The organism is Brucella rhizosphaerae, assembly GCF_002252475.1.
GTDB classification, from domain to species: Bacteria; Pseudomonadota; Alphaproteobacteria; order Rhizobiales; family Rhizobiaceae; genus Brucella; species Brucella rhizosphaerae.
On record NZ_NNRK01000020.1, the window covers coordinates 113141 to 157221 of the forward strand.

Consider the following 44081-nt stretch of genomic DNA (forward strand, 5'->3'; position numbering starts at 1 on the left):
CTTTGGCTGCTGATCTGTTTCCTGCATGAACTCTGTTGCGGCGGCGACCAGTCTAGCATCGGCGGCAGAGGCAGCCGCGACCAGCCGCCCGCCTGAAATCGGGGCTCGATCCTGTGCTTCGGCTCCTTGCTGGGGAAGCAGGGCAAATAGGTACATTTCGGTCGAGGGTGTGACGGCAATGCCTTGATCTGGTGCTTCGCCCCACTCATTGGGTGGGTTGATATCTCGATATCGCATGGGACACTCCTTTTTGGCGTGATGCCTTGATGGCCGAACCCGGCTGGCAAGCACTTGTTCCCTTTGCTTTGCGAAACCACCCAACGAAAAACCTGTGCAAATGGAACAGTTCCCGCGCGGACGAGTTCGGGGGATGAAAATGAGAACAATGACAACAATGGGAACGGAAACCCGGCGTCCAGTCAGCCATCTCGTTGGCGGGCATGCTCGCAGTTGCAAACAGGGAGAAGACAATGAAGGCGTTAACGTGGCACGGTACTGGCGACATACGTTGTGAGGAAGTCGACGATCCAATCATCCAGGATGAGCGCGATGCGATCATCAAGGTGACAAGCTGTGCCATCTGCGGCTCTGATCTGCATCTTTATGGTGGCTTTGTGCCAGGGATGCATGCCGGCGATATTATGGGCCATGAGACCATGGGCGAGGTGGTGGAGGTCGGCAAAGGAAGCCGCAAGTTGAAGGTGGGCGACCGCATTGTTGTGCCTTTTACGATTTCGTGCGGTGGGTGCCGAATGTGCAGCCGTGGTCTTTTTTCGCTCTGTGAGCGCTCGAATCCAAAAGCTGCCTTGCAGGCTGAGCAGATCGGTTATCCAACGGCGGGTCTCTTTGGTTATTCCGAGCTTTACGGACGTTTCCCAGGTGGGCAGGCGCAGTATCTCAGGGTGCCTTTCGCCGATGTCGGCTCGGTCGTGATACCGGACGGGTTCAGGGATGACCAGGTCCTCTTTTTGTCAGATATTTTTCCAACCGGATATATGGCGGCGGAGAATTGCGACATTCGGCCCGGACAGAGCGTGGTGGTTTTTGGTTGTGGTCCAGTCGGCCTCTTTGCAATCAAGTCGGCCTTTTTATTGGGTGCGGAGAAAGTCATAGCGATTGATACCATTCCAGAACGTCTCGCTTTGGCTCGGCAGGCAGGAGCAGACGTGTTGGATTACACAGATGAGGAGCTTCAGCAGCAGATTATCGATCTGACCAACGGTCAGGGACCGGATGCGGTGATCGAAGCAGTGGGCATGGAAAGTCATGGAGCGGGCGGGGTGATCGAAGCCCTGCAATCAAGCCTTACTGCCAGTGAACGGCCCTATGCCCTTAACCAGGCAATTCTCGCTTGTCGTCCGGGTGGCGTTGTGTCGATCCCCGGCGTATTCGTGGGGTCTGCAGTTCCGACGGCGCTGGGGGCAGTGGTGGGCAAGGGTCTTACCTTGAAGACCGGACAAACCCATGTGCAGCGCTATCTTGAGCCATTGTTGCAATTGATCATAGAGGGGAAGATCGACCCATCCTTTTTGATCACCGACCGCCTGGGCCTTGAAGACGGTCCTGAGGCCTATAAAAGGTTTCGCGACAAACAGGATGGCTGCATCAAGGTTGTGATGAGACCCAATGGCTGAGGGTTGACGGCGAACAAGGCCCACAATGGAGCGGTGATCAGCGCTTTGCATGATGCTTGCGGTGAGCCCACAGCCTTCGGAGACAACGCCAATCGGGGCCAGCGCGATCGGGCCAGCGAATGAGCCAGAGAGTGGGTTGTGCATCGACTGTTGTTCGCTATCCGCTGTCGCCAGGTAGAAGAGGGCGCCATTTCTGCTTTGCAGAACTTGCCTGCTTGCAAAGTCATGACGGACGGCAACGGCGGATATAACTATTGGTTCCCGCCATGCCGTTGACTGGTTGGACATACCGGGAAAAAGGGTGCCGACCGGCACCCTTGTTGTGATAGTGGATAGTCATCTGAAAACCCGGGAGGCAGAATTTAGCCGATGCCCTTGCCGCCCGTGGCGCCATAGACTTCTCCATTGATGAAGCTTGCTTCATTGGAAGCAAGCAATACATAGATGGGGGCCAGTTCGACGGGTTGACCCGGTCGACCGAAATCGCTGTTCTCACCAAAATGAACGACCTTCTCATCGGGTTGCCCGCCAGAAGGCTGCAGCACCGTCCAGACGGGTCCGGGAGCCACCGCATTCACACGAATGCCCTTTTTGATGAATTGTTTGGCCAGGGCTTTGGTATAAGCAACGATACCGGCCTTGGTCGTGGCATAATCCAGCAGGATTTCCGAAGGCTGGTATGCCTGTATGGAGGCGGTTGTGATCACCGCTGCACCGGCCGGCAGCAATGGTTCTGCCGTTTGAGCGATCCAATGCAGCGCGTAAAGATTGGTCTTCATGGTTCTGTCGAAATCCGCGCTGGTGAGCTCGAAAATCTCTTCACGGAACTGCTGCCGGCCGGCGTTGATAACCAGTATGTCGAGCCCGTCGAGTTGATGCGCCGCCTGTGCGACCATTTCGCGGCACCAGACTTCGTCACTGATGTCACCGGGCAGGGCAACCGCTTTGCGGCCTTCAGCGCGGATCAAAGCGATGACCGACTGCGCATCCTCTTCTTCCTCCGGCAAGTAGGAAATTGCCACATCGGCTCCTTCGCGGGCAAAAGCGATCGCTGCAGCTCGCCCGATGCCGGAATCGCCGCCGGTGATCAGTGCGCGCCGCCCCTCCAATCGATTGTGACCCTGATAGGATTGTTCACCGTGATCGGGTTCGGGCAACATCTTTTCAGCAATGCCGGGTCTTGCCTGGCGTTGCTGGGGAAACGGTGGGGCCGGATAAAGGCTACGTGGATCCTGGAGTGTCGGATTATCAGACATTTTCTCTTCCTTTGCGAATGAGGAAGAAATGGAAATTCAATTCGTTTCTTCCAAATAGCAAAAAAGCGGGCTTTCGCCCGCTTTCTCATTTACAGGTAACGACGGCGTTCGCGCTCGACTTCCTCGGGCGTGTAAGGATCAGCATCGGCGTCAAAACGCTGCCAGCCTTCCTCGGTATAAAGCTTGCGACGCGTCGCGACATCCACTCTGTTGGTCCCGGCCAGGATGGCGTCAGCTTCCGCATAGCGCTCGTCGGCGACACGCGCAGTCACAAGCGAGCCACCACGACGCACACTTTCAGCATAAACATGCGCATCCTCTTCCGACACGCCGCTTTCGGTGAGGGCACCAATCAGTCCACCCGCCACACCGCCAACCACGGCGCCGCCAACGGCACCGGTCAGGGTAGCTGCGAGCCAACCGGCAGCAACCACGGGCCCGACGCCAGGAATAGCCATGATGCCTAAGCCAGCGAGAAGCCCGCCCGCACCGCCCACAGCGGCACCGATGCCAGCACCCACACCCGCTCCGGAGCCGGCATTGCTTTCTCTGTCATCGTGGTGGGAGACAATCGAGATATCGTCTGAAGGGAAGCCCGCGCTTTCCAGGCGTGCAACCGCGTCCTGAGCTGCGGAATAGCTATCAAAAAGTCCAGTAACAGTTCGCATATTCTTCTCCCTGGTTCATGAAGGTGTTATTACGACGGGGGGTGGGGATTACATCGCCTTCTTGGTGACGTTACCTTGGTAATCAAGCTGCACTTCCATCTTTTCAGTGCCCTTCATTGCCGAGGCTTCCCAGATACCATCGTCCCGCAGTTTCAAAGCGGTGACATCCTTGTACCCTGCTTCTTCAATGCGGCTCTTGGCCTGATCTTCGGTGAAGCTATTGGCGCCCTTCACCGGTGCATCTGGATTTTTGCTGTCCGGGGCCGAGACTGCCGGGGTTTCCGGTGAAGTGGCACCACTATCCTGTGCAAAGGCAAAAGACGGCGCGACAAGGAACGCGCCAGCAAGCGCTAAAACGCTGATTTTCATGGTTTTTCTCCACTGATGTAATGTCTACACCTACCGAACTCACGCCCGGAGGTTAAGTTCCAAAAAACTTCCACAGAGCCCAAGAATTCCTGATGGGCGGCATATGAAGGGAACAACTGGGAACATGTTGCAGGCGTGGAAGTTTCAGATCTGTCTGGTCGCGATGATGAGGTATTAATTGTGCGTTCCACGTCAACCATTCCTTCTGCCAATATCCACCCTGACTTTTTTACAGGCATTGCGCGTGGCCTAGGGGGTGCTCTGTTATTTGCGCTGCCGATGCTGATGACGATGGAAATGTGGGAGCTTGGTCTTTACGCCAACCCGATGCGGTTGCTGCTGCTTTGCCTGTTGAACATTCCGTTGCTGATCGGGCTTGCTTACCGTATCGGGTTTGAGCGCATGTCGACCTGGTCACAAACGCTGCGTGACGCGGCTATCGCCTTCGCTCTTGGTATTGTGTTGAGCGGAATGATCCTTTGGCTGTTTGGCCTGTTGAGCCGTGAATTGCCGCTGCACCACATGATAGCGATGATTGCCCTGCAAGCCGTTCCAGCCAGTATCGGCGCCTTGCTGGGACGCAGCCAACTCGGCATGCGGTCGGAAGAGGATGACGAAGAGGATGGAGAATATGATGGAGAGAGCGGCTATTTCAATGAGTTGTTTATGATGATCGTTGGAGCGCTTTTTCTGGGGTTGAATGTGGCCCCCACCGAGGAAATGATCCTGATTGCCTACAAGATTGTGCCTGGCCAGGCCGTGCTGATCCTGCTTGTGTCGATCATCATCATGCATGGCTTTGTCTATAGCGTTCATTTCAAAGGCGAGCATCGCGTGCAGGAAGGCGCGCCGTGGTGGAGCTCTTTGGTCCGGTTCACGCTGCCGGGCTATGTGCTGGCATTTGCCACCAGTGCATACACATTATGGACATTTGAACGGCTGGATGACACCTCATTCGCCCAGATGGTGACAACGATTATTGTGCTGTCGTTTCCCACAGCGATTGGGGCGGCATCCGCCCGCCTGGTTTTGTGAGGCAGCGACATGAACAAGCAAATTAACAGGAAGAACAATGAAGCAGCGACCGTTGAAGTCCATTGGAGCGAGTGGCTCGCGGGTGGCCTATCCGCTTTGCTTATCGCCTCGCTGCTTTGCTGGTTGGGGTATCATAGTTATCAATATCAGCCAGACAAAGCCGATTTCCGTGTCGAAGTGACCGGCTATACTGCGGTCGAAAATGGGTATCGGGTCGCTTTTGCAGTTTTCAACTCGTCGCGATCAAGCGCCGCCCAGGTTCGTGTTGTAGGAACCATTGACGAACCGCAAGGGGGCGCGGAACAGGCGACCGCAATCTTCGATTATGTGGCATCACAAGCTCGGTCCTCGGGCGCACTGTTTTTCTTGAACGATCCGCGCAATCGCGCGCCGAAGCTGCGCGTGGTAAGCTATATTGAACCTTGAATTGTTGAGGGTTTCGTCGCAGCGAGGCTTTGCTGAGTGACTGTCCGCTCTCCTCCATGGGGTTGGCGGGTCGCCATGCAAGAAGGATTCAAAAATTTCGGTGGTTCTCAAAATTGAGGGAACAGTGTCTTCGCCTTCTTGTTGGGGTGTTTCCAATGACAGGAGTATGAGAGGATGAAGAACCCAGCAAGCCAGAATAGTAACAGGACATCCGACAGGGCAGCGACACTGCCTACAGCCGACGAAGAAACCGGCGGTGCCACTGGGGCTTTGGCAGTGCAACAGCCGCCGCCTTCGCTTCAGGATTCGTCCGGGCAGAGTGATGTTCCGCACCCGGGAACTTGCGGATTCAAGCCGGTCATCTATCTGAAAGCGGGCTGTCCCTATTGCTTTAAGCTGCGTCTTGCATTGCTCGAAGCCGGGTTGATGGACCGCGTTGCGTTTCAGGAATTCGACGCCGACACGCAGGAAGAGAGACACATCCGGACAGAACTCTCCCGGCATTTTTTTGCCCTGAGCTTCCCCACTGCAGAAATCGCACCAGGTCGGTTCGAGAAAGGATCAGACGCGCTCATCCAGCACTTTCTAAGGGATTCAGGCAGATCTGCGAGCCAACTTACAACTTTGCAGGCCTATCTCAAGGGTCCCTTCGTGCAACTCACTGGCCTTTCCCCCGTCACCCATTAGGTCGCTGTTGATGAAGCCACCTCTCGATAGATTGGCCGAGGGGCAAAGAAGGGGAGCGGAAGGCAATCAGCGAAACATCTGGAACAAGCTTCGACCCGGCGAGTTCGGAATGCGGAGGAAGTGACCGATGATTGCAAAAATGACCAGGAAAACAAGATCGAACTTGCCGTCATCCATTGCTGACGGTCTCGCTGAGGCGAGGGACCAGATAGAGCCAGGCGCCGTTCGAGCAGATGGCGGAGACCAAATCCCGACAGAAGAAAATCTGGCGCAGGTTCAATGTCTGAAGAGCCGCAACGACAGTAAGCGGCCGCAGCCGATGCGCCGCTTTCTCAAAGATAATGGGCTAACGATCGCTCTTATCGCGCTGTTTCTTCTGTCGCTGGTGGGTATGGTTGTTGCGGGACTTTCCCATGTAAACGAAACGCTCATGCGTCATCACCGGGCACCGCTTGGGCTGTTCGAGTACCTTAAGAGCGGGGAATTTCTTTCGGCTCTGTTTGAAAACTGGGAGAGTGAATTCCTGCAGATGGGGGTCTATGTCGTCCTGACCGCGATGCTGTTTCAGCGTGGTTCAGCGGAGTCAAGAGATCCCGATCAGGATCGGGCGCCCTCATCGCAAAGACCATCGCCCGCAGCCAGCCGATTCCACCCTGCTATAGAGTTTCTCTATGCCCATTCGCTGGGCATTGCTCTCTTTGCATTGTTTGCTAGCAGTTTTGTTTTCCACGTAATAGCCAGTTTTCGCGCAGCGCGTGAAGAAGCGGTACAGCATGGCGCAGCTCTGGCGGCATTCTGGCCTTACTTGCTGGATTCGGGCCTATGGTTTGAATCTTTCCAAAACTGGCAGTCTGAATTTATGTCGACGGCCGCGCTGGTTCTCTTATCGATTTATTTGCGTCAGAAGGGTTCGCCCGAATCCAAGCCAGTGCAGGCCAGCAATCACCAAACCGGTGATTGATCGAACCGCCAGAATGGGTGACGCTGTGGAAATTTCGCTTTGGAACAAAGCAACCGGCAAAGGGTTGGTGTTTTGAGAGCTTTGAGGAGAAAACCATGACGACACAACCGCTTCCGCAGGACAATAGCAATCCGTCCAATTTACCGCAGCCCGGACAGTCGCCAGAAATCCCGGACATTCCTCCGGCTACCGTGCCCGAGCAGCAGCCAGATAGTCTTCCCGAACCGCTGGGACCTGACATTCCTGACCGGCCCGAGCCCACGCCTGATGTTCCAGTGCCGGAGCATTCGCCGGAAATCCCGGATATCCCTCCGGCTACCGTGCCCGAGCAGCAGCCAGACAGTCTACCCGAACCGCTGGGACCTGATATTCCTGATCGTCCCGATCCAGCACCCGAGGTTCCGATGCCAGAGGAGGTACCCCCGCCCCCTTTCAATCCAGAAAAACTTGCGCTGTAGTCGCACATGCGAAATCGCTTTTATCGCGGCTCTCGTGAACGTCGCGCTGCGCCCGCTGGAGCCGCGGTGCCGTTTCATGCATGAGCGGTTACGATAAGCGATAGCCATATCGGGGAAGAGCTTTGACCAACGCGGGCCGGCGCCAGCTCCACTTCTTCACAGGAGGTGAGCAAAAGCTTGTGGGCGCCCCGGCTGATGACAGACACGGACACCATTGCAGGGGCCGTGATCCTTTTCTTGGGGTTGTTACCATGCATCGGCCAGCTCCTGCGTTGTCGCAAGCTCCAATTGTTCCGCCAGCCTATGATGGCAGAGTGCGAGGATTGCGTCGTGACTTGCATCGGAGCTACTGCAGACCGCATCCGTCACCAGAATGACGCGATAGCCGCGATCCACGGCTCCAAGAAGGGTCGCAAGTACGCAGAGATCGGTTTCCGCACCACTGACGATCAAGGTGTGGACACGTTTTTTATAGAGGAATTTCTGGAGCAGACCTTGCGTCCAGGGAGAGTAGACGCCCTTGTCCAGAAGAGTGGCCGGCGGGACAAAGCGTTGTAAGGGATCAACAAGATTGAGCAGATCACGGTCCAGAAATTCGAGCGTCACGCTCTGCCATTTGCGGTAATAGCGTTTCCAGGCGCCGACGGCGTCGTCTGGAGAGTGTGGCGGAATAAAGCGCGTGAAGACGGTCCGCTCGGCGCAGATCCCGCAAAGACTGACAATGTTGGGAAGAACCGCCTCCGCCCAGGGCACATGCCACGGCGCTCCGGGGCCGAACAATTTTTGCATGTCGACGCAAAGATGCATGCTCCCAGCACGGAGGTTCCCTTTGGTGATCCCGGTTTCAGGCAGCATTTTGATCTCGCGCTTTCTTTTCAATTGTGCGGCCGGCTCCAATCATCCGCCATTTTCGCGCGGAGTTGGTTGCCGGTTTACCCACCAAACTCCGCCATTCTGTTTTCGTTCCCGCTTTTTACGGCCAGCAGCCGTTCCCGGTCGTGAACCCAACAGCCACAGAGCAACCGCAGCTGAGATCTTCCCTGTACGATATCGTACGGTTGGACCGTCTCTCGGAACCAAAGCCCCGGTCGGGCCTTAAATCAATGGCGGACAGGAGAGAGATGATGTTATCGCAGCCAAATTTCGAAGATGAGTTGATGCAGCTGCTACCGGCACTGACGCAGTTCGCGCGGTCCTTATGCCGCCAATCTGCCGATGCAGAAGATCTTGTTCAGGAGACTTTGGTCAAGGCCCTGAAAAACCGGGAAAAATACCAGCCCTATGGCTCGCTGAAATCCTGGTTGTTCACGATCATGAAAAATAGCTTTTGCAGCCGGTTCAAGCGCGCGCGTCGGGAAACAGCTTTGGGCGATGAAGGGGGGCCGGTCATCAACGCGCCGCAGGAAATGGCGATTGAACTCCAGGACGTTGGGCGCGCTTACACCAAACTCTCGGAGAGCCACCGCAACGTCATCGAAATGGTTGTCTTCAATGGTCTGAGCTATCAACATGCCGCCACCCAGAGCGGCTGTACTATTGGCACGATAAAAAGCAGGCTGTGTCGCGCCCGCATGCAATTGGAGTTGGATCTGAATTCAACGTCGTAACGGGTGTTTATTCGGGAAGCATGTCTGGTTCCTGCGCAGCATTGCCATTGGCGGCGAAAACGTCTTGAGACTGTTGCGCTGGACTGATCAAGCGGATCGCCAGATCGCAGACTACTGATGAATCCCGCAGGCCACTTTCGTAAAGCCGCAACACCTGCTCGGCCAGAACGGCTTCGTCGAGTTGCGGACCGGATAGTTTGAGGGAAGCAAGTGCAACGCAGTTTCGCATGAAGTCGATTTCATCGGGCGCGTAGATTCTGCTCGCTTCGTTAAAAAGGGGCACGGCAAATTCCTCGCTGTTATCAGCCACCCGTTGGTGGGCAGAAATCCAGTATAGCGGATAAAGCACCCCGTTTTTTTTGTCCGATAGCGTACAAAGGCCTTGCTTACCGCTCTAAGCGATGAGGTTGCCAGGCGGAACAAAAGCCTGCCTGGCTTGTTTTGGGTTGAGGGCGGCAAAACAAGGCAAGTTGAAATGACATTCCCGCAGCTGCAGAATATGGAAAACCAGCTTCTTTCGCTCCTTTCGCAAGCTGATTACGACGCGATTGCCGGTCATGCGCGCTTTCTTGAACTTCCGCGCGGGCACATTTTGGCGCAGGCCGGCAAGGAGATAGAGGCTGTTTATTTTTTAACGGCTGGAATTGGCTCGGTGATCGTCACCACGCGCGAAGGGCACCGGGCGGAAGCCGGGCTGTTTGGATTTGATGGATATGTGCCGACCTCAGCGGTGGCCGGTGTTGAGACCAGCTCCTATGATGTCATCATGCAGGTAGCGGGACAGGGCTATGCGGTGACCTATGATCGGTTTCGTGAACGCATGGAGACGAGCCGCAGCTTTTCTCGGGTGATGATCCGGGCGATTGAAGCCTTTTCGGTGCAACTCGCTTCGACAGCGGTGACCAACGCCGTCCACGAGATCAATCAGCGCCTGGCGCGCTGGTTGTTGATGTGTGATGACCGCATTTCAGGCTCGGAAATCGCGTTGACCCATGAGTTTCTCTCCATCATGCTTGCCGTGCGCCGGCCAAGCGTCACGACTTCGCTTCATGTGCTTGAGGGACTGGGATTGATCCGCTCCTTGCGCAACAATATCGTGATCTGGGACCGCAAAGCGCTCGAGGCCTATGCCGGCGGAGCCTATGGTTGGGCGGAACAGGAATATCGCCGGCTGATGCAGGATCTGAATACGAAAGCCAGCGTCCAACCCGCATAAGCACGCTGCGGATCCACGCGGGATCGGTTATTCTTCGCAGGCGACGGCCGATAAGGCATGGAGATGGAAAGCACGCCAATCATTGCCCGGCTTAAGATTTCTCGGCCTCAGCTCTGCGTGGATGGAAATGACGCCGATGAAGGGCTGTGCGTTTTTTCAGCCGTCAGGCTGGCCTGGGCGAAGACAAACCGCGTTCCTCAGGCAACGCCGTAGGTTTGGCGGAGCCCTGGGGAAACGATGTCACTTCTCTTTTGGAGCAACGAAGGCTTGCACAAGCGGAATGTGTTTCCGGTTCCATTTGTTCGTGCGCCCCGAAATGGAAAAGCTTTGTTTGGGATGTCAGAGCTTTGTGCCGAAGAGTTCATGATATTCCTCCTCCGGCTTGCCATAGGCTTCACCGGCAAATTCCTCCAATCCTTTTCTGTCACGAATGGTGATCCGTCCTCGCTCGGAGCGAACCAGTTTCTTTCCCTCAAGCATATGCAGGCTGGTGGTGATGCTGGGTCGCCTGACGCCGAGCATCAAGGCGATAAAATCATGGGTGAGGATAATCTCGTCACCGTCAGTGCGGTCGTGGGTCATCAGAAGCCAGCGGGCAAGGCGCTCATGAATATTTAAATTGACATTGGCCCAGACGGTGTAGGAGACCTGCGAGGAAAAACTCTGAAGGTAACGCGCCAGCAGATTGGCAAACAGGCTATGGCGTTTAATGTGGCTGCGAGCGGCGCGCGCATCGATCCGGTGGCCGTGTCCTCCGACCTGCATCACAATCTGATGGATGCTTTTCTGAGTCCCGACTGCAAGCGAGGTTGGGCCAAACCCTTCGCGACCGAGCATGCCGGCTTCAGCAAGTTTTCCGCTTGCGGGCACTATAATGACAGAACCAATGCCACTACAAAGAAAATAGAGATAATCGATCGGTTGGTCTGCTGCGACGATGACCTGGCCGCGCTCCAGGGTCACTGGCTCAAGGGACGTAAAAATCTCGCAAAATATATCGGGGGGCAGGCTGTTGAGTATTCGGTTCTGCAATTGTCTGACGCCGTCCATGTATCCTACTTTTGGGCATGGAACGCGCTCCGCACCGCATTGCCCCCACGAGTCTGTTTGACGGGGAACAATCTATAACACCCTGATCCGGCGTGGTTTTTCTGTACGATAGCAGACAAACTGGTCCCTGCGCCGTAGCATCGTGGTGATGTTTTTAGAAATTAAAGACAAGCGCTCGAGCAAGCCGCAGATTCACAGAGGCCATGTAGCAATGCATGGTTGCACCCTGCTGATCGCATTGGTCAGTGGACCAGGTCGGATTGACCGAACAATGCGGTGGCGATGGTCGCAAGATCGTCATCCGTGGCACTGAGCACAAAACCTGCGAAGCGCTGCCCATCAAGGCCTGGATGGGCAGCGAGCGCGAAGATGAAGGGAATGCAATAGGTTTCCAGCGCCGCTATAACCGGCAGAACTGCTTCGGGTTCGATTGCAACATCCAGTATGACCGCATCGACTGTTTCGCTTGCTAGCACAGTGAGGCTGGTTTCCGGGGTGCTGACGGGTCCGAGGATTGAGGCTCCAAGCCCCACAAGCTTGGTTTTCGCGTCCTCGGTCAGGAGGAAGCCATCCTCAAAAATTAGTATTTTCTTGCCGCGAAACAAATGCGGCGTGCCAAGCTTTGAATGAACCATTACAGCGAGTTCGCCATGATTGGATGAAAATTACAAGTCATGCGCGTGAACAGATTTTACTCGGTGGATGTTTTTTAGCGGTGACCGTCGACGATCGTGTGAAGTTTGTAGCGGGCACGATGCAGGCGGCTTTTCACGGTACCGACCGAGCAGTCACAGAGTTCGGCTGCCCGTTGATAGGACTTGCCTTCAAAGACCACCAGGGCAAGCACCCGTTTATATTTAACCGGCAAGGTTTCAAGCGCCAGTTGAACCTCATGCGCTTCGAGCGCGTATTCCTGGGACGCTTTGACCACCATATCCTGGGAAACACAATCCAGGATCCCGGGCGCTTCGCGGGTTTGGATCCGAATACGGGTACAGAATGTATTGCGCATGATGGTAAACAACCATGATTTGAGCGGCGCATAGGGTACGTATTTCGCGCGGTTGGCGATCGCCTTGACGAGCGTTTCCTGAACGAGATCGTCGACGTCTTCTCTTTGATTGTAGAATTTGCGCGCGAATGTCCTCAATGCGGGGATCATGGCAACGAGTTGGTCGGGTTCAAGCACACAGTCGGTTGTGCTCTTTTCGGGGGTTCTGCAAGACATTGCTCCAGCCTTTCCGGGCACAGCCCGGTGCGGGCAGCCGAAGCTGCCCTTTCGAGTCTATGAATTTTTATGGCTTTGTTGCCCGGCCTTCACATGCTGCTCATGTGTGCCGCCACGCGAGGACGATGGGTTCTCTTTATTATCGTCACGGTTGCTGGCCTGCTTGCCGGTGTTTTTGTGGCTCTGCTGGCCGGCCTTGACGTGCTGTTCGTGGCTGCCGCCCTGGCTATGATTCTGTGCCATTGTTTTTTCCTTCCCAATTTCATGTTGTAGGATGATGTTTTGTCGCGCGTGACGAGGGTCTAACCCTGCGAAACACTGGATGTTCCGAAATTGCCGTTGTAACATCGTTCACGATTGGCTTTCCGCGAGTTTGGACAGCAGCCGGTGATCGATGTGTCTGACATGCTGTCAAGACGGCTAGCCTCCAAGCGTGCCGTGCAAAGAAGGCAAGCCGTTGGAGCATCTGGCTGGTCCGGTTCGGCGCGGCCGACATCAGCCGCCGCGTCAATATTGACGGGACATCGCGGGAGCATAGGCGGATTGAGGATCTGCGTCGCTAAGGCGACGGGAAACCTTGGCAAACAAGGACAGGCATCACAGAATAGCGGGCTTATTGACGGCCGGTGGCCGAGGGCGGCGTTTGCGAAGGAGAGGAAGCCGGCAGCTTGGCGTCATCGTCCATAAAGCCACGTCCGGGACGCATCTGCCCGTAGAATTCGAACGCAGCCCAGACAAGGAGAGCGAGAACAAGGCTCATCACAAGAACGAGCAGCACCGGACGGCCTTTAGACCCTTGACGTGCCTTGATCGGGTCAATCTTTTTCATCGTTCGAGCCCTCTGGCACGGCGATCCCTTTCGATCTCTTCAAAGGTCAAAGGCGGCATTGTACGATCAAATGCTATCCAACCCTCCGCCACATAGAGATCGCGGCGCTCGTCGATCTTCACACTGCCCCATTCATCGAGCAGTGCTTCCACCTTATTGACCTCCGCTTCATCACAACGCGTGAGCAACAGCGTACTGCCGCGACGCAGTGCTTCGCTGTATGTATCAGCCATGCGTTCGGAAATGTCATGTTGTGGCAGGGTGTTAACGATGCTTGTGAGTTCGGAAGCATTGCGCGCGGATCCCGCCACGCCAACAAGAGAGGCGGTGACCCAACCAATCACAGCCACCTCACCGATTCCCGGCAGCGACATGATCCCCAAGGCGTCAAGGGTGTGACTGTCGTGCGGGGACGGTTGCGCTGCGGCATCGTTCAGGCATTCAACCGATTGCGGGGCCCCGCAAATCCTGGCTTGCTGGACTCCCTGCAAGACCACATTGTTGGTGATTAGGCTCACATGCTCTGCTTCTATTCCGGCTTCCCGTAAGGCTGACATCGCATCATAGGCTTCATCAAAGCTGTCAAAAAGTCCACTCACACAAGCCATTGCGCCTTCCTTTGAAAAATATGCGTCGGTCAATCTCTTTTGGTCTGCTTTCCTGGTCCGTTTGCGTGCGAGGAGCGCGAGCAATTTCCGGGATTAGCAACGCGCTGATCGGATGATCTTGGTCGGCCCGGACGCTCTCGCGCCCGGGCAAGCATTTAGAATCAGCCTGATGAGGTCAGGCGGCCTGAGCGGTGACGTTTGCCGAAGTTTCGGCGAGCGAGGTCAGATCCTTGTCCGTCTGACCTTCTTCCTGCAAGGTTGCATCGAGAAGCTTGGCGACATCCTTATGGCCTAGGGTTTCAGCCCAGCGTTTGAGTGTGCCATAACGGGTGATCTCGTAATGCTCGACCGCCTGGGCAGCCGAGATCAAACCCGCGTCAAGCGCTGGGCTGTCGGAAAACTCCTCCATGATTTCTTCGCCTTCCGCGATGATGCCTTCGATGGCGTCACAGGTTTTGCCCTGCGCGCGCTTGCCGAGCAGTTCGAAACATTGCTGCAGGCGCTCGACATGGGTTTCAGTTTGTTCCCGGTGGGTTTCGAACGCCGCTTTCAGCTTGTCATCATTTGCGGCGCGCGCCATTTTTGGAAGCGCTTTGAGGATCTTGCGTTCGGCATAGTAGATATCTTTCAAAGTGTCATAAAACAGATCATCAAGATTACGTTGCTTTGCTTTGGCCATTTTCCGGCTCCTCCATTAAATTGCGCGTGGTTAAGCGATGCCTGTTGCTTGCGCATATTGACCGAACCTCCAGGAGGCAGCTTTGTTTCATGCCTCGGGTTAAATTTCTGAAGAAATATCGGAGGCCCGGAGGTGGGCCTTGCGGATGATGCGGTGCGGTCGTCGTCAGCGCGCCTAACGCTTTGGCGGTCGAGGCGAGATGCGGCTATCGGCAGATAAGCAGCTGAACGCGCGGCCGAAGATTCCAAATTGGGCGTTTAGATTTATTGCCTGAGATGAGCGATCTTGGTGCTCAGCTGACAGTGCAAGCCGTCGGGGTGAAAATTCAGCTCAACGTTACCACTGATTTCTCCTGCGAGGACGCCCTCGATGAGTTTGCTGCCAAAGCCTCTGCTTTTGGGAGCGGAGACGCTGGGACCGTCTTTTTCTCTCCAGACAAAATTGAGTTGCTGCGATGCTGGATCGCAGGCCCAGGTGACGTCGACAGAGCCACCCGGCACTGAAAGCGCACCATATTTCGACGCATTGGTCGCCAATTCATGCAGGCCGAGAGAAAAGGCCATGGCAGCGCGTGAAGAAACGTCGATCTTCGGACCATTGATCGCAAAATTGGAAAGACCGAATGGTAACAGCGCCTCCTCCACCAGTTTGTCGAGTTCTGTCGCCTGCCAGACATCGGCGGTGAGAAGATCGTGGGTTCGGGCCATGGCGCCTAGTCGGGCTTCAAAGGTTTGATAGGCGCTTTTATGACTGGGATTGCGAAAGGTCTGGCGTGCCAAAGCCTGGACGGTGGCCAGGACATTCTTGATACGATGCTTCATCTCGCCCAGAATTGCCTGCTGCAACTGTTCTGACTTTTTTCGGTCGCTGATATCATGGGCGCTTTTGGACGCACCAATGATGCGTCCATTGCCATCCCGGACCGGCGATACCGTCAACTGAACATCCAGTCGCGCGCCGTTCTTGTGCAGCCGCACTGTTTCATGGGGTGCGACGGCGAGACCGCGCGAGATTTTTTCAATGATCTCTACCTCTTCGGTCATCCTGTCGGATGGGAGCAGCATAGTGACTTTGCGCCCGATAGCCTCGTCAGTGCTGTAGCCATAAAGACGTTCCGCGCCGTGATTCCAGCTCAGAATGCGCATTTCGAGATCAGTGCTCAGAATTGCGTCATGGGAAGAAGAAACGATTGCCGCCAGCTGACTTTCCAGTTCCTGCGCGCGCAATTGTTCCGTGATGTCGATAATCGTCCAGACAGCATGGGTTATAAGGCCGGTGTCGTTGCGCACCGGGCTTGCCGCACAACTGACAGGCGTGTGGCGACCATTGGCGCCGAGCAGGCTGAATCGATGAAGAAAGCTTTCTCCGTTGGTGAACAGCGCTTTGAGTGAAGTCCGGTAAGCTTCCCGATCAGCGGGTTCAAGCACGGCATCCAGCCCGCCAGCCAGCAGGATTTCCTCACGATGGCTGGAAAGCGCACAGAGCCGAGGATTGACCTTAATCAGCCTGCCCGTGCGCTCGCTCAGGGCTATTCCGGCATCCGTTTGAGAGAAGAGGAGCTCCAGTCGCTGCTGGTTTTCGGTGAGCTTGCGCTGCGCGATGACGCGCGATGTGGTTTCATTGACGATGCAAAGCACGCCCAAGGCACCATTGTCAGAAACGCTGATCGGAGAATAGGAAATATCGAAATAAACGGTTTCGGGATAGCCGAAGCGCTCGATGCGAAAAGGGCGGTTCTGCGCGGAAACGGTCTGACCTGTTTCAAGCACGGTTTCAAGCAATGGTTTCAGATCATCCCACAATTCCGACCAGTTCTCCTGGGCCGGTCGACCGAAGGCTGCGGGATGTTTGTGACCGATGGTTGGACGATAGGCATCATTATAAAGCGCGATAAACTGGGGACCCCAGAAAATGACAATCTGCGCGTCGGAGGGAAGGGCGAGATCCAATGCGCAACGCAGGGCAGGCGGCCAGCTATCCAACGGGCCAAGGGGACTTGTGGGCCAGTCCATTGTCCCAAGCAGGCGACGACAGTCAGGGATGTCCGCCAATGCGTTGGGAGCAGTTGCGCTTGCCGCATGCGTGGTGGAGATCAATGGTGCAACTCGATCCTGCATAAATTTGTTATCGCTCACAGTCCGCTCCGGCGAGAAATTCCAAAACAATCTCAAACAGGAGATGACGGAAGATTAGCGTTTTTTCAGAAAACGACAACAGTGTTTCCGCCCGTTGGAAAGCAAAGAGGGATAGGCTTGACCGTCAGGACGTTCGCTTCGCTGCGCTGAGAGGGTTGTTCGTAAGGTGAAACGGTGGAAGATGTCTTGAGCGGGCGAAATCCTCGGCAAATGAGATGTCGTCTTCCGTGATCACCGGGACCGGATCGGAGAGGATGGCGCGCAGTGTCTCGATGCTCACAGTTTCGTTTTGAAGGGCTGATTCCAGGGCGCCACGGGTTTCGCGCTCAGCCCGCAGCAGCGCTGCGAGTGCCAGGATCAAACGATCTTTCCTGTCGACGTTTCTCATCAAAGCCTCCATGCACCGCGAATTTTCTCATAACGAACAGCGAACGCCTTGGTTCCCTTGCATTGTTTCGCGCGGAGATAGGTGAAATGCTTGACGCCGCTCGCAGGCTTGTTGAGAAGAATGATCGACTACGATGGAGACATCCCGAGATTGGGTTGATGCAGAATGTGAAAAGCGCGCAGGGTGGCGCCAACTGCAATAGGGGAACTCTCTAAAAAGACATGGTTTCCGCGACACCGGGTTCAATGGTGTCTGCGGCAGAGAGATGTCGACTGTCGGTGGGCATCTTGATCCGCAGTCGATATCCGCAATAGAGGGGCGTTGAATGGTTTGCAGCGACAGGGAACCATTTTCAACAGGATGGGTTGTTCAGCATGGAAACGGGCGCAGCATATCAATGCTGTTGCCTGATCGAAATGGTTACAGCAGGAGGGAGGAAAATCGATGGGATGGTTATTTTTCTGGATCGTGTTGGTGGGTCTCCCCTTGTTGCTGGGCTTTGGATTTGCCTTTGAGAAAATTTTGAAAAGGATCGGCAGGGCGAGTTCGCACGAGGATGGAGCGTAACAATGGCACCGCGCGCAAACTGGAAGGGGCAGATCAAGGTCGACGAACTGCTGTGTCCGGTCGCGCTTTACACGGCGGCGTCAACATCGGACCGGATTTCCTTCCATCTGATCAATCGGAAGACGGGCAATCGGCTCAGTCGCGAATTTGTCGACAGCGACACCGGCAAACCGGTCGACCGCGAGGATCAGGTCAAGGGATATGAGATCGCCTCGGGGACCTATGTCAGTTTTAACGACGACGAAATCGCTGCGGCTGTGCCTGAAAGCGACAAGACGCTTAATGTGCTGTGCTTTATTGCCTGCGACGCGATTGATGATGTTTATCTTGACCGGCCTTATTACCTGGCGCCGAATGACGACAATCAGCAAGCCTACAACTTGCTACGCGAGGCGATGCAACTGCAAAAAGTTGGGGCGATTGCCGAGGCGGTGTTGTTTCGGCGCGCTCGCAAACTGCTGATCCGCGCATATGGTGAGGGGCTTCTCGCGACCACGCTGAATTTCGACTACGAGGTGCGCTCGACCAAGGAAGCGTTTTCAGACATTGGCAGTTTCAAGTTCGACAAGGAAATGCTCGATCTCGCCAGGCATATTATCGATACCAAGATGGGCAGTTTTGATCCGGCCGGTTTTGATGACCATTATGATACGGCGCTGGCCGATCTGATTAAGGCTAAAATTGCAGGCAAACCGTTCAAGAAACCGGCGCCAGCGAAATCCGCGCAGGTCATTGATCTCAAGGAAGCGCTGCGTAAGAGCGCTGAAGGAGCAGGTGGGAAAAAGAAATCGGTTGGCCGAAAACCGGCTGCCAAGAAAACGCCCGCGAAGCAGGGTGGGGCCAAAAAGGCGAGCTAAAGAATTGAAACCCGCTTGCTGCAACGATCAGCTGCTTTCTTCTTCTTTCGCCAATCGTGTGATTTCGCGGTGAAACTTAAGCTTTGCTTGAGCTGATCAGAAGCTGATCAGAGTGAGAGCGGATGATGACGACCGATAACCACAACAAAACGACAGTTGCGGCGGCTTCGCGTTCATGAGTGTGCCAATAGCGCAGAGCTGACACTGTGGAGAAATCCGCAGCTCATGGAAAAAGGGCGTTCGTAACCGCTCTTTTTCTTCATTGAGGTGCGACGTTACCAGTTCACCTTGAAGCCAACATTGGCCCTGGGGCTGTAGCTGTCGGCAAAGTGGGTGAGGCCTGTATTGACCGAGCCTTCGCCATAAAGCGCATATTTGCTGTCGGCCCAGGCATAGGTACCGTCCAGACCAATGCCACCACAGGTCCGGTCATTGTCGGTGTTAAAATCAACACCCGACGGATCGTCCGTGGTTCCGCCTAAGAACTCCTGATAGAGATTGGGAATGCCATAGAGCGAAGCCTGGCTTGCACGGCCCTGATCATCTTTCCAGGCGGTGGCATATTGGGCGGCGAGTCCCAGGCGACCGACAAGGCTGTCACCATCATCGACACCAATCCGGGCATTCCACGCATCACGGAAGCTGTTGGCACTGATTGACGACCAGGAGAGCTGCGCCTGCGGGGTCAGCGACCAGTTGCCTGCAAGAGGGATCTGCTTGCATCTTTCAAGGCTCACCGCATGGCCGGTCGCCTTGCGGCCATTGGCCAGCGACTGAGTGGCGGTTGAGGAAACAAGGTCATTGTCAAACCATGTCACCTGGCCCTGACCATCGAGATAGAACCCGTCATTGCCGTATCAGGTGGCGGTGGCACCGAAGCTCCATGCATCGGTGGTGATGGTTCCATCGCCATGCATGGAGGAGACATCGCCTTTGGCATGACCATATTGGCCGGTGATGCCGACAAGCAGACGGCCCTGGTCATTCTCATAGAACTGTCCGTCGACACCGGCCTGCATCTCAAGCGTGTTGATGTCCTGTTTCATGCGCGCGGTCGAGGTGGAGGGTTCAAGTCGGTTATGCGCGCCTTCAACGCGTGCCCAGATGCCCGGCTGCTCCGCGCCTGCACCAGCACCAGCGCCGACACCGGAAGTCGCAGCGGCATCAGAAGCGATGGTCCCTGCAAAATAGCGATTGCCAACCCGCTGCTGCAATGTTGGCAGCTTGTTGAGCGCCATCATGTTCTGCTCATAGCCTTCATACACCGGTGCACCGTTACTGTAGCGTGTGCTGGGTGGTGGTGGACAGCTGTTGGTGTCCTGACAGGTCGGATCGACAGGCGGTGTATCCGGATCCGGCGCATGGCAGACCAGATACCAGTTGCCGTCATTGGCGCCCTGTGAGCCGTCCTGGGCGCCACCTTGCTGCAATGTATAGGCGAAGGCGCCGCCGACAACCGCCTGCTCGCCATCCTTGACAAGGCCACCGCTGCCATTGATGGTGCCGGAGAACAGGGTGTTGCTGTCTTGCGCAAGCGTCAGCGTTGCGGCATTGAGCGCCACGCTGCCCGCGCCTGCAAGGCCGCCGGTTGAAGTGTTGAATTGATCAAGATCAGCGGTTGCCCCAGCCTCGACATTCAAAATGCCCGAACCAAAGGCATGATCGGTCATGCCGGCCTTTGCGGTACCGGCATTCAAAATGCAAGCCTCCGGAGAAGCTGTTATCGCCCGAAAGCACCAGAGTGCCCTGACCGTGTTTCCACAGCTGACCCGCTCCCGACAGGCTTTGCGCCACTGTGACTGTGTTGGAAGTCTCAGCAATATCAAAGCCACCGCCGTGATTCCCGAGCGTGAGACTGCGCGCGGCGCTGCCAACGGCACTGCCGGTCACGTGCAGCGTGCCGCCATCCAATGTGACTGCGCCGGTTGCAAGGTCGCGCTTGGCGTCGGAGGCCACCGACAAGGTCCCTGCGATGATCCAGGTGCCTCCGGCATAATTATTGTCCTGCACGAGCGTGGTCGTGCCTGTGCCCATCTGCCGGACCGCACCTGCGCCAGAGACAGGGTTTGAAAATTCGACATTATCGGCACGATTAAAAGCCAGCATGCCGGCATGGGCGGCATCGGTTCCGGTATTGATATTGCCAGCGAGGGTGCCACTGTTGCCGCCATCGCCAAGCTGCAGCACGCCCCCGGTGATATTGGTGACGCCGGTAAAATCATCGCCGTTGCCAGTGAAGACCGTCGTTCCGGCGATCTGGTTGATCGTCCCTGCGCCCTTGATGTCCGCGTGGACGGCAACAGTATCGGTTGTGTTGAAGTTTAGGACTCCGTTGCTGCCGCCGCCATCGCGATTGAATTCAATGGTCGCGACATTGAGGACTCCGCCGGCCCTGGCTGGCGCCCCAGCGGCGCCGCCGAATTTGACGATACCCGTGGTTCCGGCTTTGTACGCTATTTCCAGTGTGTTATCGTTGATGGTGCCGCCATCATAAAGGTCCACGCTGCCGTTACCGAATTGTCCAACCCAGATGCCATGCTGCCCATTCCAGGCTGAGCCCTGGCCGGAGATTGTGACATGGCCGGTGCCGTCGCCGTCAATGATGATGCGTTGATTGGCGGTGAGCGAAGATCCAGCGCCGGAAACAATCACATCGGCAGTGGTGTTTGAATAGTTACCAACAGTAACAGAAAACGGATCGACTGAATTGAGGGTGATCCCACCACCATTGCTGATCGTCACCGTGCCAGTGCTGTTATTCTCGTTGCCAATGCGGAGGTCGGCGATCTGCAGGCTGGAGCCGGCTCCATCCACCAAGAGATCAGCGGAGCCAAAGAAGCCCTGATCGCCCACATGGACCGTATCACCTGTGCCTTTGGCACCGCCTGTGATGCTCAGTGAGCCCGCAGTCTGAAATCCAACGACGAGGGTCTGACTGGAAGAGAAGTCCCAATCGGTCGCCCCGGGCGGTGGTGTGGGTGTCACCGAGCCGGTATAGGTGATTTGTGGCTGCGCCATCGCGGGCAGGTTTGCCACGACCGGGCTTGCAAGACCAACGGCTGCAGAACACAAAAGCTGCGTGCGGCGACGCGGGAGGGGAGCTGACATTCAAGCCTCTAAGATGATCGCCTCAGCGGGCATTGTTCCGGTTGACCGCAGTCGCATGTCTGAGAAATCCACTTTTCACTACGCACTGTTACGCGCAGGTCTGAGTGTCCGTCCGGACCCTTTATTTGTATTCAGAATTAATTAGCTGCAACAGGGTTTGCAGTTGTCTCTGAGTTGTGATTCCTTAATGCATCTTTTCATGTGAGGAAGGCTCAATGCGGACGACAGAGAGCCGCGGACGCTATGATCGCAGCAAATGCGTTGTCCGAGTGACCTGACGGATGAGGAATGGACCCTTGTCGAGCCGTTGATCCCGGCGGGAAAGCGGGGTGGGGGAAAACGGACGGTTGTGTTGCGGGAGGTTGTCAACGGCCTGATGTACATCCTGTCGACAGGTTGCCAATGGCGCGCCGTACCGAAAGATCTGCCGCCCCGTAGCACGTTGTTTGGCTATTTCGATCTCTGGAATTGGGATGGCACGCTTGCTCGCATTCACGAGGAACTCTACCTGAAATGTAGGGGAAGCCATGGGCCGCGAAGCCAGTCCAACTGCAGCGGTCATCGACAGCCAAAGCGTCAAAGGCGCGGAAAAAGGGGGCGTTGTGTCGACCCGTTCGGGTATGATGCTGAGAAAAAGATCAAAGACAAGAAGCGTCATATCCTCGTTGATACGGTAGGGCTTTTGCTGCATGCGTTAGTCCATCCGGCCGACATCCAGGAGCGCGACGGCGGCGTGCTGGTCCTGAAGACGCTGTTTGGGGTTATCCTTTTTTGAAGCAGCTGTTTGCTGATGGCGGTTATCAGGGGGGCGGTCTTTGCCAAGGGTCAGAAGAAGGCCATGCCCGGCCTGACCATCGAGATCGTGAAACGGTCCGATACTGCCAAGGGCTTCGAGATATTGCCACGGCGCTAGGTCGTTGAGCCCACATTTGCGTGGCTGGGGAGATGTCGAAGACTGGCAAAGGATCTTGAGAACCTGTCGAGAAATGCACTCGCCTTTCTCGAATTGGCATCAATTCACCTCATGCTACGAAGACTTTGTTCAACATGAATAAGTTCTCGGACCGACTCTGATACGAAAATAGACAATGCAATATTAGACAGTAGAAATATAAATATTAGCGCATAGAAAGAGTGGTTATAATGCCTATTATTATAGAGGATGGTTAAGATTTTGTTAAAGAACCAATTAACGCGCTTATATCTTTCGAAGTGGCGTTCGAAAATGGCAAGTTATTGCAGGTTTGCATGCTTTAAATTCAAGACTATATAATAAAGGGAATAATAATATTTAAATCGCTTAAGTATGGTGACCAAAAGAATTGCAGCCGGCAGCTGCCGCCGCTTGAAAATACGCCGTCAATTGCAGGGCTCAACAGTGCAGGGCCCAACTGTGCAGGCAGGGGTCGGGCATGTCTAGGATGCGGCTGATTGGCCCCAAGCCATGTGTCCGGATAAGCAAGGCGACGGGTTTCACTGTGCCCGGAACCAGCAATCACGGCAGGGCAATCCGGTCGCTGATGGCGATGGAAATGGACATGAAACCGGCAATTGTCACGGGCTCTTCGGCTTTAACCACGCAAGCGCCAGCTGATAGCTGGCATGTTGGGAGGATTGCGGCAGGTGACGAAAGCGGGCAATCTCCTGAGTGCATATCGCGTTAAAGCGATGCATTTTTCAACGGATGGCCAATCGGGTTTGCGCGTCTTGCGACAGGGCTGCGCCCAAAGCTATTTCTTGCGGTCTTTTTCCAGACTCCTGCGCAGCGCTTCCATGATATCAATGACATTGCCCCCGCCTGACGGATTGGCCTGGCGCTTGCTTGCGGCATGCGGTTTCGTTTTCTTTTTCTTGGCGGCGATCATCCGCTTGAGGTTTTTCTGCACGGGATCTGTCAGCAGTTGCTCGTTCCAGTCTTCCGTCTTGTTCTTGATGAGGCTGCGCACCATGGTCAGCATTTTCTTTTCGGGCTTGTTCGCCTCGATCGCACTGAAATAGTCTTTCTCATCACGCACTTCGTCGCCGTAGCGCAGTGTCCAGAGCACAATGCCCTTGTCGCGTGGCTCGAGCAGAACGGCACGCTCGCGGCGATACATCACAAGACGCGCCAGACCGGAGACGCCGGTGCTGTCCATGGCCTCGCGAATAACTGCAAAAGCTTCCGCGCCAACCTTATCGGCGGGGGTCAGAAAATGTGGCTTGTCATACCAGATCCAGCCAATGGTGTCGCGTGGGACAAATCTGTCGATATCGATGGTTCGCGTGCTGTCCAGCGCGACGGCTTCAAGCTCGTCGTCCTCCAGGATGATATAGCCACCTTCCGCTTTCTCGAAACCTTTCGCCTGGTCCTGATCGCGCACCGGTTTCTGGCTCTGCTGATCGACGTAACGACTGATCACCCGATTTCCGGTCTTCTCGTTGAGCGTGTGAAAGCGCACGCGTTCGCTGTCACTGGTGGCCGGTCGCAGTTCAACTGCACAGGTGACGAGCGAGAGTTTGAGATAGCCTTTCCAAAACGCACTGGGCACCGTTTTATCCCTTTCGATTGCAGGCCCGATTGCAGGCCCGATTGCAGGATTGAACTCGCCAATCGTGGCTTGGTTCCGCAGCGTCGCATAACCGGGAACCCGGCCGGGCGCTCTGCGTTGATGGCTGCAGGCTTTCGCTGCGCTAACGCTAAGAGGTGCCACTTGCTTGACCGATTGAACGCTTCTGCTGCAGAAAAGCCCGCACCGGTGCTTGAGCGCGACCTGCACTATGTCAGCGACAGTGAGCCCGGCATTCAACGCCTGCGCTGCGGTGCGGGTTTCCGTTATAAGGGCGTTGGCGCAGGCCGCGTCTCTGCCGGCGACATTGAGCGCATCAAGGCGCTGGCCATTCCGCCCGCCTGGCAGGATGTCTGGATCTGCGCGCATCCCAACGGCCATATTCAGGCAACGGGCAGGGATCTGCGTGGGCGCAAACAATACCGCTATCATTCCGAATGGTCAGCAATGCAGGGCGAGACGAAGTTCTCCAGTCTGGGTGATTTCGCAACCGTGTTGAGCAGCTTGCGCCGGCAGGTCGAGGCCGATATGCGGCGGCGCTCATTGTGTCGTGAAAAAGTGACTGCGACGATTGTCTGGCTGATGGACCGGTTGCTTGTGCGCGTCGGCAGCCCCGACTATGCGCGCTCCAACAAGAGCTTTGGCGTGACGACCCTGCGCAACCGTCATCTAAAAAATGATGGCAACAACTTGCGGCTGATCTTCAAGGGAAAATCCGGAAAGGACTGGAACCTGAAGATTTCCGACAGACGGATCGCCACAATCATTCGCTCGTTGCAGGAACTCCCAGGTCAGCACCTGTTCCAGTATGTCTGTGATGAAGGGAAACGCCATGCGATCACCTCGCAGGATATCAATGACTATCTGCGGGATGTGACGAAGGCTGATTTCACGTCAAAGCATTTCCGGACCTGGGCAGCGACGGCCTCGGCTGTGAAGGGATTGTCAGCCTTGCCGCGTCCCGAAGGTGCGGCAGCGTCGAAACGGGTGTTGAACGCGGAAATCGACAGAATCGCGCAACGGCTTTGCAACACACGCGTCGTCTGCAGACGCTCCTATATTCATCCGTTGGTTTTTGAGCAATGGGAGCAGGATCAACTGACAGCAATGGTGCAAGCGGCCTCCCGCCTGCGTGTTGTCGCACCACTGCTTGATCAGGATGAGCGGATCGCCTTGAAATGGCTGCGCCATGTGGGCACAACAACCCGAGCCAATGACTGTTGAGGCGCCGTCTTCGTCAAAAAATAAGACACCGGGCGCGCGGGGCGTTGCACCGCTGCCCCGCTTCATTCAGCCGATGCTTTATGGTTTGCGCAGGACGCCATCCCCTCCTTCCAGCGTGAGAGGCGAAATGGTGCTCAGCCCGGCGAGGATCAGCTTTCCGCTTTGAACCGCTTGGCCTCCTCGAGCAATTTTTCGCGGTCACGGCCAAATTTTTCGATCAGCGCTTTGGCCTGAAGCGGTGACAGATCGGAGTTTTTCGCCAGAAACTTGATATCTTCATCCTGGGTGAGGGGATCGGTGTGGTGGGACGTCATGCGTTTTCCTGCTCCGGTTATAAGATCGTTACGCCAGGCCACGACTGTCAAGGCGATCGTGCCTGGAGCTTGATTCTTTCGCAACCCTTGATAGGGTAAACCAAGCGGCTGCAAAGGCTCGTAGAAGGATAAACGCGCGCGTTGCGGATTGTTCCGTCAGGCTTTCGGGCACGCCTGCGGACTGCGGCTTGCACGCAGTTTGCCGGTGCCGACGTGCTGCGGCTAGAGAAAGGCGAACAGTGCTGCGTCGCGATCTTCCCCGCCACCGATCGCCTTGGCGAGAATTTCCGCAGCGATCTTGCTGAAGGTGATGCCGTTGCCACCATAGCCCATCGCAGCATAGACATTTGGATGGCCATCGATGGCCCCGATCATCGGCGTACCCGTGGGCGTCGAGCCGAAGGCCGCCGACCATTGATAAGCGGGCTTGCGTATGTCACAGCCGATCAATGCGCTAATTTTGCCGGCAATTGTCTGGCTTTTCCCCGCGGCTTTTTGTGGGTCCTCAAACGCGTCCTCAGAGGCTTCATCCTCGCCACCGGCGATCAGTCTGCCATCGCTGGCCGTGCGAAAATAAAGATAGGGATCGGACGCCTCCCAGACCAGATAATCACGCAGCCAGGCGGGTGTGGGCTGTTGCTTGGTACCTGCGATCGCCCAGGTCGAGATGATCTGATGATTCTTATGCGCCAGCGCTTTGAGGAATTGATAGCCGGTGCAGAACACGACAGCGCCGGCGCTTATCACCGCGCCTTGCGCGGTGGCGAGAGCGATCTGATCGTTGAGACTGAGAAAATCGGTGATTTCCGTGTCGCGAATGATTTCGATACCGCCTTTCACGCAGTGCCGCAACAAACCTGCGGTCAATTGGGCGGGATTGGCGGAGGCCGACATATCGCTTTCAATCGCAGCCGTCCGCTCGATCGCAAAGCGTTGCTTCAATGTGTGGGCGTCGAGAAGTTCCGCACGAAGGCCAATCGCCTGCCGCGCTTCGACTTCTTCCTTGAGCGCGCGTGCGCCATACTCGTCACCGGCCAGATAGAGGGCCTTTTTGCGCTGCATGCTACAATTTATATCAAGCTCTCCTGTCAGCTTGATCAAGGCATCGACACTGTCGGCCGAGCGTTGCCAGATGCGCTCGGCGGCTTTCGCTGTCAAAAGCTTCTTGAGCTTGAACAGTGGAACATCTATCTCATGCTGCAGCATCGCGGTGCTGGCCATTGTGCTGCCAAACACCGGTCGCCGACGATCGAGGATCGCGATTTTCCGTTTGCCGTCCATCAGCGCCTGGGCGATCAGCGCGCCACTGATGCCGGCACCCACCACGATGACATCGTAATGCCGGTGCGCGGGCTTTTGTCGGGTGGTCAGGGTGATTTTCGGGGTTGTTTCCCAATAGGGCCGGGACTGCCGCAATTGTCGCTTCTGCGTTACTGCCTGTTGCGTCAAGTTGATGTTCCTTCGCGCGAAATTCTCGGTTTTTAAACGCGCGTCGGAGCAATTGGTTCGATCGGCTGACCCGTCGTGTCGGAATTGTCGCTTTCGCGATCAAAGCTCGATCAAAGGTGCTGCGGGCTGTTCCGGCAGCACAGGCTTGCCGGAACAGATGATGCTGGTTTAACCCTGTTACGTCTTGGCCGCTTGCGCAAATCGCGGGTCAAAGGTCTGCTCGAAGCTGATCTTTGAATCGGCGAGTTCGGGATCAAGCGCCTTGAGCATGTTCATCATGCTGTCAAAACCATCGGCTGCGATGATGCCTTTTTCGGAATACATGGCGCGCGATTTCTCAAATCCGGTCTTATAGAGGGCGCGGTCACCCAGCAGGTATTCCTCCGGCACGGCGTCGGCCACATCATCAGCGGATGCCTGGTGGATCCAGTTCAGCGATTTGACAAAGGCATTGACCACGCGCTGGGTGGTGACGGGGTTGGCGTCGATGAAGCTTTGCTGGACATAGGTGATGGCGGCGGCGGGGTGTGCCACCGAACAAGGCGCGGGTTCCCGCTTCCGTGCGGGTATCGAGAAGGATGGTGATATCACCGTCGACCTCCAGACGGGTAATGACTGGATCGAGGTGCACAAGGGCAGCGATTTCACCCTTTTTGACGGCTGCTACAGCGCTGGCGCCGCCGCCAACACCGATAATGGATGCATCATCCGCTGAGAGGCCGTTCTTGATCAATGCATATTGCAGGAACAGCGAGGTTGACGACCCCGGTGCCGTCACCCCGACATTCTGGCCTTTGAGGTCGGCAATGGTTTTGATCTCGCCTGCGAGGTCCTTGCGCACCGCGATGCAGATCCCGGGAAACTGACCAAGTTCGCAGATCGCCTTGATATCCTGACCGCGATTTTGCATGCGGATGGTGTGTTCATAGGCCCCGCTGACCACGTCGACCGAGCCGACCAAAGCCTGCAGTGATTTTGCACCGCCGCCAAAATCATTGACGGTGACCGAGCGCGGCATCGTAACCTTAAGTTTCCGTAAGTTTGTGCGATTATAGAATTGGTTATGACCGACAGCCGCGCCTCGCTTTATCACCGCCATCGTTTTCCGGCCGAGATTATTGCTGAAGCGGTTTGGCTGTATTTCCGTTTTCCACTGAGCTTTCGCATGGTTGAAGACATGCTAGCTTACCGCGGCATTATTGTTACCCATAAGACGGTGCGGGAATAGGCGGAGAAGTTTGGTCGGGACTATGCCAATCAGATCCGTTGCCGCACGCCGCGCCTTGGCGGTAAATGGCACCTTGATGAGGTTTCATTACCATCAAAGGTGAGCGGCATATTTTGTGGCGGGCTGTCGATCAGGACGGCTTTGTCCTTGATATTTTGGTACAGAAACGCCGTGATACCCAGGCTGCCAAGCGTTTCATGCGTAAATTACTAAGCAAGTCAGGGTGTTTCTCCCCGTGTCATGGTCACAGACAAGCTTGGCTCTTATGGTGCCGCCAAGCGGGAGATTGGTCTCACTCAATGTGATCACCGTCAGCATAAGAGTTTGAACAATCGGGCAGAGAATTCCCACCAGCCTATACGGCGACGCGAGCGGATGATGAAGCGGTTCAAATCAGCGCGCCATTTGCAAAAGTTTGCGTCCATACACGATCCAATTTACAATCTTCATCACTTTCCCCGCTCCAACCACCGCTTTCTCCGCCAGTCTGCCATGCAGACCTGGCGTGAAATAGCATGCTTGAAATCCCCATGATATCAGTATCATAGATACAGCTGTGTTCGCGCATAGGTTAAAGTTACATTGCCTACTCGGGTATTGGCTTGGATAACATCGTCTTAGCCTTTTCAATCCGCAACTGAGTTAAGAAAGGGCAGCACACGACTGCCCCTTTCATTCAGGAGTTCTTATGACTCTGCCGGCCGACCTTGCTGCAGACGTTCCACATGTCCTTCGGTCTGTTCCCGGTGTTTTTCGAACGCGCTCTTCAGCTTCTCATCATTGGCCGCGCGGGACATCTTGGGAAGAGTTTTCAGGATTTTGCGCTCCGCATAATAAATGTCCTCGAGATTGCGTTGTTTGGTGCTGGCCATTGCAGGCCTCCTATAGTTCCGAAACTGTCAATGTCGTTCGGCTGAAAATCCCGACGACGGAACACCTAACCCGCCAGCGACCGTTTTGTTTCGCCCATTGGGCAAAATCAAAACGTCAGGGCTGCGTGGGAGAGCCGGCCGTTTGGGTGGGGCTCTCCGGCGAAACGTCCCCCTTGTCGGAAGTGATGAACAGGCTGCCCAACCCCTGCAGCGCCACGGCGAACATCACGACGGCAAGCCATTTCAAAGTGGTCATCGTTACGTCCCGTCAGGATTTCGACTTGTGCTCGGGCTTGCCCTTCTGCTTGGTGGAGGCCATCTTCTCGAGTTCCTTTTCGCTCATGGATTTGGCCATTTCCTTGGACGCCCCACGCAGTTCGCTTTTCGATTTGTCTCCGCGCTTCGCGGCCAAAGCCGCGCCGGCAGCCTGTTGCTGTGCTTTGGATTTTGCAGGCATCTTCACCTCCTGGGATGGTCAGTTCTGTTCGGTACCACGGCTTTCCCGCCGCAGTTCACGCGCGCTGGGGTTGGCCAGATCATTCGGGCGCTTGCTGTTGGGGCTGTCGAAATCGAAGTCCTGTTGCGGGTTGTCCGGCTGTGGCGGGCGCGGGTTGCCCGGCGCGTTCGGCTGCTCATGCGTCGGCCGTGCCTGATGATCGCGCGGTTCGTGCTGGGATGGTTCGCCCGCCCCGACGCGATCCCTGTCGAAAAAGGGCAGTTTGATCCTTGCGGCATCGTAGAACATGATGATTCCTCCAGTTGGGTGCCATGACGGCTGAAACGTGCTTCCGAACCGGCTTGCGAGCGGTTTGTTCCCTCAAGGCAACGAAACCAGCCGATGTCGCGGACAGGGTAAAAGGAACATGGGCAGCCTTCGGCAGTTATCGAAGCTCGCAAGAGAGGAATTTTGATATGGCCCCGACAAAGAAGTGGTCAGCCGAAGTGACCGAGCAAAGCGATGCGCTGGACCTCGAGCCGCAAGTGTTCGAGCAGGACGATCCGAAGAAAATTGCCGCTTCCCTGAAACGCTCAGCCGACAAGAGCCACAAACGCAAGGCAGAGCCGTTCCGTTCGGCCATGTCCATGCTGACCTTCTATATCAACCGCGCCGGCAAGAATTTGCCGGAGAAGCGCAAGCAGGTACTGGAAGCAGCCAAGGATGAACTGCGCAAGGCTTATGGCAGGCCGGATCACGCTTGACACCCGCTGAAGGGAGAAATCGAATGAAAATCCATATCGAAGAATGGGGAGCGGCGTTGCCGTTCGTCCTGCTCGCAGACTCCGAGCTGCCCTCCGACCCACCGGAAATACCCGAAAAGGAGCCGGAAGGTATTCCCGTCCAGCCGCCTGAAACCATTCCGCAACCGGACAAGGGGCCATTCAGCCCCGACGAACCGGAACAGATACCGCCGCTTCCCATACCCGAACATCCTTCGCCCGGCCCGGCAAGTCCGGACCAGCCGACAATGCAGCAAGCAGTGGGGTGAAGGAACGGCCGTTCAGTTGGGCACGTCATCCGTCGTCGCCCTTTCGTTCCGCATGCTGAGGCTCACTCTGCGCATCGGAAAGGTTCTTGCGGTCGGGATCGGACAGCCTGTGCCCAGCAGCGTCGCGCTTTTTTGCCGGGTTATCAACGGCAGGTTCATAGCCGTGAGGCCTGTTTTCCGGCGGGCCTTCCCATTTCGGTTTCTGGTCCGTGGTGCCGACTTTCGGGTCGTGTTTCATGAGAGCCTCAATTCGTTGGAACTGGTGGCCCAACTTTTCAAACCGTGGATTGTTTCGTTGGACGAAACGGGAAGGGCGACCGAAAAACCAACCAGATTGCCGCAACAAGGTTTTGCGGAACAATTGGTCTGCCTCGTGGTTGGAACAGGGAGGCTAAAATGATGAAAGCAGTTTCACCGGATAAAAGCATTGGCGCTCGTGCAAGGGGCGCAATCCAACGGGGTGAGACCGGCGACAAGGTTCCCGGTTTTGATCCTGCGGCAGCGCCGATGGAGACGGATGCGGAGGCAGGTGGCAATTCCCAGCCTACCCGTGTCAACACTGTGGCGACTGAGGACAGCAACGCTTCCAGCCATGCTTCCGGCTTGCGTGCGTGGGCATCCGAGAAAAAGGCGCTACCCGCCAGAGGAAAAGCAAAGATGCGGGAAGGCCCGGCCTATCTCGTCTGGTGGTTCATCATCGCAATGGTCGTCATTGGTTATTTCGCAATTTCATGGGTATGGTGATGAATATGCAATCGAAACCTGAGCGGGACAGACGGGACCAGTCTTCGTCGCGAACACTCGGATATTTTTCGCGCTTCGCTTTGGCCACGCTGGCGGTTCTGCTGCTTCTCTTCCTTGGGTGGAGCCTGACTGGCGGTGGGTCCGTATCGGAAAAACAGGGCATACAGACACTGCCCGCGACGGGTTCGGTCGATCAGCCCGCAATCCAGCAGCCGGGTGAAAACGAACGGCCACAAACCGGTACGGGCGGGGACCAGCCGAGCAACCCGCCAGAAGATCAGAAATGAGGTTGACCATGAACGAGAAAACCACCACCCCGCTGACGGACGATGAAGAAGTAAAGTTTCTCGCCGAGAACTCCGATATTTCGCCGCTTCAGGCCCGCCAGTTGATTGAGTGTTTTGGCAGAGACCGGCAAAAACTGCTGGAAGAAGCGAAGAAATTCAAAGCGGAAGGATAAAACATGGCTCAGATCACACGGGACCACGACAAAATCCGCCGGTGGGGCGGAAGACCGCAACGGACGTCCGGCAGTGGTGGATACGGGTAATGACGTCGGTATATTGCGCATCGACTTCGCGGAGAAAGACGAGAATCTGGAAGAGATCAACTGGGATGATTTCTTCGCCATCTTCGATGATCGTAATCTGGCTTTCCTCTATGAAGACGCGGGCGACAGCCGCTTCAACAAGTTTGTTGATGCGGACAAGAATGCCTAAGGGAGCGTGTCGTTGGGCGAGGGCTGACGCATCAGGAAGGACCGTCCGAATCCGGCAGAATGTTCAGGTTCGCGGCAATGGGCGCTTCTGCGTGGCGGTCTTGATAGCGTTTGTGGGCAAGCCGCGATGCCAGTTCAGCAATGTAGTTCAGATCTCTCAGGCCGTTCTGGTAAAGCATGATGATCGCGGACGAAAGATCGGCTGCAGCATACTCCCGGTCGCTCTCCTCAAGAATGATCGCGGCATGGGAAAAGCAGTTGCGCATGAAGGTCACTTCTTCCGGCTTGTAGATACGGCTCGCTTCGTTAAAGAGCGGCATGGAATACTCCTTTCGAAAACTCAGCAATACGCTTCCTGATTATTTAAGATAGGCACGTTTGATCACTTCATGTTTCGATAATGCTCTGGATCACGGCAGGCGACCGCTGCCGTCTTCGGGATGACGTTCGAGATTCTGGCGGTTGAGGCAGTCGAGGACCCGCTGCGCCTCGTCCTCGTTCAATGCGATCTGCAACCGCCCTTCGAACGTGACCGGATTGCCCTTGAAGGCATCGATCACGGACCAGGTGCCGTCGCCTCTTCTCTGAAGTTTGTAACCATTTTCTATCATGACTTTCTCCCCTTCTTCGCGGTCCAGATTCCTGCTGTGAAATCGCCTGGCCATTTGAATTGATGGAGTGAGTCTTCATATGCAAATTCGATAGAGCCTTCATCAATGAATTTTCCGCATGCGCGGTGCCCATTGCTTCCGGCTTGCCCACGTCGTGAACACCGCGATGGACCAGCTGTTCCACCATCTGGTCACGAGTTTTCTCAAAATTTCTCATTGTCGCTCTCTCGGGTTCATATGGGACCCAAACCATTCTCGGTAGATATTAGCGCTAAGGCCAGAGAAACAGAAATAACGAGAAACCTGTCCAAATGGTTCCGATGAACGATCCATAATCGGGCGTGACATCAGCATTATGATACAGCATTTTTCATGAGATAGGCCGAATGCTTATTACGAGCAGGACCGCCCAAAAAAGCCATATAAGTATCAATTTTAGCTCGGATGTTCGCGTTAAGCGAGGGGAGAATCTTGACTGGAAATCAGAAAATCTCACATCTTGGCAATTACTTCTTTTGACTAACTGCAAAACGCGTCACCAAAAAATATTGAGTATTGTGACTGATCATTTAGATCATTATCTTGCTAATGCAAAACTACTGATTGTATGAACGGGTTGGCGCAACTCTATCAGGTCGGCAATAACCAGTGCCATTCCAGGACCAATCCCAAATCCGTGGCCACTCATTCCTGTTGCGATTGTTAAGCCGCCAATCGGCGCGTGATCAACCACTGGCAAAGCATCAGGCATTGTATCGATCATACCTGCCCAGCTCCTTATAATACGGGGCACTTCTGTTTGAGGGAACATCTTTGTGAACTGTTTGAGCACACGGTCGAGTTCTCTCTGGTTCGGCTTGGGATTGAGTATCCGACACCGTTCAAATGGGGTCTCATCGTTCTGTGACCAGTTTCTTGCCGTTTGCCATGCGTCCGGATAATTCTGCGGAGCAGCAAGTTTAAATCGCGTGCTGGTAAAGTCTTCGCGTAATTGCGGTATATAGGCGCAAAAGTTTCTAAAGGCGTCTGGTCCTATGAAGAAGTCATGTGTGGACCATGGCGTCAATGTGTATCCACCATCGGCGCGCCGACGAAACGCTATCTGGTCATCCCCGGCAGCGCCATCGTGCAACGAGTTCATTGGTGCTGTTTGCATCACGGAAGAAAGGACAGCAAGCTGCGGAATACGTATGTCATGCCGTTTCAGGAACAGTGTGCTCCAGGCGCCAGCCGCGACGAGCACGCGCTCGCATCTAACGTAGCCTTTTTCGGTCACAACGCCCTGCACCTGGTTGCTGGTGACATCCAATGTCCGGACCGCACAGTTTTCGCGTATAAGAACGCCATCTTCTGCTGCAACCTGAGCAATTGTTGGAACGGTCAGGAATGGCTCTGCCATTGCATCTGAGGGCGTGGTCATCCCTCCTAGCCAGGCCGTACTGTCCGGAACCATAGCTCTGACTTCACGCTGAGACAGCATACGCGTATCGATGCCATGGGCGCGCGCACCATCAAGCCATTGAGTGAATTCTTCAAGCTTTTTTTGATTGCGTGCCAGATAGGTGATGCCATTCTGACGGAAACCGATTTTTTCGCGAATTCTCTTGTTAAGACCTTTCCATAGATGAATTGCGTTCATCATGATCGGCAACTCTGCGTAATCACGTCCCTGTTGACGAATCCAGCCCCAGTTGCGGCTTGATTGCTCGCCCGCGATCCTCCCTTTTTCACAAACAAGGACTTTTAATCCCCGTTTTCGAAGTTCCCAGGCTGTCATAACGCCGATTATGCCGCCACCAATGATAGTGACATCGACAGCCTCGGGGAGAGAGCCGTCGAACTGCGCTGGATTATTCATACTGATTGGGAATTCGGACATTTAAGTATCAAAATCTCTTGGGACTATAAGGAGCCAGATCGATCGCTGGCGTTTGTTCGCTAATGAGCTCATTGACGAGTTTGGCTGTTATTGCAGAAAGGGTGACCCCTAAATGTCCGTGGCCAAAAGCGTAAATGACATTCCGGCATTTTGCCGATCTGCCAATGACGGGCAGTGTGTCAGGGGTCGATGGACGGTGTCCCATCCATTCAGTGACGGGTTTCCATGACTTGAGAGCCGGCACGACTCCAATTGCTTCTGGTAGCAGACTGCGAATGCGTTTGTAATTTGGCTGCGCTCTAAGGCCTGCGAGTTCATCGCCGCTCACCAGGCGCAAACCGTCATGCATTGGTGATAGAACAAACCCCTTGCCGGGTAAGACCACCGGTCCGCGTAGCAATGTCTCCGATCCTGGACCAAAACTGATGTGGTATCCGCGTTCGCTCTCAAGTGAGACACGATCACCGAGCTGTTTGGTCAGTGCGGTGGACCATGCACCCGATGCGATGACGATACGATCAAAGCGCTTGTTCTGGGATTCTGATTTCAGCAACACATCGTGTTCTGACGGTTGAACCGAGGTAATATTGTCACGAATAAATGTCGCACCAAACCTTAGAGCCGTTTCCAGATAAATCTGAGCGAGCTTCTGCGGAAAGCGCACATTACCAGCATTTGGTTGGTAGAGACCTTTGTAACAGAATGCCGGATCAAGTGCAGGTTCAAGGTCCAGAAGTGCTGAACGATCAAGAACTTTGTGAGCCACACCATGACGATTCATAAGCCGACGCTCAAGAGCGGAGCCTTCGAAATCTTTGCTGTCACTATAGACTTTCAGCCAGCCTTCTTGCGTGAGCATGTCGCTTGCTGAGGCAATTGCAGTAAGTTCCCGATGCGCTATTAGCGCTTCTGAAACAAGCGGATGCATTGCTGCAGCAATTTGGTCGACAGACTTCGTTGTACCAGCTGTGATAAAGCGTCTTATCCACGGCAATGCTGCGATCGTATGATGAAGTCGCAAGACTGCAGGTGAATTGCGGTTGAACATATAGCTGGGCAAAGACCTGATAACCGTGGGTGTCGCTGTCGGTGTTATTGACCCTGTGACAATGGCTCCCGCATTACCATAGGATGTTCCGGTGCCGGGTTCTTCATTGCAGAATATAGTGACACTATAGCCAGCTTTGCTAAGAGCAAGGGCCGTGCTGCAGCCAACAATGCCAGCGCCAATGATGGCAACAGAAAGCCGATCGCCGCTTTTTTGACGATGCTCCATGATAATCAATCTATCTTAATTGCGTGACTAACTGGGTCGCGTCAGTGGTGGAGAACCTTACTCAGGAAGTCGCGTGTGCGCTCATTCTGAGGGTTTCTAAAGAAGTTTTCTGGCTCACCGCTTTCAAGGATTGCCCCACGATCCATGAAGACAACACGATCAGCAACGCTTCTGGCGAAGCCCATTTCATGGGTGACAACCATCATCGTCATGCCTTCTTTGGCGAGACTAACCATAACATCGAGCACTTCATTGATCATCTCCGGATCCAGTGCCGAGGTGGGTTCATCAAACAACATAATTCTTGGCTGCATACAGAGAGAACGTGCAATAGCCACACGCTGCTGCTGACCACCAGACAACTGGTTTGGGTAATTGTTCATACGATCAGCGAGGCCAACTTTAGCCAGCAGTTCTTTGCCCCGCTTTTCCGCCTCAGCTTTTGATAATCCCCGCACATGAACAGGTGCAAGTGTGACATTCTCCAGCGCAGTCTTATGGGGGTAGAGGTTGAATTGCTGGAAAACAAAGCCAACTTCCATTCGCAATTCACGCAAGGCTGCATTCTTCGCGCTGAGATCAATACCATCAACGATCAGTTTGCCTGATTGGAAGGCTTCCAATCCATTAACGCATCGGATCAGTGTGCTTTTACCAGAACCGGAAGGGCCGCAAACCACGACGACTTCGCCTTTGCTGACTGTCAGATCAATATTGTTAAGCACGTGAAGCGCGCTGCCGAACCATTTGTTCAGACCTTGAAATTCAATCATTAGACCTGTCCAGTTACAAAATAGGGGACTGTGTGCCGCGCTCTATACGGCGCGAGAGATAAATCATCGGATAGCAGACGATAAAGTAGCCGATGCCGACCACGCCAAAGACCAGCAGACCGTTGGGGATGTTTTGAACAATCATCCATCCTGAGCGTGTTAGATCCATAATTCCGATGGCCGAAACAACAGATGAATCTTTCACCAGCAGAATGAACTGTCCCACCAGCGATGGTCTTACGATGCGTAATGCCTGTGGCATGACAATTAATCGAAGCTGTTGTGAATAGGTGAAACCTGATGCAATCGCCGCTTCTGTCTGCCCACGTGGAACAGCTTTGATGCCGGAGGCAATAATTTCGCCGATAAAGCAGGCTGACAGGTTGGAAAGCGCGATCACTCCAGCATTAAAAGCTGACAGCTCGATGCCGATTGATGGCAAAATGAAGAAACAGATGAAGACCTGTACCAGAAACGGCGTACCGCGAAACAGATCAATATAGAGCCCTGTTATGCCCGAAAGCCATCGATTGCCGCTCGCGCGAAGCACACCAAATATCAGGCCCACAATGACGCCTATGATCAGAGAGAGCAGGGATAGCGAAACGGTCATTCCAAGGCCCTTCAAAAGAATGGGCCAGAAATTCCATAAGCGTTCGACTTGAAACCAAAACATATGCTTTCCCTGTTATCTTTCCGGCATACGGTTGAACCGCGACCATGTCTCGGCGAGTGCCTTGAGGAGATAATAGATCAACAGAAATCCAGCCGCAGTCACAGCAAAGCCTTCGACAGGCATGAAGCGATCAAGCGCGATTTGCTGCCCGACACGGGTGAGCTCAACAACGGAAATCAACGAAAGAAGCGAGGAGTCTTTTACCAGCACGATTGCCTGACCAATCATTGGCGAAATTGTTGGTCGGACCGCTTGAGGCAGGACGACAAGCCTCATCCGTTGCAGATAGGTAAAGCCGGAGCTTAAAGCAGCTTCAAACTGTCCGCGCGGAATAGAAAGAATGCCTGAGCGAATAATCTCAGCCACATAAGCTCCGGAGTTCAGTGAAAGAGCTATAATGCCAATCACCATTTCAGGAAGGAGTATGCCAAGACGTGGCAGGCCAAAATACAGGAAGTAGAGTTGCGCAAGCAAAGGCGTGGCACGGATGAGGTCGATATAGGCAATGCCAATTCTGCGCAGCCAGCGCACAGGCTGAATGCTTAAAGCACAAGCGACGATGCCGATAATCAATGCACCGGTAAAGCCTGCAGCGGACAACATCAATGTATTCAGAAAACCCTGCCAGAGTTCAGGCAGATATTCCAATATGACTCTTATGTTTAGATTGCCAAACATGGTTCACCGGTAACACTCGGATTTTGATCGAAGGTGCAGGATGAAATGTTCCTGCACCTTCATTGATATTAGTGATCAGCCTGCCACTTGTTCGAATTAACCCAGTAATCGAGGTTTTCTTTTAAGCGACCATCAAGCTTGATGTTGTCAAGGAACAGGTTTGTCCAGATCATCAGATCCTGCGAGCCGTATCTGACGGCATAGGCAAGAGGTTCTGAGCTGAGCATTTCAGAAAATACTTCAAACGTACCTTCTGGATAGTTCTGAACCTGTGCAGCAACAGCTGTGTTATCATTCACCCCACACTGGGTCTGACCGGATGCAACCGCATCGAGAACCACTGTTCCACCACCCTTGAACGCCTTGACGGTGGCTTCAGGGAAAAACTTAGGCATGTTCTTTTCTGCAGTTGATCCGAGAATGACAGCAATAGTCGTTCCTGGCTTTTTGCAGTCTTCAACGCTCTTAAAGTCACCACTAGCAGCAGTGAAAGCGACTGAACCGACGTGAATCCATGGCTGGGTAAAAGCTACCTTCGTTGCGCGGCTCATGGTGGCTGTCATATCGGCTGCCAGAATGTCAGCTTTGCCTGAAAGAAGCGCCGGAATGAGGCCATCCCAATCGAAATCAAGATATGTAACCTTAACACCCATTTCCTTTGCCATAAGCTCGGTCAGGTCAATTGCGCTTCCTGCGCGGTTGCCATTCTTGTCCATAAAGGAATAAGGAGGGCCCTGTGTCTGAACAGCGACGCGCAACTCGCCACGGGCAATAATATCGTCAAGCGTTCCGGCATAAGCAGGTGTGGTCTGCGCCGCAGTTCCCATCAGCGCAATAAACATAGCTGACGCCATAAGCGCATTGATTTTTTTCATCATTTCTTGAGTTCTCCCTCATTTTGGCAACAGTAGTCCGTGTCCGCGCAAGGCGGCCAATTAGAATGGTCATTTTGTTGTTAGGTTAAGGAGCGGGTTTGTCGCTCTCTTCATCTTCCCATACGCCGCGTGGCAAACTCAGCCACTTGTTATGGGCTTTCATGACAACAAAAGTTTCGCTGCCCTGAATGACGCCGGGTTCAGCCAGGCCGGGGAGCAGTTCGCTCGTTACCCGGTATAGTTCTTCCATATCGCCTTCAAACAGCACTTCGCACAGAAGGTCGTACCGGCCAGTTACGATGCTGACCGACGTCACAAATGGCAGCTCGGACATCTTCCCGGCAATTTCATTCAGGCGCCCCTGCCCATTGGCATGAATACCTAAAATCGCCACTATAAGCTCAGGACGCTCCGAAACATTAACAACGCCCGCAATCCGGAAAAGCTTATTTTCGATCAAGTTTTTGAGGCGCGCGCGGATCGTCGGCGGGCTAAGTTCCAGACGTTCAGCAATCTGATTAGCACCATCGCGTGCATCATCTGACAGAAGCTTAACAAGCTTCCGATCAATTTTATCTAAAAGTGCACGCATTCCGTTGCCCCTTATTATTTTTATGAGGCATTGATATTTCAATATCGCGCATCTCGTCAACCTAAATTTTCCATTCGAAAAAAATGAAGGGCGGTATTTTGCGTTTCGAGTATTCAGCCGGTGTGCACCCATCTTTACTCATCGAACTCCACATTGCTATGGAATGTAGTGGAAAGCTCGCAAGGTGAATGCAACTGTCGGAATTCGCCCAAGCTCGCTACCCGTACATTGAGTGCAGAAATCACCGGCCGGTACAGTTTTGCCGTTAGCCGCCTGCCAAGGATGTCAGATGCGAATTCACAACAGCTCTATTAACGTTTGGGGTTGATATTGACAAAAATGGTCGTTTTTGACCTCTTCAAATCCTTTTAATGAAGGGGTGAGCGGCCCACTTTGAAGCAGCAGATGCCATCAGCGCGACTGGCCAAAGGATCACCTCACTTGAGTTTTGCTTGGTGAAGCTCCGTGCAATTTTGGACCTCCTGATTATTTTTTTGATCCAAATGTGCTACATTGCAGGCTGAAGGATGTTGCCAGACCGCGCTGTACTGCTGCCGCGATCACTTGCTATCTGCTGATTTTCTTTGGAGCGCGCTTACCTGTAACGGGGGCGTGCGCGAGGACTCGTCATTCTCATTCGTCATGCACGCAACTCTGAGTCTTAGAAAATAATCGCAATGTTGTACGTGCCACAGCCTGTACTGTGCGTCCAGTATTGTCTGTCCGACATCAACGCCCATGAGACCAAATTGTATTAATTGAGAAGAGAGGGTTTTCGGCTCATCATAGCTTTATCAAAGGACGCAAAGATGAGACAGAAACCCGTTCCCCAAACGTCTTCTGCGGAGAAGACGATCAAAGATATCCGTCGTGCCACGCGTAAACATTATTCGGCCGAGGATAAAATCCGTATTGTTCTGGAAGGTCTGCGCGGGGAAGACAGCATTGCTGCGATCTGCCGCCGCGAAGGGATTGCAGAGAGCCTGTATTATAGCTGGTCGAAGGAATTCCTTGAAGCTGGCAAGAAGCGCCTTGCAGGCGACACCGCCCGTTCTGCCACCAGCGACGAAGTAAAAGCGCTGCGTCGTGAAAGCCGTGACCTGAAGGAGGCATTAGCCGACGTCACCCTGGAAAACCGCCTGCTCAAAAAAAGCATGATCGGGGATGGGGGCGACGACGAATGAGATATCCCGCCACCGAAAAGCTTGAGATCATCCGGCTTGTGGAGCAGTCGCATTTGTCAGCCAGGCAAACTCTCGACAAGCTGGGCATTCCAAGGCCGACCTTCTATCGATGGTATAGTCGGTTCCTTGCCCACGGTGTCGAAGGACTGGAAGAGCGGACGTCCGCAGCTTCGCGGGTGTGGAATCGTATCCCTGACGATATCCGGGATCGCATCATCGCACTGGCGCTCGATCATGCCGACCTGTCACCGCGTGAACTGGCGGTGAAGTTCACTGATACGGAAAGTTATTTTGTATCAGAGGCTTCGGTCTATCGCTTACTCAAGGCTCACGACCTGATCACGTCGCCAGCCTATATTGTCATCAAGGCCAATGACGAGTTCAAGGACAAGACCACGAGGCCGAACGAGATGTGGCAAACCGACTTCACCTACCTGAAGGTCATCGGCTGGGGATGGTTTTACCTATCGACCATCCTCGACGATTATTCCCGTTACATCATCGCCTGGAAGCTGTGCACCAGCATGAAGGTGGATGACGTCACCGATACACTCGATCTTGCATTGGCCGCCTCAGGCTGTGACAAGGTCAAGGTTGAGCACCGGCCGCGTCTGCTGTCGGACAACGGTTCGTGTTACGTCGCCTCCGATCTCGGCGAATGGCTGGAGAAATACAAGATCGACCAGGTTCACGGCGCTCCCGGCCACCCGCAGACGCAAGGGAAAATCGAACGCTGGCACCAGACGCTGAAGAACCGCATCCTGCTTGAAAACTACTTCTTCAAGGAGGACCTCGAAGCCCAGATTGCAGCCTTCGTCGAGCATTACAATCATCGCCGTTACCATGAGAGCCTCGACAATCTCACTCCCGCCGACGTCTACTTCGGACGCGCACAGACCATCCTGCTCGAACGCGAAAGGATCAAACGAGACACCATCTGAAAACGCCGCTTGAACCACCAGGCCAAAGCCGCTTAAATCAAACCCCAAACCGAGCCGGAAACTCCAATCTTCAAAAACACAAATAGTCTCAAATCATTCGACGACGGACACCTTAAAGCTAAATATTAATCGAATGAATGCGCCCTTTTGCAACTAACTACATGCAAGAGGGCGCATAATACTATTTATTTAACACCTCGGGTCTGATAGCGCTCTCTTAAATTCCCAACAGCTTGTTGCATTGTTGATCATGATGCAGTCCAAGTGCCTGGAGTAAGAGATGGCTGCCGATACAATGCTGAAAAATATGGTGCGTGCCCTTCCTGTTTTTGCAGGTATGGAACCGCCAGCTTTCGATAAGCTGCTCGAGCAAGCCACACACAGATCAGTTCCGCAAGGCCGCACGGTTTTCCAGCAGGGCGAACAGGCCAAGCTGTTCTATATTCTGGTGCATGGTCGTCTGAAAGTAACCCAGGTCACTGCTGACGGACAGCAACTCATCGTTCGGGTGGTCAATCCCGGCGATCTGTTTGGCTTTGCGCTTGTGCTGGGACGCAAGGATTATCCCGGCACGCCTCTTGCACTGGTCGATAGCAGCGTTCTTGCATGGCCGATGGAGCTAATGACCGAATTTATGGCACGTCACCCGACGCTAGCCGTGAAGACCATGCAGATGATCGGTAGTCGTCTCGACGCTGCCCATTCGCGTATTCGCGAAATTTCGACACAGGAAGTCGAGCAGCGCGTTGCTCATGCGATCATCCGGCTTGCTGATGAAGCGGGTGTAAAAGAAGATAGCGGTATCCGCATCGATTTTCCCGTCTCGCGGCAGGACATTGCAGAATTGACCGGAACTACTTTGCACACAGTTTCGCGCATCATCAGCCAATGGCAGGGCAAAGGCTGGGTCGAAGGTGGCCGAAAATCCCTGATCGTGCGTGATCTGAGGCGCCTCAAGCACATTGCTGAAAGCGATATGTGAGTCTTATTCTCCACTATTTAAATCTATTTGATCTCAATCAAAGATATGAGTCTCGAGCCGTTCTAAATCTACATCAGCCTGGCGAATGGGCATCGTTGTGAAGTCGTCCAAGCCAGCTATGGAGATCAAACAGATGCGTAAATTTGCAATTTCGTTCGCCGCGGCAACTCTCAGCCTAATGATGGTGGCCCCCGTCATGGCTGAAAATATCGAAGTCCACATGCTTAATAAGGGCGCAGAAGGCGCAATGGTTTTCGAGCCTTCTTATATCAAGGCAAATCCCGGCGACACGATAACATTCATCCCTACTGATAAGGGGCACAATGTTGAGTCGATCAAAGGAATGATCCCAGAAGGCGTTGATGCTTTCAAAAGCAAGGTCAACGAAAATTACGTACTGACCGTCACAGAACCCGGCGCTTATTTCGTCAAATGCACACCGCATTATGCAATGGGTATGGTTGCACTGCTCGTTGTTGGCGACAATCCAGCAAATCTTGAAGGGATCGTTGCAGCCAAGAAGCCAAAGCCTGTGCAGGCAAGACTAGAGAAGGCAATTGCCAGCGCTCAGTAACAGACGGCTCTAAATTGCAGAAAACCGGTCAGGTGACGAGGATATTATGGCAATACAGGAAGGTCTGCTTGCTGCCCCCGCAGCTAAGCCCTCCGAACGGCGCGGCGCGATAGCGCGCGGTTTCAAAAAAACCGGACCGGCAATTTTTAGTGTCATTAAGCATGGAATAAGGACCCCATTTGAGGGGTTATCGGCATCCAAACGGGGGTCTGACTCAATCTTGATGATGTTTTAGATTCCACTGGGCTGGTTTTTCACGGAGAACCAGCGCCATGCGAGCCCAGTTTCGGCTTTCCGATCTGATCCCAGCCGAGCTGACCGTCAAGTCAGTGCACCACACATCCGATGCGATCGTCATCGCCGCATACGGTCAGTCCCCAGGTTGCAAGTGTCCCGAATGCGGTACGACCTCCCATCGCGTTCATAGCCGCTATCCTCGGATGATCGCCGATCTGCCGTGTGCGGGCCGAAGGATCGAATTGCATCTGACGGTCCGACGCTTCGTCTGCAATGTCGTCCATTGTCGCCGAAAGATTTTCGCCGAACGTTTCGGTGATGGCGTGATCCGACCGATGGCCCGCCGCACGGCACGCCTAGAGACCTTAGTTTACCATCTAGGGTGTTGTCACGTTAACTGGGCTACAGTTGCCTGCCTGACGGTTTGGGCGTAAATTTTGGCGATGCAGACATCA

56 protein-coding genes and 4 pseudogenes (1 of these 60 cut by a window edge) are annotated in these 44081 nt (G+C 54.5%); 24 read left to right on the forward strand and 36 right to left on the reverse strand.

Annotated elements, in window-relative coordinates; genetic code table 11:
- Window positions 1–237 carry the 5' portion of a hypothetical protein gene (locus CEV32_RS05060; protein ID WP_094574760.1) on the reverse strand. The gene continues 156 nt to the left of window position 1, outside the view, so only the first 237 of its 393 coding nucleotides appear in the window; the start codon lies at window positions 235–237; the stop codon falls past the left edge of the window.
- A 233-nt stretch (window positions 238–470) separates the two neighbouring features.
- Here CEV32_RS05060 and CEV32_RS05065 point away from each other — a divergent pair, with 233 nt between their 5' ends.
- Window positions 471–1634 carry a zinc-dependent alcohol dehydrogenase gene (locus tag CEV32_RS05065; RefSeq protein WP_094574762.1) on the forward strand — a complete coding sequence of 388 codons (1164 nt, stop codon included), beginning with the start codon at window positions 471–473 and terminating at the stop codon, window positions 1632–1634.
- Between the two features lie 362 nt (window positions 1635–1996).
- On the opposite strand, the gene CEV32_RS05070 is transcribed toward CEV32_RS05065, so the two are convergent.
- The 3 genes from CEV32_RS05070 to CEV32_RS05080 form a co-directional block, all read right to left on the reverse strand.
- Window positions 1997–2890, reverse strand: coding sequence for an SDR family oxidoreductase (locus CEV32_RS05070; protein WP_094574764.1), 894 nt, complete (start codon window positions 2888–2890; stop codon window positions 1997–1999).
- Window positions 2891–2979: 89 nt separating this feature from the next.
- Window positions 2980–3558 (reverse strand): general stress protein, encoded by a 579-nt coding sequence (locus CEV32_RS05075; protein WP_094574766.1) that lies wholly within the window; start codon window positions 3556–3558, stop codon window positions 2980–2982.
- Between the two features lie 48 nt (window positions 3559–3606).
- Window positions 3607–3927: a PepSY domain-containing protein gene (locus tag CEV32_RS05080; protein ID WP_094574768.1), complete on the reverse strand. Its 321-nt coding sequence runs from the start codon at window positions 3925–3927 to the stop codon at window positions 3607–3609.
- A 177-nt stretch (window positions 3928–4104) separates the two neighbouring features.
- Between CEV32_RS05080 and CEV32_RS05085 the strand changes: the two genes are divergently transcribed.
- The 5 genes from CEV32_RS05085 (at window position 4105) to CEV32_RS05105 (ending at window position 7494) form a co-directional block, all read left to right on the forward strand.
- Entirely contained in the window at window positions 4105–4962 is an 858-nt protein-coding gene (locus tag CEV32_RS05085) for a TIGR02587 family membrane protein (RefSeq protein ID WP_167382744.1), read from the forward strand.
- Window positions 4963–4971: 9 nt separating this feature from the next.
- A complete protein-coding gene (locus CEV32_RS05090; protein WP_094574772.1) occupies window positions 4972–5388 on the forward strand; it encodes a TIGR02588 family protein in 417 nt (138 codons plus the stop codon).
- A 174-nt stretch (window positions 5389–5562) separates the two neighbouring features.
- Window positions 5563–6075 (forward strand): thioredoxin domain-containing protein, encoded by a 513-nt coding sequence (locus CEV32_RS05095; RefSeq protein WP_094574773.1) that lies wholly within the window; start codon window positions 5563–5565, stop codon window positions 6073–6075.
- Window positions 6076–6202: 127 nt separating this feature from the next.
- Window positions 6203–7036: a DUF6766 family protein gene (locus tag CEV32_RS05100; protein ID WP_374883444.1), complete on the forward strand. Its 834-nt coding sequence runs from the start codon at window positions 6203–6205 to the stop codon at window positions 7034–7036.
- A 95-nt stretch (window positions 7037–7131) separates the two neighbouring features.
- Window positions 7132–7494 (forward strand): hypothetical protein, encoded by a 363-nt coding sequence (locus CEV32_RS05105; protein ID WP_094574775.1) that lies wholly within the window; start codon window positions 7132–7134, stop codon window positions 7492–7494.
- A gap of 246 nt (window positions 7495–7740) precedes the next feature.
- On the opposite strand, the gene CEV32_RS05110 is transcribed toward CEV32_RS05105, so the two are convergent.
- Window positions 7741–8349: a cysteine hydrolase family protein gene (locus tag CEV32_RS05110; RefSeq protein WP_094574777.1), complete on the reverse strand. Its 609-nt coding sequence runs from the start codon at window positions 8347–8349 to the stop codon at window positions 7741–7743.
- Window positions 8350–8414: 65 nt separating this feature from the next.
- Between CEV32_RS05110 and CEV32_RS05115 the strand changes: the two genes are divergently transcribed.
- Window positions 8415–9101 (forward strand): sigma-70 family RNA polymerase sigma factor, encoded by a 687-nt coding sequence (locus CEV32_RS05115; protein WP_235818721.1) that lies wholly within the window; start codon window positions 8415–8417, stop codon window positions 9099–9101.
- 7 nt (window positions 9102–9108) lie between these two features.
- Here the strand turns inward: CEV32_RS05115 and CEV32_RS05120 are convergent, their stop codons facing one another.
- The gene (locus tag CEV32_RS05120) at window positions 9109–9384 is read right to left on the reverse strand and encodes a hypothetical protein (protein ID WP_143128790.1); all 276 of its coding nucleotides are present in this window, start codon (window positions 9382–9384) and stop codon (window positions 9109–9111) included.
- 192 nt (window positions 9385–9576) lie between these two features.
- Here CEV32_RS05120 and CEV32_RS05125 point away from each other — a divergent pair, with 192 nt between their 5' ends.
- The gene (locus tag CEV32_RS05125; protein WP_094574864.1) at window positions 9577–10317 is read left to right on the forward strand and encodes a Crp/Fnr family transcriptional regulator; all 741 of its coding nucleotides are present in this window, start codon (window positions 9577–9579) and stop codon (window positions 10315–10317) included.
- A gap of 339 nt (window positions 10318–10656) precedes the next feature.
- On the opposite strand, the gene CEV32_RS05130 is transcribed toward CEV32_RS05125, so the two are convergent.
- From CEV32_RS05130 to CEV32_RS05175, 9 genes are all read right to left on the reverse strand, one after another.
- Window positions 10657–11367, reverse strand: a complete 711-nt coding sequence (locus tag CEV32_RS05130) for a Crp/Fnr family transcriptional regulator (protein ID WP_167382739.1) — start codon at window positions 11365–11367, stop codon at window positions 10657–10659.
- Window positions 11368–11609: 242 nt separating this feature from the next.
- Window positions 11610–12002 carry a response regulator gene (locus tag CEV32_RS05135; RefSeq protein ID WP_094574783.1) on the reverse strand — a complete coding sequence of 131 codons (393 nt, stop codon included), beginning with the start codon at window positions 12000–12002 and terminating at the stop codon, window positions 11610–11612.
- A gap of 74 nt (window positions 12003–12076) precedes the next feature.
- Window positions 12077–12595: an RNA polymerase sigma factor gene (locus CEV32_RS05140; protein WP_094574785.1), complete on the reverse strand. Its 519-nt coding sequence runs from the start codon at window positions 12593–12595 to the stop codon at window positions 12077–12079.
- A 57-nt stretch (window positions 12596–12652) separates the two neighbouring features.
- Entirely contained in the window at window positions 12653–12838 is a 186-nt protein-coding gene (locus tag CEV32_RS05145) for a hypothetical protein (RefSeq protein WP_094574787.1), read from the reverse strand.
- Between the two features lie 370 nt (window positions 12839–13208).
- On the reverse strand, window positions 13209–13424 hold the full coding sequence (locus CEV32_RS05155; RefSeq protein ID WP_094574791.1) for a hypothetical protein: 216 nt from the start codon (window positions 13422–13424) through the stop codon (window positions 13209–13211).
- A complete protein-coding gene (locus tag CEV32_RS05160; RefSeq protein ID WP_143128791.1) occupies window positions 13421–14032 on the reverse strand; it encodes a hypothetical protein in 612 nt (203 codons plus the stop codon). Before CEV32_RS05160 ends, CEV32_RS05155 begins: the two co-directional genes overlap by 4 nt.
- A 175-nt stretch (window positions 14033–14207) precedes the next feature.
- On the reverse strand, window positions 14208–14711 hold the full coding sequence (locus CEV32_RS05165; RefSeq protein WP_094574795.1) for a YciE/YciF ferroxidase family protein: 504 nt from the start codon (window positions 14709–14711) through the stop codon (window positions 14208–14210).
- Between the two features lie 263 nt (window positions 14712–14974).
- Window positions 14975–16846 (reverse strand): PAS domain-containing sensor histidine kinase, encoded by a 1872-nt coding sequence (locus CEV32_RS05170; RefSeq protein WP_235818722.1) that lies wholly within the window; start codon window positions 16844–16846, stop codon window positions 14975–14977.
- Between the two features lie 124 nt (window positions 16847–16970).
- Window positions 16971–17234: a hypothetical protein gene (locus tag CEV32_RS05175; protein WP_094574870.1), complete on the reverse strand. Its 264-nt coding sequence runs from the start codon at window positions 17232–17234 to the stop codon at window positions 16971–16973.
- 569 nt (window positions 17235–17803) lie between these two features.
- On the opposite strand from CEV32_RS05175, the gene ku (CEV32_RS05180) reads away from it, so the two are divergent.
- Entirely contained in the window at window positions 17804–18658 is an 855-nt protein-coding gene (gene ku / locus CEV32_RS05180) for a non-homologous end joining protein Ku (protein ID WP_094574797.1), read from the forward strand.
- Window positions 18659–18933: 275 nt separating this feature from the next.
- Here ku (CEV32_RS05180) and CEV32_RS05185 read toward each other — a convergent pair.
- Together CEV32_RS05185 and CEV32_RS05190 are read right to left on the reverse strand one after the other, a co-directional pair.
- Window positions 18934–20328, reverse strand: a pseudogene (locus tag CEV32_RS05185) (autotransporter family protein).
- Window positions 20270–21766: an autotransporter-associated beta strand repeat-containing protein gene (locus CEV32_RS05190; RefSeq protein ID WP_094574799.1), complete on the reverse strand. Its 1497-nt coding sequence runs from the start codon at window positions 21764–21766 to the stop codon at window positions 20270–20272. The pseudogene CEV32_RS05185 and the gene CEV32_RS05190 overlap by 59 nt, the downstream one beginning before the upstream one ends.
- A gap of 256 nt (window positions 21767–22022) precedes the next feature.
- Between CEV32_RS05190 and CEV32_RS05195 the strand changes: the two genes are divergently transcribed.
- The 3 genes from CEV32_RS05195 to CEV32_RS23355 all read left to right on the forward strand — a co-directional run bounded on the left by CEV32_RS05195 (window position 22023) and on the right by CEV32_RS23355 (window position 23430).
- Window positions 22023–22541, forward strand: a complete 519-nt coding sequence (locus CEV32_RS05195) for an IS5 family transposase (RefSeq protein ID WP_235818723.1) — start codon at window positions 22023–22025, stop codon at window positions 22539–22541.
- A gap of 15 nt (window positions 22542–22556) precedes the next feature.
- The gene (locus CEV32_RS23970; RefSeq protein ID WP_268876667.1) at window positions 22557–22679 is read left to right on the forward strand and encodes a hypothetical protein; all 123 of its coding nucleotides are present in this window, start codon (window positions 22557–22559) and stop codon (window positions 22677–22679) included.
- A gap of 499 nt (window positions 22680–23178) precedes the next feature.
- Window positions 23179–23430, forward strand: coding sequence for a hypothetical protein (locus tag CEV32_RS23355; protein WP_143128792.1), 252 nt, complete (start codon window positions 23179–23181; stop codon window positions 23428–23430).
- Window positions 23431–23496: 66 nt separating this feature from the next.
- Here the strand turns inward: CEV32_RS23355 and ku (CEV32_RS05200) are convergent, their stop codons facing one another.
- Window positions 23497–24294 (reverse strand): non-homologous end joining protein Ku, encoded by a 798-nt coding sequence (ku, locus tag CEV32_RS05200; protein WP_094574872.1) that lies wholly within the window; start codon window positions 24292–24294, stop codon window positions 23497–23499.
- A gap of 162 nt (window positions 24295–24456) precedes the next feature.
- Between ku (CEV32_RS05200) and CEV32_RS05205 the strand changes: the two genes are divergently transcribed.
- Window positions 24457–25536 carry a DNA topoisomerase IB gene (locus CEV32_RS05205; RefSeq protein ID WP_094574801.1) on the forward strand — a complete coding sequence of 360 codons (1080 nt, stop codon included), beginning with the start codon at window positions 24457–24459 and terminating at the stop codon, window positions 25534–25536.
- Between the two features lie 149 nt (window positions 25537–25685).
- On the opposite strand, the gene CEV32_RS23600 is transcribed toward CEV32_RS05205, so the two are convergent.
- From CEV32_RS23600 to CEV32_RS05215, 3 genes and pseudogenes are all read right to left on the reverse strand, one after another.
- A complete protein-coding gene (locus CEV32_RS23600) occupies window positions 25686–25850 on the reverse strand; it encodes a hypothetical protein (protein ID WP_164844759.1) in 165 nt (54 codons plus the stop codon).
- A 222-nt stretch (window positions 25851–26072) separates the two neighbouring features.
- A complete protein-coding gene (locus CEV32_RS05210; RefSeq protein ID WP_094574803.1) occupies window positions 26073–27299 on the reverse strand; it encodes an NAD(P)/FAD-dependent oxidoreductase in 1227 nt (408 codons plus the stop codon).
- 177 nt (window positions 27300–27476) lie between these two features.
- Window positions 27477–28302, reverse strand: a pseudogene (locus CEV32_RS05215) (ABC transporter substrate-binding protein); the annotation flags it as partial.
- 60 nt (window positions 28303–28362) lie between these two features.
- Between CEV32_RS05215 and CEV32_RS05220 the strand changes: the two are divergent.
- Window positions 28363–29061: pseudogene (locus CEV32_RS05220) on the forward strand (IS6 family transposase).
- A 173-nt stretch (window positions 29062–29234) separates the two neighbouring features.
- Here CEV32_RS05220 and CEV32_RS05225 read toward each other — a convergent pair.
- The 4 genes and pseudogenes from CEV32_RS05225 to CEV32_RS05235 all read right to left on the reverse strand — a co-directional run.
- Window positions 29235–29399 (reverse strand): annotated as a pseudogene (locus tag CEV32_RS05225) (YciE/YciF ferroxidase family protein); the annotation flags it as partial.
- A gap of 115 nt (window positions 29400–29514) precedes the next feature.
- Complete coding sequence (locus tag CEV32_RS23605) at window positions 29515–29655, reverse strand: hypothetical protein (protein WP_167382741.1); 141 nt, start codon at window positions 29653–29655, stop codon at window positions 29515–29517.
- A 12-nt stretch (window positions 29656–29667) separates the two neighbouring features.
- Window positions 29668–29856 (reverse strand): DUF3008 family protein, encoded by a 189-nt coding sequence (locus CEV32_RS05230; RefSeq protein WP_094574805.1) that lies wholly within the window; start codon window positions 29854–29856, stop codon window positions 29668–29670.
- An 18-nt stretch (window positions 29857–29874) separates the two neighbouring features.
- Window positions 29875–30144: a hypothetical protein gene (locus CEV32_RS05235; protein ID WP_094574807.1), complete on the reverse strand. Its 270-nt coding sequence runs from the start codon at window positions 30142–30144 to the stop codon at window positions 29875–29877.
- A gap of 167 nt (window positions 30145–30311) precedes the next feature.
- Between CEV32_RS05235 and CEV32_RS05240 the strand changes: the two genes are divergently transcribed.
- On the forward strand, window positions 30312–30599 hold the full coding sequence (locus CEV32_RS05240; protein ID WP_094574809.1) for a DUF3175 domain-containing protein: 288 nt from the start codon (window positions 30312–30314) through the stop codon (window positions 30597–30599).
- A 23-nt stretch (window positions 30600–30622) separates the two neighbouring features.
- Window positions 30623–30886: a chitin-binding protein gene (locus tag CEV32_RS05245; RefSeq protein ID WP_094574811.1), complete on the forward strand. Its 264-nt coding sequence runs from the start codon at window positions 30623–30625 to the stop codon at window positions 30884–30886.
- A 25-nt stretch (window positions 30887–30911) separates the two neighbouring features.
- Here CEV32_RS05245 and CEV32_RS24080 read toward each other — a convergent pair whose 3' ends face one another.
- A complete protein-coding gene (locus tag CEV32_RS24080; protein WP_374883438.1) occupies window positions 30912–31247 on the reverse strand; it encodes a hypothetical protein in 336 nt (111 codons plus the stop codon).
- Window positions 31248–31285: 38 nt separating this feature from the next.
- Here CEV32_RS24080 and CEV32_RS05255 point away from each other — a divergent pair, with 38 nt between their 5' ends.
- The 4 genes from CEV32_RS05255 (at window position 31286) to CEV32_RS05265 (ending at window position 32349) form a co-directional block, all read left to right on the forward strand.
- Entirely contained in the window at window positions 31286–31630 is a 345-nt protein-coding gene (locus tag CEV32_RS05255) for a hypothetical protein (RefSeq protein ID WP_094574874.1), read from the forward strand.
- A gap of 5 nt (window positions 31631–31635) precedes the next feature.
- Window positions 31636–31917: a hypothetical protein gene (locus tag CEV32_RS05260; protein WP_235818724.1), complete on the forward strand. Its 282-nt coding sequence runs from the start codon at window positions 31636–31638 to the stop codon at window positions 31915–31917.
- An 8-nt stretch (window positions 31918–31925) separates the two neighbouring features.
- A complete protein-coding gene (locus CEV32_RS23610; protein ID WP_164844756.1) occupies window positions 31926–32090 on the forward strand; it encodes a hypothetical protein in 165 nt (54 codons plus the stop codon).
- Between the two features lie 73 nt (window positions 32091–32163).
- Window positions 32164–32349, forward strand: a complete 186-nt coding sequence (locus CEV32_RS05265; RefSeq protein WP_328587911.1) for a hypothetical protein — start codon at window positions 32164–32166, stop codon at window positions 32347–32349.
- Between the two features lie 31 nt (window positions 32350–32380).
- Here CEV32_RS05265 and CEV32_RS05270 read toward each other — a convergent pair whose 3' ends face one another.
- The 9 genes from CEV32_RS05270 to CEV32_RS05315 form a co-directional block, all read right to left on the reverse strand.
- Window positions 32381–32668 (reverse strand): hypothetical protein, encoded by a 288-nt coding sequence (locus CEV32_RS05270; RefSeq protein ID WP_094574817.1) that lies wholly within the window; start codon window positions 32666–32668, stop codon window positions 32381–32383.
- Window positions 32669–32758: 90 nt separating this feature from the next.
- Entirely contained in the window at window positions 32759–32959 is a 201-nt protein-coding gene (locus CEV32_RS05275) for a hypothetical protein (protein WP_094574821.1), read from the reverse strand.
- Between the two features lie 577 nt (window positions 32960–33536).
- Window positions 33537–34838, reverse strand: coding sequence for an NAD(P)/FAD-dependent oxidoreductase (locus CEV32_RS05285; RefSeq protein WP_094574823.1), 1302 nt, complete (start codon window positions 34836–34838; stop codon window positions 33537–33539).
- Between the two features lie 7 nt (window positions 34839–34845).
- Entirely contained in the window at window positions 34846–36114 is a 1269-nt protein-coding gene (locus CEV32_RS05290) for an NAD(P)/FAD-dependent oxidoreductase (protein WP_094574825.1), read from the reverse strand.
- Window positions 36115–36155: 41 nt separating this feature from the next.
- On the reverse strand, window positions 36156–36887 hold the full coding sequence (locus CEV32_RS05295) for an amino acid ABC transporter ATP-binding protein (protein WP_094574827.1): 732 nt from the start codon (window positions 36885–36887) through the stop codon (window positions 36156–36158).
- Window positions 36888–36900: 13 nt separating this feature from the next.
- Entirely contained in the window at window positions 36901–37563 is a 663-nt protein-coding gene (locus tag CEV32_RS05300) for an amino acid ABC transporter permease (RefSeq protein WP_094574829.1), read from the reverse strand.
- Window positions 37564–37575: 12 nt separating this feature from the next.
- Entirely contained in the window at window positions 37576–38211 is a 636-nt protein-coding gene (locus tag CEV32_RS05305; RefSeq protein ID WP_235818725.1) for an amino acid ABC transporter permease, read from the reverse strand.
- Between the two features lie 98 nt (window positions 38212–38309).
- Window positions 38310–39119 (reverse strand): ABC transporter substrate-binding protein, encoded by an 810-nt coding sequence (locus CEV32_RS05310; RefSeq protein ID WP_235818726.1) that lies wholly within the window; start codon window positions 39117–39119, stop codon window positions 38310–38312.
- Between the two features lie 82 nt (window positions 39120–39201).
- A complete protein-coding gene (locus CEV32_RS05315; protein WP_094574835.1) occupies window positions 39202–39708 on the reverse strand; it encodes an Lrp/AsnC family transcriptional regulator in 507 nt (168 codons plus the stop codon).
- 809 nt (window positions 39709–40517) lie between these two features.
- On the opposite strand from CEV32_RS05315, the gene CEV32_RS05320 reads away from it, so the two are divergent.
- From CEV32_RS05320 to CEV32_RS05330, 3 genes are all read left to right on the forward strand, one after another.
- Window positions 40518–41833 (forward strand): IS3 family transposase gene (locus tag CEV32_RS05320; RefSeq protein ID WP_094574837.1). Its coding sequence is split into 2 segments (ribosomal slippage): window positions 40518–40854 and window positions 40854–41833, totalling 1317 coding nucleotides; the frame shifts between segments, so codons are not numbered across the junction.
- 280 nt (window positions 41834–42113) lie between these two features.
- Entirely contained in the window at window positions 42114–42815 is a 702-nt protein-coding gene (locus CEV32_RS05325) for a Crp/Fnr family transcriptional regulator (RefSeq protein WP_024899699.1), read from the forward strand.
- A 133-nt stretch (window positions 42816–42948) separates the two neighbouring features.
- Entirely contained in the window at window positions 42949–43389 is a 441-nt protein-coding gene (locus CEV32_RS05330) for a pseudoazurin (protein ID WP_024899698.1), read from the forward strand.
- Window positions 43390–43715: 326 nt separating this feature from the next.
- On the opposite strand, the gene CEV32_RS23885 is transcribed toward CEV32_RS05330, so the two are convergent.
- Window positions 43716–43910 (reverse strand): hypothetical protein, encoded by a 195-nt coding sequence (locus CEV32_RS23885; RefSeq protein WP_235818727.1) that lies wholly within the window; start codon window positions 43908–43910, stop codon window positions 43716–43718.
- Between CEV32_RS23885 and CEV32_RS24085 the strand changes: the two genes are divergently transcribed.
- On the forward strand, window positions 43830–44060 hold the full coding sequence (locus CEV32_RS24085; protein WP_374883434.1) for a hypothetical protein: 231 nt from the start codon (window positions 43830–43832) through the stop codon (window positions 44058–44060). The genes CEV32_RS23885 and CEV32_RS24085 overlap by 81 nt on opposite strands.
- The last annotated feature ends 21 nt before the right edge of the window (window positions 44061–44081 follow it).

What these genes read in the sequence shown, in the direction of transcription:
- CEV32_RS05100 (WP_374883444.1), top strand. Translation starts at nt 6,203, where the DNA reads ATGATTGCAAAAATGACCAGGAAAACAAGATCGAACTTGCCGTCATCC.
- CEV32_RS05110 (WP_094574777.1), bottom strand. Translation starts at nt 8,349, where the DNA reads ATGCTGCCTGAAACCGGGATCACCAAAGGGAACCTCCGTGCTGGGAGC.
- CEV32_RS05240 (WP_094574809.1), top strand. Translation starts at nt 30,312, where the DNA reads ATGGCCCCGACAAAGAAGTGGTCAGCCGAAGTGACCGAGCAAAGCGAT.
- CEV32_RS05090 (WP_094574772.1), top strand. Translation starts at nt 4,972, where the DNA reads ATGAACAAGCAAATTAACAGGAAGAACAATGAAGCAGCGACCGTTGAA.
- CEV32_RS05330 (WP_024899698.1), top strand. Translation starts at nt 42,949, where the DNA reads ATGCGTAAATTTGCAATTTCGTTCGCCGCGGCAACTCTCAGCCTAATG.
- CEV32_RS05105 (WP_094574775.1), top strand. Translation starts at nt 7,132, where the DNA reads ATGACGACACAACCGCTTCCGCAGGACAATAGCAATCCGTCCAATTTA.
- CEV32_RS23610 (WP_164844756.1), top strand. Translation starts at nt 31,926, where the DNA reads ATGAACGAGAAAACCACCACCCCGCTGACGGACGATGAAGAAGTAAAG.
- CEV32_RS23970 (WP_268876667.1), top strand. Translation starts at nt 22,557, where the DNA reads ATGGCGGTTATCAGGGGGGCGGTCTTTGCCAAGGGTCAGAAGAAGGCC.
- CEV32_RS05295 (WP_094574827.1), bottom strand. Translation starts at nt 36,887, where the DNA reads ATGATTGAATTTCAAGGTCTGAACAAATGGTTCGGCAGCGCGCTTCAC.
- CEV32_RS05190 (WP_094574799.1), bottom strand. Translation starts at nt 21,766, where the DNA reads ATGTCAGCTCCCCTCCCGCGTCGCCGCACGCAGCTTTTGTGTTCTGCA.
- CEV32_RS05125 (WP_094574864.1), top strand. Translation starts at nt 9,577, where the DNA reads ATGACATTCCCGCAGCTGCAGAATATGGAAAACCAGCTTCTTTCGCTC.
- CEV32_RS05270 (WP_094574817.1), bottom strand. Translation starts at nt 32,668, where the DNA reads ATGCCGCTCTTTAACGAAGCGAGCCGTATCTACAAGCCGGAAGAAGTG.
- CEV32_RS05075 (WP_094574766.1), bottom strand. Translation starts at nt 3,558, where the DNA reads ATGCGAACTGTTACTGGACTTTTTGATAGCTATTCCGCAGCTCAGGAC.
- CEV32_RS05135 (WP_094574783.1), bottom strand. Translation starts at nt 12,002, where the DNA reads ATGGTTCATTCAAAGCTTGGCACGCCGCATTTGTTTCGCGGCAAGAAA.
- CEV32_RS05310 (WP_235818726.1), bottom strand. Translation starts at nt 39,119, where the DNA reads ATGATGAAAAAAATCAATGCGCTTATGGCGTCAGCTATGTTTATTGCG.
- CEV32_RS23885 (WP_235818727.1), bottom strand. Translation starts at nt 43,910, where the DNA reads ATGGACGACATTGCAGACGAAGCGTCGGACCGTCAGATGCAATTCGAT.
- CEV32_RS05165 (WP_094574795.1), bottom strand. Translation starts at nt 14,711, where the DNA reads ATGGCCAAAGCAAAGCAACGTAATCTTGATGATCTGTTTTATGACACT.
- CEV32_RS23355 (WP_143128792.1), top strand. Translation starts at nt 23,179, where the DNA reads ATGTCTAGGATGCGGCTGATTGGCCCCAAGCCATGTGTCCGGATAAGC.
- CEV32_RS05155 (WP_094574791.1), bottom strand. Translation starts at nt 13,424, where the DNA reads ATGAAAAAGATTGACCCGATCAAGGCACGTCAAGGGTCTAAAGGCCGT.
- ku (WP_094574797.1), top strand. Translation starts at nt 17,804, where the DNA reads ATGGCACCGCGCGCAAACTGGAAGGGGCAGATCAAGGTCGACGAACTG.
- CEV32_RS05285 (WP_094574823.1), bottom strand. Translation starts at nt 34,838, where the DNA reads ATGTCCGAATTCCCAATCAGTATGAATAATCCAGCGCAGTTCGACGGC.
- CEV32_RS05070 (WP_094574764.1), bottom strand. Translation starts at nt 2,890, where the DNA reads ATGTCTGATAATCCGACACTCCAGGATCCACGTAGCCTTTATCCGGCC.
- CEV32_RS05140 (WP_094574785.1), bottom strand. Translation starts at nt 12,595, where the DNA reads ATGTCTTGCAGAACCCCCGAAAAGAGCACAACCGACTGTGTGCTTGAA.
- CEV32_RS05080 (WP_094574768.1), bottom strand. Translation starts at nt 3,927, where the DNA reads ATGAAAATCAGCGTTTTAGCGCTTGCTGGCGCGTTCCTTGTCGCGCCG.
- CEV32_RS05260 (WP_235818724.1), top strand. Translation starts at nt 31,636, where the DNA reads ATGCAATCGAAACCTGAGCGGGACAGACGGGACCAGTCTTCGTCGCGA.
- CEV32_RS05160 (WP_143128791.1), bottom strand. Translation starts at nt 14,032, where the DNA reads ATGGCTTGTGTGAGTGGACTTTTTGACAGCTTTGATGAAGCCTATGAT.
- CEV32_RS23600 (WP_164844759.1), bottom strand. Translation starts at nt 25,850, where the DNA reads ATGACGTCCCACCACACCGATCCCCTCACCCAGGATGAAGATATCAAG.
- CEV32_RS05195 (WP_235818723.1), top strand. Translation starts at nt 22,023, where the DNA reads ATGCGTTGTCCGAGTGACCTGACGGATGAGGAATGGACCCTTGTCGAG.
- CEV32_RS05290 (WP_094574825.1), bottom strand. Translation starts at nt 36,114, where the DNA reads ATGGAGCATCGTCAAAAAAGCGGCGATCGGCTTTCTGTTGCCATCATT.
- CEV32_RS05145 (WP_094574787.1), bottom strand. Translation starts at nt 12,838, where the DNA reads ATGGCACAGAATCATAGCCAGGGCGGCAGCCACGAACAGCACGTCAAG.
- CEV32_RS23605 (WP_167382741.1), bottom strand. Translation starts at nt 29,655, where the DNA reads ATGACCACTTTGAAATGGCTTGCCGTCGTGATGTTCGCCGTGGCGCTG.
- CEV32_RS05255 (WP_094574874.1), top strand. Translation starts at nt 31,286, where the DNA reads ATGAAAGCAGTTTCACCGGATAAAAGCATTGGCGCTCGTGCAAGGGGC.
- CEV32_RS05275 (WP_094574821.1), bottom strand. Translation starts at nt 32,959, where the DNA reads ATGATAGAAAATGGTTACAAACTTCAGAGAAGAGGCGACGGCACCTGG.
- CEV32_RS05130 (WP_167382739.1), bottom strand. Translation starts at nt 11,367, where the DNA reads ATGGACGGCGTCAGACAATTGCAGAACCGAATACTCAACAGCCTGCCC.
- CEV32_RS05095 (WP_094574773.1), top strand. Translation starts at nt 5,563, where the DNA reads ATGAAGAACCCAGCAAGCCAGAATAGTAACAGGACATCCGACAGGGCA.
- CEV32_RS05245 (WP_094574811.1), top strand. Translation starts at nt 30,623, where the DNA reads ATGAAAATCCATATCGAAGAATGGGGAGCGGCGTTGCCGTTCGTCCTG.
- CEV32_RS05325 (WP_024899699.1), top strand. Translation starts at nt 42,114, where the DNA reads ATGGCTGCCGATACAATGCTGAAAAATATGGTGCGTGCCCTTCCTGTT.
- CEV32_RS05300 (WP_094574829.1), bottom strand. Translation starts at nt 37,563, where the DNA reads ATGTTTTGGTTTCAAGTCGAACGCTTATGGAATTTCTGGCCCATTCTT.
- CEV32_RS05235 (WP_094574807.1), bottom strand. Translation starts at nt 30,144, where the DNA reads ATGTTCTACGATGCCGCAAGGATCAAACTGCCCTTTTTCGACAGGGAT.
- CEV32_RS05230 (WP_094574805.1), bottom strand. Translation starts at nt 29,856, where the DNA reads ATGCCTGCAAAATCCAAAGCACAGCAACAGGCTGCCGGCGCGGCTTTG.
- CEV32_RS05065 (WP_094574762.1), top strand. Translation starts at nt 471, where the DNA reads ATGAAGGCGTTAACGTGGCACGGTACTGGCGACATACGTTGTGAGGAA.
- CEV32_RS24085 (WP_374883434.1), top strand. Translation starts at nt 43,830, where the DNA reads ATGATCGCCGATCTGCCGTGTGCGGGCCGAAGGATCGAATTGCATCTG.
- CEV32_RS05315 (WP_094574835.1), bottom strand. Translation starts at nt 39,708, where the DNA reads ATGCGTGCACTTTTAGATAAAATTGATCGGAAGCTTGTTAAGCTTCTG.
- CEV32_RS05175 (WP_094574870.1), bottom strand. Translation starts at nt 17,234, where the DNA reads ATGAGAAACGTCGACAGGAAAGATCGTTTGATCCTGGCACTCGCAGCG.